Origin of the sequence: Enterococcus camelliae, from assembly GCF_042685105.1 — a bacterium.
Classification (GTDB): domain Bacteria; phylum Bacillota; class Bacilli; order Lactobacillales; family Enterococcaceae; genus Enterococcus_G; species Enterococcus_G camelliae.
The window spans coordinates 56,783-114,453 of the sequence record NZ_JBHUMO010000056.1 but is presented as its reverse complement, the minus strand read 5'-3'; the positions used below and the strand labels follow the sequence as shown (position 1 = coordinate 114,453).

Genomic DNA, 57,671 nt, shown 5'->3' with positions numbered 1-57,671 from the left:
GCTAGAAATTCCCATAATTCCACTACTGCTTCTGTTGGTTCAGTTTTACCCAAGTCATATGGACAAACATCAAAGCGAAGCATGTCTTCCATTGGTAAATAAATCCGTCCCATACGATAATCTTCACCAATATCATGTAAAATATTAGTGATTTGCATTGCTTCTCCTAATTTTTTAGCTGGTTCTTGGATTTTTTCAGGATACCGTGATAGCAATGGCAATAACATCAACCCCTTCCTGCAACGTAATAAGCATACTCTTTTAACTCATCTAATGTTTTGGATTGTCTGAATTCTAGATCTTTTGCTTGGCCTTCTAACATATCATAAAATGGTGCGATATCCATTGGGTAGTGTTGAAAAACCACCGCTAACGCTCTGAAAATCGGTTCGTTCGGAATATTTCCTTGCTCAAATGCAACTAATTTTTGATATAAGGCCTCTAGTTTTGCGCGATCTTTAGTTAAATCAACGATGTCATCTGCCTCTCTACAAAATGCATAGATCGCAAAAATACTTTGAGCTTGCTCTTTGGGTAATTTTGAAAAAGCAAAATAGAACGTTTTCGAATGATGCTTGATGATCTTCTCGCAAGCTAAAAAATCAGTTTGCTGAGAAGAAAATGTATATTGATTATTGATCATCTTTGACCAGCTCCTCTACTGCAAGTTTAGCACTTTGCATGATGATCGGCACTCCCGCTCCAGGATGGGTACTACTTCCACAAAAATAAAGATTTTCTGCATAATCAAATTTGTTGTGTGGACGATAGTAATTACTTTGTGACAAGATTGGCTTCAACCCAAATGTCGCACCATTATAGGCATTGAATTGTTGCTTGAATTTATCTGGTGTGTAATATTCTTCAAACACGATATGATCATTTAGATCTGTAAATTGCGTTTTCGTTTGGATCAACTCAACAATTTTATTGCGATACGTTTGAATCGCCTGATCTGACCAATCATTATATTTTGACACTTCTGGTACTGGGATCAAGACATATAGACCTTCCTTGCCTTCTGGTGCTAAATCTTTATCAAGTAAAGTTGGATGATACAAATAAAATGAAGGATCTTCTGGAAGTACACCGTCTTCAAACAAATCATTCACATTGCGTTCAAAATCTTCAGCAAAATAAATACTATGTAACGTCTCTCCTGGATAATGCTTATCTAAGCCAAGATACATCAAGAAGCAAGAACATGAATACTCCATTTTATCGATTTTTTTGTTAGTATATTTTCCGCGTTTCTTTTCGTCTGGGATCAAATGCTTCATTGCATATGGAAAATCAGCTCCACACACGACAGCATCGGCTGCAATCATCTCTTGGCCAATACGGATTCCTTTGGCAGACTTTTGTTCGATGACGATTTCATCGACTGGTGTGCCATAATGAGCTGTTCCACCTAATTCTTTGAACAATCGGTCTAATGATTTCGCTAAGGTATACATCCCACCTTTCATAAAATGGACCCCATAAAAGAGCTCGATCATCGGAATAATCGTATACAGTGATGGACCTTGATACGGTGAAACACCGATATACAATGTCTGAAAGGCAAGCGATTTAAGCAAGCGGTCATCTTTGACAAATTTAGAGATCGAAGAATAGGCATCACTAAACGTACGCAAACGAGCACCCGCCCACAACGATTTTGGATTATAAAAATCAAGCGGACCACGGAACGATTTCATGATAAAGTGTTCTTTTGCAATCAAGTATCGTTTGTAGATATCCGCTAAAAAGGCAAAATAGCCTTGCGCATCTTCTTCTGAGATATCTTCTAACGTTTTTGTCAACGTCGTAAGGTCACTTGAAAATAGCAATGAGTCATCGTTTGCAAAAAACAATTCTAGCATTGGATCGACTTTTTCCATTGGAATATAGTCATCAGGATCTTTCCCGCAGACTTCAAACACCTCACGATAAATTTCGGGCATCATCACGATCGTTGGCCCTACGTCAAAAAGAAAGCCATCTTTTTTCGATTTGATTCATTTTCCCACCAGGCTTGACGTCTTTTTCATATAAATGAACATCATAACCCAGATTTTGTAAACGAACAGCTGCACTTAATCCTGCTACGCCTGCTCCAACCACTATAATTTTTTCCATGTACTATTCACCTGACTTTTCTTTTTTTTCGGTTAACTCTCCATCTTTCATTATATAAACTTTATCACAATAGTCGACTAAACGGAGGTCATGCGTGACCATGATCGTCGCTTTTTGTTTTTCTTTCGTTTCTTTTGCTAAAATTTTGACCACTTCATAAGCTTTTTCCGTATCTAAACTTGCAGTGGGCTCATCAGCTAAAATAATCGTAGGATCATGATATAAAGCACGGATGATAGCGATTCGTTGACGTTCTCCTCCTGAAAGCTCTTCTGGATATTTTGAAACTAATTTTTCGACGCCTAGTTGAGTAAATAATTCTGTTCCAACTGACCGTGTTTTTTGTTTCGTGACTTTATCGACTAATTTCAATTGATCTTTGACGGTCAAAAACGGAACAAGATTTGATGCTTGTAAAATAAAGCCGATTTCTTTAAAACGTAAAGCCGCTCGTTGTTTTTCTTTTTTCTGACTAAATGGTTGGCCGTTGATCAAAACTTCACCTGAAGTTGGACTCTGTAAGCCTCCGATAATGGTTAAAAATGTACTTTTTCCAGATCCCGATGGTCCAATAATAGCTACAAATTCTCCTTTATCTACTGAAAAATTCGTTTCTTTTAACGCATGAATCGTCTCATCGCCATCCTGAAATTGCTTGGTCACGTGCTTCATTTCTATCGCGCTCATCTATTTTCCTCCTAACTAATGGCTTTTAATGGATCGATTTTGACAATAGTACGAACTGAGAAAAAGGCTCCAATGATTGCAACGACAACCATCATAATACTGACTGCGGCAAAAAATAACGCATTACTTTGAAACGGTACCGCTTCTGGCAATATAAGTCCTGAGCCGATCGTAGCAAGCAACCCGATCCCAACACCCACAACCGCTAAAAAAAACGTTTGGGCAATAACAGAGCGGGCAATGTAACTACTAGAGATTCCTTGGGCTTTCATCACACCAAAAATCGCCGTTTTTTGCATCGTTAAAACATAGATGAAGATCCCAATAACTACTGCAGCGATGACGACTAAAAAGCCGATCATAAAACCAAAAGTCAACACTTGGGCATTATATCCCGGAAGTTTATTGATAAATGTTGAAATCGTTAAACGTTGTAAACTACTTGGTACATCCGTTAGTTTCCCTTTTGTCACAATGGCATTTAATTTCATCGGTTGCATTTGCGCACGTTCACCGTATTTTAGTTTGTGGACCGTATCTAGCGTTGTGTACAGGATTGGTGCCACATTAAATTTTGCATTTTTTGTAAATCCTGTGATAGTTAATTCTTCTTCATTTGTTGCTAAGATGATCGTATCGCCGATTTTATACCCTGCATTGATTTTTAAACTTTCATCGGCAACGACCTCATTATCTTTTGTAAATAATTTTCCTTCTGTAACTTCTGGAGTAATAAACTGATCTGGATTGATTCCAAAGAAACTGACATTTTCTTTTTCTGATTTATCCCCTTCACGATAGACGATACCAGAAAGTTGTGACAATTCAGCCTTGTCTTTGACATCAACCTTATCAAAATCTTTAGGATCGATCATCGACATATTCAAATTATCATTGGCTTCACTGGATAATAAAATATTATCTGCTTGCCATTTATCGATTCCCATTCGATTTTCTTGGGCTAATCCGTAAGCTAATCCTGTCAAAAAAAAGACCAGATAGGCAATTAAAAACATCACACCAATGACTAATGTGTAACGTAATTTAGAATGTTTGATTTCATTTAATGCTAAAAACATCGATTTTCCCCCTTTTTGGTAGAAAAAAAAGGCTAAACTTATAGCCCTTTTTTCCCAATAATTGGAAAGAATTTTGCAGTATGTGCTGCATATTCTTTAAAGTCTTGACGATCATGGTATTTCTTTTCTAATAATGGAACTCCTGAAACAAATAATAACAACAATGTAATACAGATTGGACTTAAAATCAGCCATAATGTCGACCAACTTGTCAGCGCAACTAAAAATACACCCCACCAACAAACGGCTTCACCAAAGTAATTTGGATGACGTGTTACCGACCAAAAACCACTTGTTAGTAATTTGCCTTTATTCTGTGGATTTTTTTTGAACTGTTCTAATTGACGATCGCCGCCAACTTCAAAAATAAAGCCAATCAACCAAATCAAAACGCCAAGCCATTGCCACCACATCATGGATTCATTTGGGTTAGCAAATGTATACGTGATCGGTAGCGCAATAATAAATAATAATACGCCTTGCAAGACGAATACATTTAAGAACGCTTTGATATCGACATATTTTGTCCCCCAGCGTTTACGCATGTTCACATAGCGATAGTCTTCTGGCTTGTTCCAATTGCGACGAGCAAGATGGGTAAATAATCTTACACCCCATAATGTCACGAGTACTAAAATGGCTAATTGTTGTAATGTAATCAAATCTGTAGCAATCAAACCGACCCAAGCTACTACAACGAACCCCCCACCCCAAGCAATATCGACTAACGAATACTTGCGTTTACCTTTTGAAATAATAAACCAACAAATAAAATAGATGAGTAATGCAAATGCAACAATCCCATACATCATTTTTCTTCCTCCTTTAATACCCCGGCGATCGCTAAACTTGATTGTCCCGCACTGATCGCAATCGCTGCTGAGCTTTCTACGATCGCATCGACTGGTATCGCTCGTGCGTTTAAGCTCGTTTTCCAATCAAGTGCTGCTTGTTCATTAAACACATGTGTGACATAAACTGCTTCTAAACGCTGTTTGTTAGCAAATCTGCTGACCTTTTTTGTGATTTTTTTCAAACTTTGTTTTTGACTCAAAGAAGCGCCAATCAACTTGCCATCGCCTTCTTCATTTAGACTGACGATTGGATGAACAGAGGCTTTTTGAGCGATTTTTCCTAAGAATTGGGGAATTCTGCCAGATTGAATCATCGGATCTAAATCCGCTACTGCTACATATATAAAAATACGTTCACGCAAGGACTGCAATTCATTCACGACAGTTTCAAATGATTTATCTGCCTCAACTAACTCTACGGCTCGTTTGACAAGTAATCCTTGGGCAATCGAATTGAGCTTCGAATCGATTACTTGAATCCAGTTAGAAGAGAGCTGTTTTTCTTTTATGCGTTGGGTGACCAATTGATACGTTCCACTTAATTTAGCCGCTACACTGATAACCAACACATGATCATATTTCCCTTCTAAAAACGAAAGCAAGGCATCGACCGTTTTTATATTCGGTTGCGCAGTACTCATACTTTTAGCTATTTTTAGTCGTTGCTGTAAATAATCTGGTTCGATAGTCAATTTGTCTAAAAATGTTTCTTCATCTAGTAAAAGATTCATCGGTAACACATGTACTTGATGTTCCAAGCTGAAATCTTTTGGTAAGTCTGCGATCGAATCGGTTACAATCGCAATTTTTGCTTTTGCGTTTTGTCCAATTTGATATTGCAATTGCATATCGTCGACTTTTTGATACGTCACTTGACCATTAGATACTAAATAAGACATCAATCGTGCAGGTTCACTAGTGTGGATATGTATCTTTACTTGTGTTTGATCACCAATCAAAACCAAAGAATCACCATAGTGTGCCAGTTGTGCTTTAAATGTGTCAAATTCTATCGTCAACTGTTTGACTAAAAATTCTGAACAATAACGATATCTAGGTGCCTCGCTTAGAAAATGTTCTTCGATTGCTTCCTGTTGATCTACTTGCATCTTTTCATAGTGAGAGACATCCCCATTACAAAAATATTCGGTTAGACCGGCAATAAAATAATAAAATCCTTTTGCACCTGCATCGACTAATTTATTCTTTTTCAGTACAGCCATTTGGAACTGTGTCTGTTCCAACGCTGCTTTAGTCTGTCTTTTTGCAACCGTCAACGCCTCAATCAGGGTATTTCCGTGTTCGATCTGCTCAACGAGATGTTCTGACCACACATGCATAACTGATAAAATCGTACCTTCTTTTGGTTCCAAGACAGCTTGATATGCTTTTTTTGACGCTTCCTGTGCTGCATAAACAAGTGCTTTTTCTGCTACGAGTGCATCATCATAGCTAGTACTTAACCCATAAAAATATTGAGCAAAGATCATACCCGAATTTCCTCTAGCACCCATCATTGCCGCTTCTGATAATTGGTTCAATCCATCTTTGATGCTGTTTGTTTGTATGGAAACTTGGTCTAAGATCGTTTGCATCAAAGCAGCCAAGTTACTCCCAGTATCTCCATCAGCTACAGGAAATACGTTGATTCGATTCAATTCTTGTTTTTGATTGACAACTTCTTTAGCCCCATTCAAAAAACCTTCGAGTAACTTGGTTCCTTCTGATTCTTTCATTTCATTCACATTCCCTTAAAAAAATTCGCTTGGATCATATAAACAATTGCCGACGTCACAGCGGTTACACCAGTCCCCCAAGCAAGGTCGATAATCGTCATCTTCACTGGCCAATCTTTAAGCGTGGCTAAATTTGTCAAATCGTACGTTGCATAACAAATCAACCCAAATAATGCTCCCGCACCGATTGTATAAAGAATACTCTGTTTTTCGACTCCTGGTAATAATACGAAAAAGACAACACCTATCACATAAAGCACATAAAAAATCACTGCTGGAGCCAATTTTACTTCTCCCATTAGTTGTCCAATAAAATGTTGATACATTTTTTTCGATACCACCAACAACCAAAATAAGTCAAAAATCAAAAAGACAATCGCACTTGTTAAAAATAATTTGAAAAATTGTGACATGCCTTTCTCCCCCTTATCACTTGATAAGTAAAGTGTAGCATATCTCCATTTTCATGCCTAGATTGTTGCTCAAATTCAAGCGCTTTTTTCTACTAATTAACTAACACGTTACTTTTATGACAAAAAAAGAACATGCTCTACGCACGCTCTTCTACTGAACCAAATAATATAGCAAAGAAAAAACCTAACCCGATCGTCATGATAATATGTCCTAGGCCGGCAATACCTGAGATTGCTGCTGAACTTTCAATCCCCATCACGGTCATTGTTCCGTGGATCAACATAAGTAATAAGGTAATTCCCAAACCGATATTGTACGTGATATAAAATCGCTTGTACCATTTATGTGCTGTAATATGGAAATTTTTTTCTAATAATAACACAATCAAGAAGAAAAACATCCCCAAGACTAACGTATGTGTGTGTAGGGTACTTAGTTGTGTTTTCCCACTAAAATCAAACCATTTAGTCAATTCTCTATAATAAACCCCAAATAATAATCCAATGATCATATACGACATACTTACTCTGACTAGTTTTTTCATCATTTCCCCCTAAACTTCCTCGGCTTTTACATGATCTTTTTGTGTCAATACGCCATCTTTCATCACGTATACTTTATCACAAAAATCAACTAAACGAATATCATGTGTAACCATAATCGTTGCTTTATTTTTTTCTTTTGTTTCTTTTGCTAAAATTTTAACCACTTCATACGATTTCTCTGTATCTAAACTCGCAGTTGGTTCATCGGCTAAAATAATCGTTGGATCATTGTAAAGCGCTCGGATAATCGCGATTCGTTGACGCTCTCCTCCAGATAATTCTTCTGGATATTTATTTTTTAATTTTGCTACGCCTAATTGTTCGAATAACTGTTCAACATCGATTTTAGATTTTGCCCGTGTCACTTTATCCACAAGCTTCATTTGTTGTTTGACCGTCAAAAATGGAACGAGATTTGATGCTTGTAAGATAAAACCAATTTCATCAAATCGTAATTTAGCACGTTCCTTTTCTTTTTTATCACTAAATGGTTGTCCGTTGATCAATACTTCTCCTTCAGAAGGTGATTGCAAGCCTCCAGTGATCGTTAAAAAGGTACTTTTTCCCGAACCAGAAGGACCGATGATTGCAACAAACTCGCCTTTTTCAACCGAAAAATTAGTGGGTTTCAAGGCTTCGATCGTTTCGTCGCCGTCTTTAAAATATTTGGTTACATTTTTTAATTCAATAGCTTTCATCTAATCTCCTCCTTATCCAATGGCTTTCAACGGGTCGATTTTCACGATCGTGCGTACTGAGAACACGGCACCTAAGATCGCAATGACCACCATCAAGACACTAATACCTACAAAGAACATCGTATTCACTTGGAATGGTACGGCTTGAGGCAATAACAATGCAGAACCTAGTGTTGCAAGCAACCCGACAACGACTCCTACGACAGCTAAAAAGAACATTTGGGCAATTACGGAGCGTGCGATATAGGCACTTGAGATCCCTTGAGCTTTCATCACACCAAAGATATTGATTTTTTGCATCGTAAGTACATACACGAAAATCCCAATCACGACAGCAGCAATCACGACTAAAAAGCCAATCATAAAGCTAAATGTTAATACTTGTGCGTTGTATCCTGGCAGTTTATTAATAAATGTTGCGATCGTTAATTTTTCTAAACCTTTTGGTAGATCTTTGACAGTCCCTCTGGTCACAACTGCATTATATATTTGTTCGTTATTTTTAGTGGGTGCACCACCTAAATCGGTCGTTGTGGCATACGATACATAAAGAACAGGTGAGGCAGAGTAACTTGCTTTATCTGTAAATCCAACGATTTTTACTTTTTTCATCTGTCCCAGCTACACTGACTATATCCCCCAGTTTGATGTTATATTGTTTTTTCACACTTTCATCGGCCACTGTTTCATTCTTTTCGCTAAACATTTTCCCTTCAATAATATTTGGCGCAATAAACTGCTCTTTGTCGATTCCAAAAAACGTAACGTTTACCTTATCATCTTGATCATTACCTTTGACCAAAATACCTGGTTTTTGAACTAAGCCTGCTTTATCACTTGCTTTAATAGCATCGAATTCTTTTTGCGTAATCATCGACATATTTAAATTATCATTTGAAATACTTGTTAAAATAACATTATCGGCTTGCCATTTATCAATCGACATTTGAAATTCTTGCGCTAACCCATAAGATAGGCCTGTTAAAAAGAAGACCAAGTAAGCAATCAGAAACATCACACCGATCACTAAACTCTATCGTAGTTTTGAATGTCGAATTTCGTTTAAAGCTAAAAACATCATTTATCCCTCCAATTTTATCTTAAGCCTTTAATTAACCATTGTGTTCGAAAATCAAAATCAGCTACTAGTTCATCTTCAGTCCATTCATTGACGAGCGCTGAAGTGATGGAATCTGTCACCAGATCCATTAAAAAGAATAAAAACGCATGTGCTTCTTCTTTCGTCTCGATGTTAAATTGGTTTTGTTTTAATAAACGCATCCACTGACCGATGAATTGTTTACTCTCGTCGACTGTTGTGCGCTTATATAAAGTCGTCGTCTCTCCTTTAAGCAATAAGTGTAATCCTTTGAATTCTTGGCTCAAACGATCGAGCGTCAGACTTGTTATCAAATATTCTTTCAAACCAAAGAATATGTCTTCTGGTGTCGCCATGACTGCATCTAAAATATCATGATGGATCTGATTGGCAAATTTTTGGACAATATACCGATGAGCATCTTCTAGATTGACAAAGTATTTATAAAACGCTGCTCGTGAGATTCCAGTCGTTTCTACGACTTGCGCTACTTTGACTTGACTAATATGGAATTCATTGAACAAATCGATTAAGCTTCCTTCAATCAACATACGTTTTTCATCGGCTAAATTATAAAAAGTTTGTGTTGGCATTTTACTCGCTCCCTCAAAAGTGACATTTCGTCACTTCTTATTTATTATTCTAATCGAACTATTTTTTGAAGTCAAGAAGTGAACAAAAAGAAAAGACTTACAGTACTGTAAGTCCTTTCGCAATACTATTCTTGTGCTCTTTCTTTACTAAATTCATACTTTGCAAGTGCTCTTTTACGTTGTTCTTTATGGTCCACTATCGGCAACGGATACGTTTCACCTAACTGAATCCCATATTCTTTTTGTTGTGCTTCGGTCATTTTTTCAGGTTGATGGATAAATTTATTTGGTATTGCTTTTAACTCTGGTACAAACGTTCGAATAAAGTCTCCTTTTGGATCAAATTTTTCGGATTGCGTAGTCGGATTGAAAATTCGAAAATAAGGAACTGCATCGGTACCTGTCGAAGCCGCCCATTGCCAGCCGCCAATATTGCTTGCCGGATCATAGTCAACTAGCATCTGCTGAAAATACTTTTCACCCCAGCGCCAATCGATTAAAAGATCCTTAGTTAAAAAAGAAGCTGTGATCATCCGCAAACGATTGTGCATCCAGCCGGTTTCATTCAACTGACGCATCGCCGCATCCACGATTGGAAACCCCGTTTGACCAGCTTGCCATTTTTTAAAGTCAGCTCGTTTATTTTCCCATTCGACATATCGATAATTTTCTTGGATACTTTCTTCTTTTTGTTTTGGAAAAGCTACGTAGATCATGTGGTAAAAATCACGCCAGCACAATTCTTTTTCGAATGTCGTTTTACCGGTCGAATTCGGTGCCTTTTGAACTGCTTGCCAAACTGTACGAATCGAAATTTCACCGGTACGCAAGTGACGAGACAAGCGACTGGTTTGATCTGCTTCAGGAATATCGCGCTTTTGATCATATACTTTAAGATCTTCTTTGACAAATTTCTTCAGTCGTTCTATTGCATAGGCTTCACCTAAAGGCTGATCGTCAAGCACAGGTAATTGCTCACAAAACGTCTTGAATCGCGCTTCTTCTTTTTCAAAAATCAGCTGACTTTTTACTGTCGTTTTGCTTAAATTCACTTCGATTGGACTTTCCTTCACTTGCTCGATCCATTTTTTATAGTACGGTGTATAGACTTTGTAATAGTTACCATTTCGTGTAATTTCTCTTGCTCCATGCAGATACCCATCCATAAATTCGTGGACTTGGATCTTTTGTTCTTTAAAAAAAGTACGCATTTCTTGATCACGAGTAGCACCATATCCCGTTTCATCAGTATTAAAATAAATATCTGTAATTTCTGGCACAGCCTTCAATAGTTCTTTAAATGAATCTTTAGGATTTCCAAAATGAACATGCAAGTGGCGATGTTGATCGATTTGTTTTTTTAGATACGCTACACTTGAAAAAAAGGCCTGATGGTTAGGACTGCCTTCGATAAATTGTTCTGGATTTAATTGAAAAAATAAAATCAATTCCTCTGATTCCTCACAAGCTTTTGCTAGTGCTTTATTATCTGAAAGTCGTAAATCTTTACGAAACCACATTACTGAAGTCATCGTCATTTCCTCCCACTTGTTTTTATCTAGTATACGTGATGTGAACTACTAATTCACCTGAACAATTTGTTTTCACAACCAAAGATAATAATTTGTATTACCCTCAGGCTGTAAATGACTGGTTAAATTGGATTTACAAAAAATCGCCAATGGATTTACAAATTACCCCTCATGGATTTAGGCATACTCATTGTAGTTTGCTATTTGAAAGTGGTGCTTCTATCAAAGAAGTTCAAGAATGTTTAGGGCATAAAGATATAAAAACAACTATGAATATCTATGCTCACGTCACACCACAATCTATCAAAGAAACTGGGGATCGATTTGCTAAATTCATGGGAATGTAACTCAAACGTACCCAAAAGCGTATCCAAAATAATTTTTGACAAAACGAAAAAGCTCTAAGCGCTGATTTAACAACGTTTAGAGCTTTTATATAGAAACTAGCCCACGCTACCTTCCATTTCATAACTGATCAAACGATTCAGTTCAACTGCGTATTCCATTGGTAATTCTTTGGTAAATGGTTCAACGAATCCCATGACAATCATTTCAGTTGCTTCAGATTCACTGAGTCCACGGCTCATCAGGTAATACAATTGTTCTTCAGAGATTTTCGATACTTTTGCTTCGTGTTCAAGTGACACTTGGCTATTGTGAATTTCATTGAATGGGATGGTATCAGATTTGGATAATTCATCCATTATGATCGTATCACATTCAATATGGGACATTGAGCCTGCACTTTTCTTATTAAAGGCAACTTGTCCGCGGTAATTTACTTCGCCACCGTCTTTAGAAATTGATTTTGAGACGATAGAGCTGGAAGTATTGGGTGCATTATGAATCATTTTTGCACCAGTATCTTGAATTTGGTTGGCACCGGCAAAAGCAATTGAAAGCATTGTACCACGTGCACCTTCACCTTCTAGGTAGACACTTGGGTATTTCATGGTTGTTTTTGCACCTAAGTTTCCGTCAATCCATTCAACGGTTGCGCCTTGCTCTGCTCGGGCACGCTTGGTTACAAGGTTGTATACGTTATCTGACCAGTTTTGGATGGTGGTGTAACGGCAGTAAGCATCTTTTAAGGTGAAAATTTCAACAATGGCTGCATGTAGACTATTGCTTGAATAGGTTGGTGCTGTACATCCTTCGACGTAATGCACGCTAGCACCTTCATCAACAATGATTAGTGTCCGTTCAAATTGACCAGTGTTTTCCGCATTAATACGGAAATATGTTTGTAATGGGACATCTACCCGAACCCCTTTTGGTACATAAATGAAGGTTCCACCTGACCAGACAGCTGAGTTCAGTGCAGCCAATTTGTTGTCAGTTGGTGGGACTAATTTTGAGAAGTATTGCTTGAATAATTCTGGATACTCTTTTAAGGCCGAGTCTGTGTCCGTAAAGACAATTCCTAATTTCTCAAATTCTTCTTTCATGTTGTGGTAAACCACTTCGGATTCATATTGCGCAGAGGCGCCTGCTAAATACGCACGTTCTGCTTCTGGTATCCCGATTTTCTCAAAGGTATCCTTGATTTTTTCAGGAACATCATCCCAATCACGAGCAGGTTTATCACTTGGTTTTTGGTAATATTTAATTGCATCGAAATCAATGTCTGATAAATCTGGACCCCATTTTTGCATTGGCATTTTATTGAAAACGTCCAACGATTTTAAACGAAAATCGAGCATCCATTCTGGCTCACCCTTGACTTGCGAGATTTCGCGGACAATTTCCTCCGTCAACCCTTTACCAGTACTAAAAATAGGTTGTACGTCGTCGTGAAAACCATATTTGTATTCTTCTAATTCAGGTACTGCCATGTTTCTCACTCCTCTTCTATATTATGAATGTAGCCACTTTCACCAATTCCCGATTCTGGATTAGCGAGGGCTTTTCCTAATGCTTTCCAACCGAGTGTTGCACACTTGATTCGGGCGGGAAATTTCGCAACACCACTGAGCATCGCCGCATCGCCCAATGATTGCGTATGATCCGGATTTTCACCTTGGACCATTTGAGAAAACAGTTCAATCAATGCTTCTGCTTCGTCAGTCGTTTTACCGATAATGGCATCGGTCATCATCGACGCACTGGCAGTACTAATTGAACAACCACTTCCTGAAAAAGCAATCGCTTCAATGACGTGATCGACCACTTTCAATTCAAGATGGATGACATCCCCACAAGTGGGATTGTTCATCTCAATGTGTTGATTAGAATCTTTTAATGTCCCATGATGATGGGGATGACTTGAATGGTCTAAAATGACTTGGCGATACAAATTATCTAGTTTAGATAGTGCCATGTTGGAAAAACTCCTTTGTTGCCTTGATGGCTTCCACGAGCCGATCACAGTCGGCTTCAGTATTGTAAAAATAAAAACTTGCCCGTGCGGTTGCAGGAACCGTTAAGTAACTAAGTAATGGCTGTGCACAATGGTGACCTGCTCGAACCGCAATGCCCTCCATGTCTAAAGCAGTTGCGACGTCGTGCGGATGGATTCCTTCTAAATTAAACGCAATCACTCCTGTCCGTTGCAAGGGATCAGATGGTCCATAAATGGTCAAGCCTTCAATTGCTTGTAGTTTAGGTAGTACATATTGGACTAGTTGGGCTTCATAGTGATGAATGTGATTCATGCCTAATTCAGACAAGTAGTCAATCGCCGCGCCAAGACCGATTGCCCCAGCGATATTGGGCGTTCCTGCTTCGAATTTCCAAGGCAGTTCAGACCATGTGCTTTCTTGTAAATAGACAAAATCAATCATTTCGCCACCAAATTCAATGGGCTCCATTTGTTCTAATAAAGGTCGTTTGCCATATAATACTCCTATTCCGGTTGGTGCACACATTTTATGCCCACTAAAAGCATAAAAATCACAATCCAAATCCTGGACATCAATCGCCATATGCGGAGTTGCCTGCGCGCCATCGACAACCATGATGGCGCCATGTTGATGTGCCAAGGAAGCAAGTTCTTTAATCGGATTTAAAACTCCCAATACATTGGACGCGTGAGCAAGAGAGACAATCGCGGTTTTATCGGTTATCTGTCTACGCGCATCTTCCAGATCTAACGTTCCTTCAGCGGTTAAGGAGATATATTTCAACGTTGCTTTTTTTCGAATTGCTAATTGTTGCCAAGGAACAATGTTGGAATGGTGTTCCATATAGGAAATCACAATTTCATCGCCTTCCTTGACAAACGCATCCCCATAGCTTCGAGCCACCCAGTTTAAACTTGTGGTTGTCCCACGTGTGAACAAAACTTCGGCTGTTTTGTTGGCATGGATAAAGGCACGAACCTTTTCTCGTGCTGCTTCGTAAGTATGCGTTGCGCGTTCAGCCAAGGTATGCACGCCACGATGAACGTTAGCATTGTCTTTGTGATAGTAATCATTCAACGCATCTAAGACCGCTTGTGGTTTCTGAGTGGTAGCGGCATTATCTAAATACACTAACGGCTCATCATTCACTTGTTGATCCAATATGGGAAAATCTTTTCGAATGGTACGTGCATCAATCATTCTTACAGCTTCCCTTCAATTACTTCAATCAGTTCCTTTTGCACTTCTTTGACTGGAATGGCCGTTAATACCGATCCAAGGAACCCACGAATCACTAAACGTTCCGCTTCTTCCTTGTGTAATCCACGGCTAAGCAAATAATACATTTCTTCTGGATCCACTCGACCGACACTGGCAGCATGTCCGGCTGTGACTTCATTTTCATCAATTAGTAGAATTGGATTGGCATCGCCTCGAGCTTGGTCTGAAAGCATGAGAACGCGGCTTTCTTGTTGGGCATCTGCCCCCTTGGCTCCTTTAATGATATGTCCAATACCATTGAACGTAAGCGTTCCACGTTCACGAATCACCCCATGTTGCAAAATATGACCAATCGAATAAGGTGCTTTATTGGTGACACGTGTATCGATTGCTTGTGTTTGGCGACCGGCGCTAATGGCCACCGCCTTTAATTCTGCATGAGATCCTTCACCCACCAAATCAGAGTCAAAGTCGGCGATCACATTGCCATCATTGAGCACACCTAATGCCCAATCAACGGAGGCATCACGCATAATATACCCGCGACGGTTCATATACGTAGAAAGATGTTCCCCTAGCTGATCAATCGCTGAAAATTTCACTTTTGCACCATTTTTGGCAATCACCTCAACCACAATATTGGCTGATACCTTCTCAGATCCTTCACCAATGGTACGAAACCGTTCAAGGTAACTAAATTCACTATGTTCTTCAGCCACGATCAGCACGTGTTTAAAGAAATGTGCGTCTGATGCACTATTTTGATAGAATAATGCCTCAATAGGTTCTTCGATTACTACATTTTTGGGAACGTAAAGAAAAATGCCACTGTTCATAAAGGCCGCATGAGCAGCAGTCATTTTGTCTTCATTCACTGGTACAGCTTTGGTCATGTAGTAGGACTCAACTAATTCTGGATACTCGTTCATTGCTGAAAACAGGTCCGTTAAAATGACGCCTTGATCAATCAATTGTTGAGGAAGTTGTTCAAATAACGTCAAATCATCTTGTTGAACAATCGTGGGGTTGCTTTTCATTTTATCAAATGCCGGCACGCTTCCATCCACTACCACTTCGCCAGATAATCCGGCTTCGGTAATATGGAACAATGGCCAACGATCAAATCGGACGCGTTCGATACGAGGCAAAGGCAATGTATCCACTTCTGTAAGTGCTTGTTGCCGCAATGTTGCCATCCAAGAAGGCTCTTCTTTTGTAGCTGAAAAAACATTGACAGCGTCAAGATACTCAACTAACTCATTTTTCATCCGCTTGCCCCTCCTTCTATGCTTCTTCTTCTTTGTATTCGATACCTAATTCATGGCTGATGCCAGCATATCCTTCTGCTTCTAATCGTCGTGCTAAGTCGGCATCACCAGTTAGTACCACTCGACCATCCATCATGATATGGACAACATCTGGCGTGATATAGTTTAGTAGTCGTTGGTAGTGGGTAATAATTAATGCGCCAAAATTTTGACCGCGCATTTCATTCACCCCTTTGGACACTACTTTTAGGGCATCAATATCTAGTCCAGAGTCAATTTCATCCAAAATGGCAAATGTTGGTTCCAACATTAACAGTTGCAGGATTTCATTTCGTTTCTTTTCACCACCGGAAAAGCCTTCGTTCAAATAACGTTCCGCCATTTCTTCTGGCATATTCAATAATTCCATTTTTTCATCTAATTTTTTCAAGAAATCCATAACGGAAATTTTGTCTTCTTCTCCACGTTTGGCATTGATAGCCGCCCGCATAAATTCGGCATTGGTGATTCCTGGAATTTCACTAGGGTATTGCATAGCCAAGAATAAGCCTAACCGTGCACGCTCATCCACTTCTAACTCTAAAATATTTTGCCCATCCAATAAAATTTCACCTTGCGTCACTTCATAGTTTGGGTTTCCCATAATAGCCGCGGATAACGTCGATTTTCCTGTTCCATTTGGTCCCATGATGGCATGAATTTCACCTGTGTTTAAGGTCAGATTCACCCCTTTGAGGATTTCTTTTTCTTCGATTGAAACGTGTAAGTCTTTAATCTCTAACACTGACATGTTATTCCCTCCAATGGCTTTTCTATTCCCTATCATTTTAGACTAATTGATAATGAAGTTCAAATAACAGAATTGAAAAAAGCACTTTTTTCCCTATTTTCTGACAAAAAAAATCAAAGAAGTCCAAATTGGCTTCTTTGATAGATAAGAATGATTCTTATGAAAAGAATTGTTTGACTTTACGCCAGGTTAAAACGAACACATTGGCCTTATTGACCGATTCTTTAGTGACAATTGCTGCTTGTGGTTGTTCCTTCTGTTCCAAATATCCCAGTGAATCTTGCGTTAGACTAATCGTAGCTGTCCCTAGTTTTTTCCCCGTTTGTACTGGGGCGTTCACCTCGGTTCCATTGACAAAAGTTGGCTTAATGGTGAGATTTGCGGCATTCATTCCCTTTTGTAGCCATACAGTCACCGTTTTATCCAAACCAATTGTTGCTACTTGCTGTTTGCCTTCCTTTACCAACACCGTATGTTGCTTCGGAATAGCAAGTGTGGTCACATCTAGTGTCTGACGATGCCATTGTGCATATACCCACTCCATCAGCCGAGCCGTTTCGGTAAAACGTGTGGTCGTTTGTTCTGTTCCATTGTCCGCATTTAACACAATCGTGATCAACCGTGTATCCCCACGTTTCACTGTGCCAACAAAGCATGCACCCGCTAAATCCGTTGTGCCTGTCTTTAATCCGTCGACTCCTTCCGTCGCCACGGGCATGCCAGTAAGCATTTGATTAGTATTGGTTAAAAGCAAATTTTCACCTGTTGGTTCTGTGAAGATGGCTTGTGTTTGGTTCGTCATTTGAAGAATTTCTGGAAATTCTTGGATTAGGTGCCGTGCAACAATGGCAAGGTCTTTGGCTGATAATTGATTTTCCTCTTGTTCACCCGATCCAGGATAACGCCCCGCCCCTAAAAAGGCATTGTTCAAACCCGTACTATTCACAATCGTTCCATCGGTGATTCCCCAAGCTTGGAGCTGTTCCCTCATTTGATCAACAAAGGCCACCTCGCTGCCTGCCACTTTTTCAGCTAGGGCCACCACCGCCGCATTCGCTGATTCCAAAAAGCCTGCTTCAATCAACTGCTTCACCGAGTAATTCTGTCCTTCATAAAGCAGCACATTTGATAATTGCCAATCTTGACTTAATGCCGAGGTAGTCGCGGATATTGTCACTTGCTCATCCATGTTGAGTTTTCCAGTATGGAGTTGATGGTAAATGAGATACATGCTAAGCAGTTTCGTTGTTGAGGCAATGTAGTGTGGTGTTGTGGCATCTTGCTCATAGAAAATTTTGCCCGACTCACTATCGATTGCAATGGCAGCCTTCGCTTGAATCGCGAGGTTTGTTTCGATTGCTTCATCTGCATCTATGAGCGGTAAATGTAGGACAGCACAACCGATGAAACCAATGAACAGTCCCCCAACAAACCTTTTGATTCTCTTCCTCATGTTATAACTCCTAGTTATACTTTTTTGATAAATTGGTGATGACATTTCGAACATGTCACCTTGATTTTGCCACGACCTTTCGGAGCGCGGATGGATTGTTTACAATTTGGACAACGGAAGTAAACGAACTGTTTCCGTTGCTCATGTGCTTGTTTTTTTAATTGAAAAAACGTACGCAAGCCTTTGGTACGTGCCAGAAATTTTTTGTTTTCATTGCTGCGGATGTAAATGCGTTTGGAGAAAAAACGAAAGTACGTATAAATAAACAAAACATAGCCGACCCATTTTAAGGCACTTAACCATGAGAACGCACTTAAAAGAATGCAGACCACTGCAATTGAGAGTACCACCTTATTGAGTTCATCCATGCTTCCGTATCTACCGCGCATAAACACTTGAAATCGTTGCATCCATTTCATTGATTTTGCCTCTTTCTTTCATACTTTCTTTATTTTATCATGCTCGCGTGTTCGCCTCAATCGGATTCCAGCCAATTTACGCTTTTTCTTAATTCATCTTTTTCTCATGCATTTGGCTTGACTTTTCTTAAGAAAAAATTTAGATTTTAATTGTTATCTAAAAAAGAAAGAGGTTTCAGCATGAAAAAACGTTTATTTGTTTCATTTTCTGTACTGTTTTCATTATTTATTTTCGTCGGTTGTGGTTCTACAACAAAATCTTCTTCTACGACTTCATCGGATACAAATTGGGAAAAAATTAAAAAAAATAACACGCTAACGGTGGCCACCTCAGGCACCTTATTCCCTGCATCATACTATAATGACAACAATCAACTGGTTGGCTACGATATTGATGTGATAAAGGAAGTTGCCAAACGCTTAGATTTAAAAGTCAAAACGGTCGAGTATAATGTCGATGGTCAATTGGCTGCTGTGCAAAATGGCTCCGCTGATCTAATTGCCAATGATATGTCCATTAACAAAACACGTGCCAAAAAGTTCACGCTAAGTTCTCCAATCAAATGGTCTTTCGGCAGCATGATTGTCCGGAAAAGCGACGACTCAGGCATCCATTCATTTGCTGATTTAAAAGGCAAAAAAGCAGCCGGAGAAGCAACCACGAATTATATGAAAATTGCCGAATCGATGGGCGCTACCTTGGTGAGTTATGACAATGCCACCAATGACCAATATTTAACAGATGTGGCCAATGGACGGACCGATGTGATTTTAAATGATTATTATTTGCAAAAAATGGCGACAGCTGCGTTACCCGATGTCCCCGTTAAAATTTTACCAGATATGTATTTCAATCTTTCCTCTTCTGGTTTCCTAATGAAAAAAACAAGCACTACACTTGAAAAGAAACTCAATCAAGCGTTAGCTGACATGGAAAAAGATGGGACATTGAAAAAAATCTCCGAAACATATTATTATGCCGATGTTACCCAAAAACCAACTGAAAAAATTGAAAAAACATTTGATGTGGACAAACAATGACACCCACTCTTTATTTGCCGACCATTGATTTCCAGTTAATCTGGCAATCGTTACCCTATATATTGAGGGGGATTCCCTACACTTTGGGAATTGCTCTGATTAGTTTTGTCATTGGGAATATTATCGCCATCGCCTGTACACTCCTTTTGGAACGGGCAATCGCACCGATTCGTTGGTTCATTCGCTTTTATGTTTCTTTTTTACGAGGCATCCCAATGATTGTGCTCTTGTTTTTGTTTTATTTTGGCATGCCGGTCCAACTAACCGCCATCCAAGCAAGCTGTCTTAGCTTTTCGCTTTCATCGAGTGCATTTTTAACGGAAATCTACCGGGGCGCTTTGGCAGGAGTAGATGTTGGGCAACGCGATGCGGGATATGCCCTTGGGTTTTCCTATTATCAATTGATGCGCCAAGTGATTTTTCCACAGGCGTTTGTCACCGCAGTCCCAGCATTAGGAAATGTCGCGATGGATGTTCTTAAGGGAACCTCTTTGACCGCCATGATTTCGGTTCCAGATATTTTTCAACTTGCCAAGATTGTTGGCGGACGACAATTTGATTTTTTCAGCATGTATATTCTTGTCGGCATTCTTTATTGGTTGCTTTGCTTGCTCATTGGTGCCGGTCAAAAAAAGGCGGAAACCTTGTTGCTTCAACGCATGGGTATCGATTCTATGTGAATAGCACAAAAAAACGTGACGTTGACTGTCACGTTTTTTTGTTTGGCTTGATAGCTTTTATTATCGACTGCGTTCTGCTTTTGTCCTTCTTTATTCAATACTTGCCCCTAATGATTGTTCAAAATGACGCAGTGCCCACGCATGTCCATCTGGATCAAAACTAGCTACTGCATCTTTGACGATATGGAGCTTGTAACCTAAATTATAGGCATCCACTGCCGTATGCAAGACACAAATATCGGTACACACTCCCGTTAAATACAAATCAACAATGCCCCGCTCTCGCAAGCGAATGTCTAAATCCGTTCCGCTAAAAGCCGAATAATGACGTTTGTCTAGCCAATAGACTGTCGGCAAGGTGTGATGTTCTTCGTAGATTTTTTCAAGTTGACCGTATAATTGACGGCCACTTGTGCCTACTAAATTATGTGGGGGAAACAATTTGTTTTCTGGGTGATAGTGATCTGTGCTATCGTGGCAATCAATCGCAAAAACAACAAAGTCGCCATTTGCTAAAAATTCCTTTGTCGTCTCAACAAGTGCTTGTTCGATTCCTTGTCCTGCTTGGCCAGTCGTTAATTTTCCATCTGAAGCCACAAAATCATTTGTATAATCAATCGATAGCAATGCGCGCATCTTTTTCCTCCTTGGACATTTTTGATTTTAGTATAACATGACTTTCCCAAAAAAGAAGATGTGGGCCTATCACTAAGCTCGCATCTTCTTCACGTTGGTTTCGCTTATTTTTTTTCGTCTTTTTTCTCATCCGTAAGCATCGCCTTACGAGATAAGTTAACTCGACCTTGTTTATCAATTTCAGTGACTTTGACTAAGATTTCATCGCCAAGTTTCACCACATCTTCCACATTTGCCACGCGTTCGTTTGCTAACTGTGAAATATGAACCAAACCATCTTTGCCTTTAATCAAGTTGACAAACGCTCCAAATTTTTCAATACGGACAACTTTTCCTAAATACACTTCGCCCACTTTGACTTCTTTGGTCAAATCTTCGATAATCTTGATGGCTTTTTGAATCATCTCTGCATCGGCTGAAGCAATGGAGACTTTTCCATCTTGATCAATATCAATTTTCACGCCTGTTTCCTCAATGATACCATTGATTGTGTCGCCACCTTTTCCGATGACATCTTTGATTTTGGCTGGATCAATTTGAATCATCTCAATTTTCGGTGCGTATTGGCTTAACTCTGCACGTGGTTCTGCAATCGTTGCAGTCAGTTCTGCTAGAATTTCCATACGTGCTTTCTTCGCTTGTGCCAAAGCTTCGCGCAAAATTTGTTCGGTAATTCCTTGAATTTTGATATCCATTTGTAGAGCAGTAATACCGTCTTTGGTCCCTGCTACTTTAAAGTCCATATCCCCTAGATGATCTTCTAGCCCTTGAATATCAGTCAAGATCGTATAGTTCTCACCATCGGATACAAGCCCCATCGCAATCCCAGCCACTGGTGCTTTAATTGGAACACCTGCGTCCATCAAAGCTAATGTGCCTGCACAAATACTGGCTTGAGAAGAAGACCCATTAGATTCTAACACTTCTGCTACTAAACGAATCGTGTAAGGGAAATCTGTTTCATCTGGAATAATTTGGGCTAACGCACGTTCTCCTAATGCTCCATGCCCAATTTCACGGCGACCTGGTGAGCCCGCACGACCAGTTGAACCAACGGAAAATTGTGGGAAATTATAATGGTGGATAAAGCGTTTGGATTCTTCGACTCCCAACCCATCAATAATTTGGTGTTCCCCTAATGGTGCCAACGTACATGCTGACAACGCTTGGGTTTGTCCACGCGTAAACAAACCAGAACCATGCACTCTTGGTAACAAGCCAACCTCTGAGGACAATGGTCGAATTTCATCTAATTGACGACCGTCTGGGCGGATTTTGTCAATGGTAATCAATTCACGAACCACGTCTTTTTCTAAATCTTCGGCGATTTGTTTCACTTCTTTTGTCAATTTGCCGGCTTCTTCTTCTGGTAATGCAAGCGCCTTTTCTGCATAGTCTTCTTTGACAATTTCTTTGACTTTGGCAATTTCGTCTTCACGTGCCAATTTTTCTTCTGTCATAACAGCCATCTTCATTTTTGGATAATAGTCATCATAAATGGCTGTTTTTACTTGTTCATCGACTTGTAATAGTGTAATGGCCATTTTCGGTTTTCCAACCGCGCGAACGACTTCTTCTTGGAATGCAACCAATTCTTGGATCGCTGCATGACCAAAGAGTAATGCACCCAACATGTCAGCTTCAGAAGCTTCTTTGGCACCTGATTCAACCATGTTAATCGCTTGTGACGTACCTGCAACGGTTAATTGAATATCTGATAATCCATGTTGTTCAACACTTGGATTCAATACATATTCTCCATTAACGCGCCCCACTTCTACTCCCGCAATTGGGCCATCAAATGGAATATCTGAAATGGATAGTGCTAATGAGGAACCAAGCATCGCTGCCATAGCTGGAGAACAATCTTGCTCAACACTCATAACAATGTTTGTCACTTGTACTTCATTACGGAAACCATCAGCAAACATTGGTCGAATAGGACGGTCAATCAAACGGGCTGTTAATGTTGCATCTGTACTTGGACGGCCTTCACGTTTGATAAAGCCACCTGGGATTTTCCCAACTGCATACATTTTTTCTTCATAGTTAATGGTTAATGGGAAAAAGTCTGTATCTTTTGCTTCCTTCGATGCAACAGCTGCACTTAAGACGACGGTATCACCATAGCGAACCAAGACCGCGCCATTGGCTTGTTTGGCTAATTGCCCAATTTCTACTGATAAGGGACGACCTCCCCAAGTTGTACTAAATACTTGCTTTGTCATAAATTCTCCTTTTCTGCTGTGCGTCTCGACTGCTACTAAACAAATGAAAACACAAAAGAATCTTTTATTCTTTCATTTGGTTAGTAGTAAGCCTTGCCGACTATCACAGTCTTTGTTTAATTGATTCGACTTGTCTCACCCTGACAAGACCACCATAGCAAAAAAGTGAGATTCGCTTGAACCTCACTTTCCTCAATGGTTTGATTAACGACGTAAGCCTAAAGATTGAATCAAGTCACGGTAACGTGTTACATCAGTATTACGTAGGTAAGCCAATAAGTTACGACGGTGACCAACTTTTTTCATTAGTCCACGTTGTGAATGATGATCTTTTTTGTGTTCACGAATATGCGCGTTTAATGTATTGATTTCTTCTGTTAAAACAGCGATTTGGACTTCTGGAGAACCAGTATCCCCTTCGCGACGAGCATAAGCTTTGATGATTTCGTTTTTACGTTCTTTTGAAATTGCCATTTCCTTTTCACCTCTTCGAATTATTTCCCTGTGACTGAGTAATACGTTGGTGATTCGCAAAACCAAGTGACAGGCCTGTGTTTTTCACACATTCATACTTTACTTGATTCCCTAGAAAAAAGCAAGTTTCTCTGATTATTTTTTCTCAATCTCATCGATTGGTTTTTCATACAAACCTGAGACTTCTTTGTACCATTCAAAAATATTCGTAATAATGACTTTAGCAGCTGCATAAACAGGAATTCCTAGTATAACACCCACTAGTCCAAAAAGTTTTCCTGATGTAAGAAGCACAAACAAAATAGTAATGGGATGAATCGATAGCTGACTTCCTAATACCAGTGGGGAGACGAATCGCCCTTCCAAGGTCTGCTCGACTGCAAAAACAATGATGACCTTCAAGAGTAGAATTGGTCCACCAACAATTCCCAAGAAAATGGCTGGAATCATCGCTAAAAATGAACCCAAATAGGGAATAAGATTTAAGACGCCTGCGACAATTCCAAGTGTAATGGAATACTCTAAGCCAATCACTGAAAAACCAATCATAAACATTACCGCTACAGCAAAGGCAACAGTCAATTGTCCCCGAATGTAGGAAGAAACTTGCTGATTCATTTCTGTTAAGACCCGCAATGTAGGTTGGCGCATTTTTGTAGGCAAGAAATTGACTAGATAAGGTGCTAGCTTTTTGCCATCTTTTAATAAATAGAACAAAATAAACGGCATCGTAATCACTGCAACGAAAACAGTGGCAATCGCGCCAAAGAAGTTACCAATATTTTGAAATGTGGTTTTTGATACATTTTTAATGATATCGGTTAAAGAAGTCATCAATTTTTCGCTTGAAGACGCTAATTGTGCTTGAAACTGATGAAAGACCGGATCAGAGAACAAATCATTCATTACCTTCTCTGCAGCGGTCACATAGGACGGAAAATGATTGACAAAGCTAATGGTTTGATCACGAATTTCTGGAATAATTACGACGACTCCCCAAACAAGTAACCCAATAACTAATAAAAATAATCCGATAATACTATAAATGCGCTTAATTCCTTTCTTTTCTAGAAAGTCAACCGCTGGATTCATTAAATAATACAAAATCCCCGCCAAAACAACAGGCAGTCCGACAATAGACAAAAACTGCCAAACAGGCGTCAACAAGTAGGAAACCTTGGTAAATAAAAAGACAATCAATAATAATAGTAGAACAATCAATAAGCCTGTGACCACTTGATTATTTAAAAACCATTTCCAAAACCAAGAAGCAACGCGCTTCACTTGTGGTTGTTTTTTTTCTTCCAATGAAACCCCTCCAAACTTTCCATGTGTCTCTTATTTGAGTATACCATATCTCTTTTTCAGATTGTTTGTGGTTGGTTATATGATACAATAAAAGCAACTTAGCGATGTAGGAGGCGTTTCAATGCAAGAAACATTTTTATTAGGAACTTACACAAAAAAAAGTAGCAAAGGCATCTATACAGTGCAACTCGATACCGAAACCAGTACACTCTCAGAGGTACAAGTAATGATTGCTGAAAGTGGGCCAACTTATTTAGCCCAAAGCTTAAACGGCGTTGTTTACACCGTGTCCGCAAACAATGGCAATGGTGGTGTAGCAGCCTATTCGCCAGATGGGTCTCGTTTAAATATCGTCGCAGAAGAAGGGGCAGCTCCTTGTTACGTCGCTGTTGATGAAACACGTCAGCTTGTCTATGGTGCAAATTACCACAAGGGAGAAGTTACTGTTTATAAAATTGAACACGATGGCACCTTGACGCTCGCCGATCGTATTGTTCACGAAGAACCATTGGGACCACATGAAAATCAAAATCATGCCCACGTTCACTATGCCGACTTAACTCCTGATTATCGACTGGCCGTTTGCGATTTAGGAACAGACTCTGTTTATACTTATGACGTGAGTGAACAAGGTACCTTAACCCTCGTCGCTCGCTATCAAGCAGAACCAGGAACTGGTCCTCGCCATCTTGCTTTTCATCCGAATGGTCGCATTGCGTATCTTTTTGGAGAACTAGACAGTACCTTAACAACCCTAGCATATCATCAAGAAACGGGGACATTCACCAAACAACAAAAGATTTCAACTTTGCCCGCAGATTACCAAGCTTTTAATGGAGGAGCGGCTGTACGGGTTACAAAAGATGGACAATTTGTCTATGCTTCAAACCGTGGCCACAATTCATTAGCAGTTTATCAAATCCATGTGGACGGTCAATTATCCTTAGTTGAAATTGTTCCTTCCAACGGTGAAATTCCTCGCGACTTCAATTTCAATCAATCAGAAGATTTTTTACTTTGTGCTCACCAAGATTCAGATAATCTCGTTTTATTTTCACGTGATGCCAAAAGTGGAAAACTCACCGTTGTTCAAAATGATGTCGTTGCGCCAGAATGTGTCTGTGTTACTCAGAAAAAAGCCTAAGTGAAGAGAGGAAGTGTTCACCATGTTTAGCAAGACCCCAAAAGAGCTCATTTTAAAAGACTTTTCCAATATCTTAAATAAGTCCCATGCCGTTAGTGAATTAATTGCTAATCGGCGTTTTGATAGCGATCTAGCTATTTTGACAACTGCGGAAATCTATGCAATTGCGGAAAAATCCTACGTTCGTTGCGATACATTCCCTGAATTGCAAACCACCGAGGTTGAAGATTTCGTGAACGCTTTTGATCAATTTTACTTTGAATTGAAACAAATTTTGTTTCATGACCAAGATGACTTTCTTTCATTATCCAAACGAATGGCCGAAATGCAGACAGCTTTCGAAACGTTATCCACTTCTTTCAACATGATTTAGGAGGAATTGCTATGAATTCAGATGAAGTATTAGAAAGACTTAGAGAAGAATTATCTTTGCCATTTTTCAATGTCAAAGTGGAAAACAAAACCTATACAGAAGAAGAGTACCAAGCTTTCAAACACGACCTTTTACAATATTTTGAAGATTATGTTCAAAATGTTGAAAATTAGTTTATCAACGAAAAAAGCTACCCGCACAGGTAGCTTTTTTCATGACGAATTTTTCAGCACTACTCAATAAACAAGAAGAGAGGAGAGGAGATTGATTGAACAAACGAATTAAAAAGAAAAAGTTCAACCAAAAGCTAATTGGCAAAGCCAATCTCAAAACGACCATGTTGATTGCATTGCCTAGAAAAAAATCAAAAAAATAGACAAGAAAGAAGTGAGTGAACGGTTAGGCCATAAAAATATAACCATCACATTAGAAATTTACTCTCATGTCATGCCTGAAGAGAAAAAAAAACAGCTTCAAAGTTTGCCAATTTTGTTGGGTTTTAACCCAATGCACGGACAAATGCACAGACCTTTTTATTTTTGCTACTCTTTTTGGCCAACATCAATTATTTGATAAAGTGGCTAGAACCCCTTATGTATCAAGGCACAAAAAAAACCACTAGGTTGGTTAGGCCTAGCGGAAAAAGGAGTAGTAACTCTTGGTTAGGGAGTTACTGAAAAATAAAAAGGTTATTGTTGGTTATGTAATTATTTTACCGTAACTCTCGTATTCAATCTTGAAAATCTTCTAATAGTTAGATTAAATTTTTCTTGGTTTCTTCTGATTATTTTACCATTACTTGGGTCATCTTTTGGATTGCTGCGGCGATTGCATCAGTGGCTTGATCTTGTTTTTCTTCTGCTGCGTAAAATGCTGCTACATCGATACCATCCTCTAAACTAAGAATCATTTCTTCACAACCTGCCACATAACTTTTATAGGCGTGCTCAAATTTTTTATGGTTTCCTAAAATACGGGCTGGTGGCTGTAATTTACTGATTTGTTCTAACATTAGGCGATACTTATCTGTCCCCGTTTGAAACAATTCTACTATTTCCATGCGACGGGCATCATCAAACGAAGCAATCTCTTTTCGTTCAATTGCACCTTTCACCTCTTCAAAAGCATCGTTCAATTGGGTTCCGGTTTGTTCCGTATCGGTCACAATCGAATTAATCATCGATAAATAATAGCCTAAATCTGGTCGTTTCATCTCTGTTCTCCTCTTCCGTTTTTCTCTATTTTACCTTGTTTTCATCATTTCGCCAAGTTGACTCTCCCAAAGATAGCACTACTGGTTGAACTGAAAAATCGCGTTCCAACAAAAAAGTGATGGGAAGCAACGAACAAGTTGGCTTACCCATCACTAAAATGGCAATTCATTTTTACTCTTTGCCCATAGCCCTTTGAATGGCTTTGACAATTTCAACTACAGGAATAATCGCGAATGAAGATCCTAATACGATTCCCCATTGATACGTATCTAAATGAGTCACTCGGAAAATATCATTCAATCCTGGTACAACGATAATAATCATCATCATGACAAAGGATAAAAGAATCGCATAGTTGAATGCTTTATTTTTAAAGAAACCTACTTTAAACAAGGACTGGTGAACAGATTTCACATTGAACGCGTGGAACAATTGCATTAACCCTAAAGTAGCGAAAGCCATTGTTAATGCATCGCCATGTTGTAGGTCGTATAATTGTGCCGCCGACAAACCAATCATATTGTCCGCAGTGTGTGCTGGCCATTGGATGGCTGACCAGTAAACAAATAACACGGTTGCGGCCTCCAAAATCCCTTGATAAATAATACTACTCAATACCCCACCGGAAAAGAAGTTTGATTTTTTTCCACGAGGTTTGTGTGCCATTAGGTTCTTTTCAGCAGGTTCCATTCCTAATGCAATGGCTGGGAAGGTATCTGTTACAAGGTTAATCCACAATAAATGAATAGGCAGCAAGGTATCCCAAGCAAGAATCGTGGCAATAAAGAGTGTTAATACTTCCCCTAAGTTTGCGGCCATTAAATATTGAATGGCTTTTTGGATATTGGAGAATACCTTGCGTCCTTCTTCAACGGCCACGACGATTGTCGCAAAATTGTCATCAGCAAGGACCATATCTGAGGCACCTTTTGACACTTCAGTACCCGTAATTCCCATACCAACACCAATATCAGCTTGTTTCAATGCTGGTGCATCATTGACTCCATCACCGGTCATCGCTACGACTTTACCAGCATTTTGCCATGCTTTTACAATACGTACTTTGTGTTCAGGTGAAACACGCGCATAAACCGAATATTGCGTTACCTTATTGGCAAATTCTGCTTCTGATAGATTATTTAATTCCGCTCCAGTTAACACGGCATCATCATCACCAGGTTTAATGATTCCCAATCGTCCAGCAATGGCTTCCGCCGTATCACGATGGTCCCCAGTAATCATAATTGGACGAATACCCGCCTCTTTCGCCACACGAACTGCTTCCGCTGCTTCGGAACGTTCTGGGTCAATCATCCCAATTAAGCCCGTAAAGACCAATTGATTTTCAATGACTTCTGAGGTGCGTTCGTCTGGCAACGTTGGCATAATTTTGTAAGCAACACCTAGTACCCGTAGAGCTTGTTGTGCCATATTTTTATTATTTTCTAGAATGGCCGTTTTTTGTGTTTCATCAAGGGAAATTTCTTTTCCTCCTTGATATATTTTTGTCGATCGGTTAATTAGAACATCTGGGGCTCCTTTTACGGCCACCAAGAACGTGCCATCTGCCAATTGATGAATGGTACTCATCAATTTTCGATCAGAGTCAAATGGCAAATCTGCTACACGTGGTTCGGCTTTGCCTTCTTGGCGAACATCAAAGCCTTTATCTAAACCAAATTGAACCAATGCCGTTTCAGTAGGGTCCCCAATCAGATCGCCTTCTTTACTAAACTTCGTGTCATTGGCATAATTCATCAACTTAATGGCTAAATTATCTTTAGCAATTTCCTCATCGGCAGCAAACTGCGTACCATCAAAGTAGAGTTTTTCAACTGTCATTTGATTTAATGTCAATGTCCCTGTTTTATCAGAACAAATGATGTCGGTTGCGCCTAATGTTTCAACTGCTGGCAACTTTCGAATCATCGCATTGCGTTTGGCCATGACTTGTGTACCTAAGGCTAAAATAATGGTTACAATGGCTGGTAATCCTTCTGGAATAGCCGCAACAGCTAATGAGATAGAAGTTAATAACATATCTACCCATGATTGATTGTTAATCAAGGTACCGACAAAGAACATTACGACCGCAATAATAATGATTGCAATGGTCAAAAACTTTCCTAGTTGATTCAAGTTGCGCTTCAACGGTGTTTCCGTTTCATCGGCATTGGCTAGCATGCCGGCAATCTTGCCCACTTCAGTATTCATTCCGGTGTTAACAACGACCCCTTTTCCTCGGCCATAGGTTACATTGCTGTTGGAATAGGCCATGTTTACGCGGTCTCCAATGCCAATATCGGTTCCCTCTAAAACAGTTAAATCTTTTTCCACAGGAACGGATTCACCGGTCAATGCCGCCTCTTCAATTTTTAATGAACTAATTTCTAACAAACGCATATCAGCGGGCACAACATCGCCGGCTTCTAATAGCACAATATCCCCAGGAACCAACTCATGACTGCTAACACTTTTTGAGTGGCCTGAACGAAGAATATTCGCATTAGGGGTAGACATCTCGCGTAACGCTTCAATCGCTTGTTCCGCTTTAGACTCTTGCACAACTCCCATAATGGCATTAATAATGACAACTGCTAGAATAATCGCGGCATCGACTGCCTCATGAGAAACAACCGCGGAAATAATGGCAGCGACTAACAACACGATGATCATCAAGTCTTTAAACTGCTCTAAAAATTTTTGCAAGATGGTGGTCTTTTTCCCAGCTTCCAATTCATTTGGTCCATATTGTTCCAGACGAGCAGCTGCCTCTTGATCTGATAGGCCTTCCGCTTGAGAGTGCAACGCAGTAAGTGTCTCCTCTGCGCTTTTTGCGTAAAAAGGCTCAGTTTGTTGCTGTTTCTTTTCACTTAATTCTGACATGATTTTCCCCCTTAGTATCTTTTACACAAGTCGCTCAAAGTTAAAAAAAATAGACCTGTGTATGCGTGCAGTACAACATACATAAGTCTCACCAATTAAGGCAACACCAGAAATTTCTTTCTTGTTGGTGATGTTGCCACAGCATTTGCTGCCGATTACTCCCCTATGAACAAAACTATTACAAAGAAAAGTATACAAGAAAAACAATCAGAAAACAATTCCTTTCTATCAAATTTCAAGTAAAGAACACATTCTATCCACAATTCCTTGGATTCTAAAAAAGAACCAATCACGCATGCTCGGGTAAGAGGCATCTGGTGGCGTCATTGGTTCTTTTCTATTTGTCCATCTCAACAATCAAACGTGTGTCATACTAACTTAAGCAATGCTGGCTCCGTTTGGCATGCCTTTTGGTGCCTCAACAATTTGAAGATTGCCTTCCGCATCTTCTGCAGAAAGAATCATGCCTTGGCTGATTAAGCCACGCATTTTTCGCGGTTTTAAGTTTGCCACGATGACCACTTTTTTGCCGATGAGCTTACTTGGTGTCGGATAAAAGTCTGCAATGCCTGATAAAATTTGGCGATTACTTGAATCACCTGCATCCAATCGAAATTGTAGCAGTTTATCTGCTCCCTCCACTTTTTGACAATCCACCACTTCGGCTACTTTTAATTCAACTTTATCAAAATCATCGTATTTGATTTGTTTCTCTTTGGTTGAATGTAAAATTGTCTCTTCTGGTTGCCAATTCACCGTCTCAGTAACAGGCTGTGTTCCCTCTGACATCTTCGCTTGAATATAGGCGATTTCCTCTTCCATATCTAACCGTGGGAAAATGGGTGTGCCTTTTTCAATCACCTTGGTTTCTTCAGGAAATTCACCGAATCGTAAATCAGTTAAATTGGTCGAACGTTGTGTTAACCCTAACTGTTCAAAAATTTTGCTTGGTGTTTCTGTCATCACTGGTTGTAACAACAGTGCGGCTATCCGCAATGATTCCGCCAAATGAATCATAACGCTATCCAATTCCGCTTTTTTCGTTTCATCTTTAGCCAAGATCCAAGGTTGTGTTTCATCAATATATTTATTGGCCCGTGAAATCAATGTCCACACTTCGGATAGAGCTGTTGAAAATTCCATATTATCCATTGCTTCACGATAACGGCCAATTACGTTGGCAGCGGTTGTCGAGAGTTCACTATCAAACGGAGTCACTTTTGATTGATAGCTTGGTACAAACCCTCCACAATATTTATTAATCATCGCAATGGTTCGATTTAACAAATTACCTAAGTCATTGGCCAAATCATAATTCACTCTAGCAACAAAATCCTCTGGTGTGAAGACACCGTCACTTCCAAATGGTACAGCACGCAATAAATAGTAACGTAAGGCATCTAACCCGTAGCGTTCTACAAGCATTTCTGGATAAACGACATTGCCCTTTGATTTTGACATTTTGCCATCTTTCATTAATAGCCAGCCATGACCGAACACTTCTTTTGGTAACGGCAGCCCTAAAGCCATTAACATAATTGGCCAATAAATAGTATGGAAACGAACAATTTCTTTTCCAACCATCTGAACGTCAGCTGGCCAGTATTTTTTAAACAATTGATCGTCAGCTGATCCATAGCCCAATGCGGAAATATAGTTTGATAAGGCATCAATCCAAACATACACAATGTGTTTCGGATTGGCATCCACTTTAATCCCCCAGGAGAAAGTTGTCCGAGATACTGCTAAATCTTCCAAACCCGGCTTAATGAAATTGTTAATCATTTCATTTTTTCGTGATTCTGGCTGGATGAATTGAGGATGTTCTTCATAGTAAGCCAATAAACGATCAGCATATTTGCTCATACGGAAAAAGTAGGACTCTTCTTTCACCAATTCTACTTCATGTCCACTTGGTGCTTTCCCACCAATCACTTTCCCATCTTCGTCCTGATAGACTTCCGCCAATTGCGTTTCAGTAAAATATTCCTCATCAGAGATTGAATACCAGCCTTCATACTCACCAAGATAAATATCCCCTTGATCTAATAACTGTTGAAAAATCTTTTTCACCGCTACTTGATGGTACTCATCTGTTGTGCGAATAAATTTATCATAACTAATATCCAATGTTTTCCAAAGTTTTTGAACATCTGCGGCCATCTTATCCACATATTCTTTTGGTGCCACACCAAGTTCTTCTGCTTTTTTTTCAATTTTTTGTCCGTGTTCATCAACACCTGTTAAATAAAAAACGTCAAATCCCATCAACCGTTTGTAGCGTGCAACAGCATCACAAGCAATAGTTGTATAAGAATTGCCAATATGTAATTTTCCACTTGGATAATAAATTGGTGTTGTTATATAAAATGTTTCTTTCTCAGCCATGAGTGAGCTTCCTCCTCTATCATTTTCAAAATCATTCTCTGTAAGTATACCACAAGTGTCCCTATCGTTACTTACTTTCTCACCAAAAAGGCTTGGTGAAATTTTTCTGTCCGAAGATGAAGATATCCCAAAAACGAATGTGATCGTATTTGGTAAACATAATTGTACAGTTTACACGGTTTTCTTAGTTTTCTTAGTTTCCTATTCTTCTACCTTTTTTTCCGATACGCCACGATATTGCTTGAAAGATATCCGCTCCCAAGGATGAGACTATGAATGTGGATGGTTTTTTTCAGGAATCTATATTTTGGATAATGATTTCAATCCTTGTCTTGAGTTTAGACTATCATTTTTGAGATAGTTTCTGCTTCGATACACGTAAGATAGGCTCACTATCGAACGAGAAATAAGTAAATTCAAGTCTTTTATATTTGATTTGACTTTTTTTTGAATTATGCTAATATAAAAATAATTATTTTACCAGAAACATTGTTTACAATAATAGTTGGTTTCATCTCATTAGTTTTTAAAAAAATAATGAGTTACCTACTTTTGCTTTTTTAAACTTAAAAACGGAGAACGCTACTATGCATATTAAAGAACTAGATTTGACTGACCTCGATGCATTACAAAAAGTCAGTGTTGAAACTTTTTATGATACTTTTGCAGCTCAAAATACAAAACAAAATATGGAAGACTATTTAGAATCTAGTTACAAATTAGAAAAACTAACTGAAGAACTGGAAAATGAAAATTCTTTTTTTTATTTTGTACTCAATGATAATGATGAAATTATGGGCTATCTAAAGTTAAATGTGAATGATGTACAATCAGAAGATGGCTTTGAAAATGCTCTGGAAATTGAACGAATCTACATTTGTAAAGCATTTCAAAAACAAGGACTGGGTAAGATTCTATATGATATTGCAATAGCAAAAGCTACACAATTAGGAAAACAGCGTATTTGGTTAGGTGTTTGGGAATTTAATCAAAATGCTAAAGCCTTTTATCAGCATCTAGGTTTTAAATTTGTTGGTAGTCATACATTTAACATGGGTGATGATCCACAAACTGATTTAATAATGGTTAAAGATATTTAAACCTGTAACTATTTAAATTGAATAAAATACTATGTTCCACCGGGAACAATTTTAAAACAGTATCTCTACATCGTTAGGTCAATGAAGATGTGGGATAAACTGTTTTTTTAATTTTTTAAGGAGAATAAAAAATGACTTGGATTTATTTATTTCTAGCTGGAATTTTTGAAGTGGTTTGGTCTAGTACCATGAAACTTAGTAATGGATTTTCACATTTGGGGTGGACTATACTAACTTTTATTGGAATGGCTATTAGCTTTGCCTTACTTTCATTATCGCTTAAAAATTTGCCTCTTAGTCTTGCTTACCCAATTTGGACTGGCGTTGGAGCAGTCGGTTCAATCATTATTGGTGTCGTATTTTTTGGCGACAAACTAAACTTGCTTACTTGGTTTTTCATTATCTTACTCATTATTGGTATTATTGGTATTAAATTGACTAGTGGTCACTAGTCTGTACCCATTATTTCCAAATTGTTTGACCGCCTTTAATATCTCGAACTTACCATTCATCATGACCGCCTTTGTTTTTAACCCAACAACAATGGAATCTAGTTTTGTTTCAATAGCGTTGTTTTTGAATAAATCTTGGAAGAGAGAGTAATTGGGACTCTCTTTTTTGTTATTTATTAGTGTAAATAGATTGTAAGCAAGCACCTAATAGAATAGTAGCTGTACATCAAATAGCCAAACCTCTATACTAGAATTGAGAGTATTTTGTATTTTGTGGTTTGTTGCTATAATGGTTAGCAAAGTTGAACATCTCTGATACAAAGCATTCCTTACTAACCATTGTGTTAGATTGTGGACAGTTGGTACCAACTTATTTTAATAAAAACATACGAGGAGGATAGACCATGCAACGAAGACAAATCATTTATATTTGGACATTGATTGTATTGACTGCAATCCATCTCCTCTTTGCCAACGTTTATCAACGCATTTACGCCTATATGAATACCATCAATCAGTTAAATACTTTCTTGGTCTCATCGATTCTCATCCGAGGAACCCTGCTCATTATTATTGTACTAGCAGGCTTTACTTGTATTCGCTATTTTAAAAAATACCTTCCCATTTATTTGGGATTGTTTCTTATTAATTTTTTGCTTTTCTTTTTTCTTTAACAAAAGAAAGCGGCTCATCAAATTGAAAAGGTAGGGATCATTATGGCAACTTTTTCCAGTCGAGAGGATGAAAAGGACTACTACGAGCACCAAGCAAGTGAACAGGAATTTCTCGCTTGGTATCGCAAACAAGAAAAACCCAACTACGAAAAACCTTCGCTAACGGTCGATATGGTCTTGATGTGCTACAGCAAATCCGAAGATAAATTAAAAATTTTACTCATCAAACGCAAAGGTCACCCATTCAAAAATTCTTGGGCCCTTCCTGGTGGGTTCGTGCAACCCGATGAATCGACAGGTGAAAGCGTGATTCGTGAAACCGAAGAAGAAACTGGCGTCAAAATATCCAAACAAAATATTGAACAGCTCCACACCTTCAGCACCCCAAATCGTGATCCTCGTGGTTGGGTCGTAACAGTCAGTTACCTTGCTTTCATTGGAGAAGAACCGCTCTTAGCTGGTGATGATGCCGAAGATGTCCGTTGGTTCTCGCTGGAAAGAAAGGCCAATCAGATTCATTTAGAAAGTGAGCACACAGCCATTGTGCTCGACTTGGTGACTGGTCAATCGTTTGGAAAAGATCGATTAGCCTTTGACCACAGCGCGATTATTTTAAAAGCCTTTAATCGAATTGCCAATAAAATGGAGCACGAACCTCAAGTGTTGCAAGTCTTAGGGCAGTCATTTACAATCACGGAAGCCAGAAAGGTCTTTTCGAAATTTTTGGGCATTGACTACCGCTTAATTGATCATTCCAATTTTAAGAAGTCATTGTTGCACTTTTTCGATGAAATTGGCGAACGTCCGACCGGTATTGGTCGACCTTCAAAAGTTTACCGACTAAAACAAAATGTTTTTCATGAGGAATTATAGAAGATAAGCGAAGAGAGAGGACAGCTGTCCTCTCTCTTCTTTGGTTTTTCATAATTAGTGAGCATTTTTCCTAGAAACAAAAAGTTTCCTTTTTTCTATACCCTAGGCGATCCCTGGAGCCCCTTCCAGTTCTGATCGATTTTTTTACAAATCAAGTTGTTGTTTTCCTAATTCCTCAATGATTCGACTAGAACGAATGCTGTCATCCGGACTCTCAACCGCGAGATACTCTTTGCCATACCATTGCGTTTTATACGTCAATTTTTGAGTAAAACTATACCAATCCGTTGAAGTAAATGGATTGTCTTCTTCACTATCGGTTATCCGTGGTTGTTTTTCAACAAATATATAGTCAAACTCTTTGACTAAGAGAAACGTCAACTGATCAATAAAATCATTTTTTTTACAGGCTTTTTCCTGAATTAACTTTTGCACTCGTTGCTTTTGCTTTTGATAATTCTTGGCATCTCTTAATCTTACTTTATGTTTTTTAGCGATTTTGGCTCGCAGTTGCAATTTCTTTTGGGCTTTTTCCAGTTTGTCTCCTAGCAATTGTTCTTCAATATTTGGTAAATTATCGAAAGATTGCGATAATTGAATCAATCGTTGCGGACAATAAGAAATGCCGATTACTTTCTTTGTTTTTGGCAAGAATGAAACCTCTTCTAAACACAACAATGAAACATAAAATTCTTCATTATTTTTTGCCGAAATCGTAGCGGAACGAATCATCCCTTTTATCTCTCGGTGTTGGTGAACTTGGACGAGACTTTTCAATTTTGGCAGTTTCAATTTCCCATCGATAAAATAAATGGTATGTTTTTGATTATTCGTTGTGTAAGATTGCCAACTATTTTTCTTGCTTTTTAGTTTTGGGTAGCCTGCTCTTCCTTGAAAAAAATTCGCGTAGGCTCTCTCCAAATTACGTTGTGCATTGGCCAAAGCCAGACTATCCGTTTTTTTCAAAAAGGGATAGTCTTTTTTTAATGCAGCGGGGGTTAATTTCATGCTTTCTTCTGAGTTTGCTGTTCCTTTTCTTGCCATCAACAATTGATTGTACGTAAATCTTACGCAGCCAAAGGTTTGCTTAAAAAATGTCAATTGTTCTTCGTCCGGGTAAATCCGAAAACGATAACCTTTTAACACTTTCATGAATCAACCCCCTTACCCTATTACTTAAACTTCCTTCTTTTTTCGTAATTTTTCTTGATACATTGGCACTTCTTCTTCTGTCGCATAAATAAAATGACCTGGTGCAATTTCTTGCATTTTTCTTGCGGTATTCGCTTGTGGAACTTCGACATATTTAATCCGTTTTCTTGTTCGTTCACTTTCAGGATCGGGCAAAGGAATCGCAGACAACAAACTTTCGGTATACGGATGCACACCATAATGGTAAATTTCATCGCTTGTCCCTACTTCAAGTAATTTTCCCAGATGCATTACCCCAATTCGATCGCTGATGTGTTTTACCATCGACAAATCATGTGCAATGAAAAAATAGGTTAAATTATGTTTTTCTTGTAGATCTTGCAATAAATTCACAACCTGTGCTTGAATGGATACGTCCAAAGCGGAAATCGGTTCATCACAAATGATGAATTTGGGATCCACTGCCAAAGCTCGAGCAATCCCAATCCGTTGCCGTTGTCCACCTGAAAATTCATGCGGATAACGTGTCCCATGTGATGGATTTAAGCCAACTGTTTTCAGTAGCTCATCGACCCGTGCATTTCGCTCCTTCTCGTTTTTGGCCAAATGATTAATGTCAATTCCTTCTGCGATGATATCACGCACTTTCATTCGTGGATTAAGCGATGCATACGGATCCTGGAAAATCATTTGAACCTCCCGACGGAAATCCTTCAATTCTTGTTTACTTTTCAATTTCATCACATCTTGACCATCGAAGGTAATCGTGCCATCAGTTGGTGTATTCAGTCGGATGATAGAACGACCAGTCGTCGATTTGCCACTTCCGGATTCCCCTACTAAACCAAATGTTTCGCCTTCAAAAATGTGAAAGGTCATATCATCAACAGCTTTAACTTCATCTTTACGACCCACATTAAAATATTGTTTTAAATTCTTTACATCTAATAGGACTTTACTCACTTATCTTTCCCTCCTTACTCTCCAAAAGCATTCTCTTGAAATTTTTTCCAGCGAATTTGGATTTCTTCTGGTGGTGTCACTTTTGGCGCTTGAGGTGCTAATAACCAAGTTGCTGCCTTATGGGTAGGTGAAACATCAAAAAATGGTGGTTCTTGTTCAGCATCAATTTTCATTGCGTATTCATTCCGTGGATAAAACGCATCCCCAGTTGGTGGCTTTAATAAATCAGGAGGGGAACCTGGTATCGCATATAACCGTTTTCCTGTGCTTTCCAACGTAGGCATTGAACCAAGCAACCCCCAAGTATACGGATGTTGTGGATTATAGAAAATTTCTCTAGCCGTTCCAATCTCAATAATTTTCCCACCATACATCACTGCAACACGATCGGCGACATTGGCAACAACTCCTAAATCATGGGTAATGAAAATGATGGATGAATTCATTTTTTGTTGAATATCTTTCAGTAATTCGATAATTTGGGCTTGGATGGTCACATCTAAGGCCGTCGTAGGTTCGTCAGCAATGAGCACTTGTGGGTAACAAATCAACGCAATCGCAATCACAATCCGTTGTCGTTGTCCACCAGAAAATTGGTGCGGATAATTTTTTAGCCGCTTTTCGGCGTTAGGAATGCCAACCAAATTTAACAATTCTAATGCTTGCTTTAGTGCTTCTTTTTTGGAAATTTTGGTATGCTTGATCAAAGATTCTGCTACCTGTCTGCCAATTGGCATCGTTGGATCCAGTGAAGTCATTGGATCTTGGAAAATCATCGCAATATCTTTTCCTCGAATTTTTTGTAATTCCTTTTCACTTTTCTTTACGATATCCGAACCGTTAAATAAAATCTCCCCATTCTCAACATTGGCATTGCTAGCTAGCAACCCCATAATGCTTCGTGTGGTTACTGATTTCCCACTTCCCGATTCACCAACAATGGCTAACGTTTCGCCTTGATACAAATCAAAGCTGACATTTCGAATGGCTTGAACTTTTCCGGCAAATGTATCGAAAGAAATCTCTAAATTTTTCACTTCAATTATCTTATTCATTCAATCACTCTTTCATCTTCGGATCAAACGCATCACGTAGCCCATCAGCTAGTAAGTTAAAGCCAATCATAATGACCGAGAGCGTTATTGCTGGGACCCATAATTGGTAGGGCAAAAATAGAAAGGTCTTGTAACCATCACTTAACAATGTACCCAAGGAAGCAACCGGTGGACGAAGCCCTAAACCAATGAAACTCAAGAAAGCTTCAAAGAAAATCGCCGACGGAATACTAAACATCATTTGGATAATAATGACACTCGAAATATTCGGTAAGATATGCTTAAATGCTATTTTCGAACGTGTTTCCCCTAGTGTCGTCGCAGCCAATACAAACTCTTGGTCTTTGAGCTTCATCGTCTGCGCCCTGACAATCCGAGCCATTGGTATCCAGTTCGTAATTGCCATAGCTGCAACAATTGATGGAATACCTGGTTCAAAAACAACCAACATTAAAATCATCACAACTAGATTAGGAATACCAGAAATCACTTCTAAAAACCGTTGCATGATATTGTCCACACGCCCACCTAGTAAGCCAGAAATCAAGCCATAAGTCACTCCGAAAACAATGTCGAGCAACGCGGCGATAAAGGCAATTAATAATGATACTCGTGTCCCCATAAATAAGCGACTTAATAAATCACGGCCCAGACTATCCGTTCCAAGATAAAAATAGGTGCCAGCAGGGACATTGGCTTGCGCATATTTGTCAACCACTTTCCCTCCCACTTCGGCATGTCCATTCAGGCCAGTAATATTGATACCTGGAATTTTGGGTGGCAGATTGGTATATTTCACATTTTGTGTTGTAGGATTATGTGGAGACACAAAAATGGTAATTAACGAGATTGCAATAATGATTGCCAACAAGACAATTGAAAAAACGGCTGCTTTGTTTTTCTTTAGACGACGCCAAGAATCTTGCATAAACGTTAAGGAAGGCATAGCAATTTCTTCACGCTTTTCAACCGTACTCTTTTCTAAAGGTTCAAACGATGTTAACGGAATCGCCGCTAGTTCTTTTTCATTTATTTGTGCTGAATTAGCCATTAGCTACGACTCCCTTCTGATACACGAATTCTTGGATCAACAATTCCATATAAAATGTCGACAATTAGAATAACCACAACCAACATTGCTGAATAAAGCATCGTCACAGCCATAATCGTTGGGTAATCATTTGTCATGATTGATTTGACAAATTGCTCTCCGATACCCGGAATAGCAAAAATATTTTCAACAACCAGCGAACCAGTCATCAGTCCAACTGCTAATGGTCCTAACAGTGTTAATAATGGAATCAAACTGTTACGTAAGCCATGATGAAAAACAATTCCCCAACGGCTTAAGCCTTTTGCACGTGCCAGTTCCACATAATCACTATGCAACACTTCCACCATTTCCGTCCGAATAAACCGAGCAGAATCTGCTAATGGGGACATTGCCAAGGCAATCGTTGGTAAGATTGTATAAGCAAAGGTTTCCCATTTTGCAATTGGTAAAATGTGCAATTTCATGGCAAACACATATTGTAATAAGACAGCAAACACAAAGTTTGGAATGGAGCGTCCAAGAATCGCCACTAAGGTTGCCGTTGTATCGATCCAAGTATTTTGTTTCATCGCTGAAATAGCTCCTAGAATAATGCCTCCTAGTGTCCCAACAATGATTGCTTGAATCCCTAATTGTAAGGATGGTCCAATACGAGCACTCAGCAGATTGGCTACTGGTTGGTTTTTAAATTGGAAGGAAATCCCCAAATCAAAGTGCAATAAATTATTCAAATATAGACCATATTGCACAATCATTGGCTTATCCAAGCCCATTTGTTTATTTAACAGGGCAATTTGTTGTGCACTCAATTTTTCTGCATTCGTATAGGGTGTACCAGGTAGCAATTTCATTAAGAAAAAGGTAATCGTCGCAATAATCCACAACGTAACCACCATAAAAAAAATTCTTTTTAAGATATATTTAACAAAACTATTCACTTATTTTCCTCCTAAGTGTTTTGACTTATAAACAATAATTTTGTAAAGTTATTTTATTATTTATGTATTAGTTTAGAAAGGAGTTTGGTATGCACCTTCGTAAAAGTACCCTCATCATCAGTATTGCGGGGTTGATTATTAGCTTGTTATGGCCAATGATCTTCTCAGATTTTGCTTGGTCCCGTGTGTCTGACCTATTATTTTCCTTCACTCTATTCTTTTTAATCATTGGAAGCTTTTTATGGGTTTGCGCCTCTGGATCACTTGACTTCTTTCAATATTCATGGAAAAAAGCTTTTAGGAAAACAAAAGAAGACTATCTCACGCTTTCAGAAATCGGTCGAACAAGTTATCGCTTTTGGTTGGAACCTGCCTTGATACTATTCCTTTTGAGTTTGGTATTTTTAGGCTTGGCTTTTCTGTAATCAACAGCAACAGCAACTGCAACGTCGCTTAATGGTCAAGCTTTTGGCATGACCACTAAGCACGTTCGCAGTTTTTTATTGCATGTTATTCTTTAATATAAGCCCATTTGTAATCGTATTGAGCTCCTGCACTGTGTACAACAACATCTTTTACTTTGGTTGCTCGTAAATGTGCTTCAGCTTTTTGGAAGACCGGCGTTACACCTTGATCCGCCATAATTATTTTTTCTGCATCAAGTAAGTCGGCCCAACGTTTTTCAGGATTTGCTACATTGGTTGTTCCTGCCGCTTTATTTACCTTATCATATTCGGCATTGCTCCATTGTCCGCGGTTGTAAGAATTGCCAGTGACAAAGAGATCTGTAAAGCTACTTGCATCAGCATAGTCAGCTCCCCAACCACCCATGACAACTTCAAAATCACCTGATGTTGAACGATCTAGACGAACTGAAAATGGTACAGGCGTCACGGTTACCTTAGTCCCCTCTAAGTTTTCTTGAATGGCATTTTGAATGTACTCAACTACTTTTTTCGTTGAATCATCATCTGAAGCGATGATATCAAACGTCAATGAGCTGATGCCTAGTTCACTTTTAGCCTCTGCCCAAAGTTTTTTCGCCTTGTCAGCATCATAACTTACCTGTTTTCCAGATGCTTTGGTAAATTCAGTACCATCAGGTCCAAATGTCAAGTTCTTTGGAATCAAACCTGTTGAAGCAATTGAACCATCACCTAAGACATTTTTCACTAACACATTACGGTCAATGGAATAGGAAATGGCTTGACGTAATTTGGTATTTCTAAATGGAGAATCTGCTTTTCGTTGGTTGTATTCTAAATAAGAAGTACGACCATCTTCTTGTGAGACAAAAGCCTTATCATTAGCCATTTGTTGTGCTAGTTCACCTGAAAGAATCACATCATCCGCTTGACCATCTTTGAAAAGATTGAGAGAAGTTGAGGATTCTTTTACAACACTGACATTGATTGTTTCCAGTTTTACATTCTTTTTATCCCAATATTCTTTGTTTTTCTTGTAACTCCATTCAGTATCCGTACCTGGGCCATCAAATCCTTCAAGTGTAAATGGCCCATTGTAGATAGCATTCGCACTTGTCTTGGCATAATTATCGCCCTCTTTTTCCACTTCTTTTTGATTTTGTGGGAAAAATGAAGGGAAAGCCAATAGGTATTGGAAATACGGTGTTGGTTTTGTTAGTTTAATTTCTAACTCATAATCACCTTTTTCTTTGATTCCCAATTGATCAACTGTTTTTTCTCCGTTAGTGATTTCTGTTGCATTTTCAACAGATTCATATAAATAAGCATATTCTGAAGCTGTTTTTGGATTGACTGTACGTTGCCAACCATAAACATAATCTGCCGCCGTTACAGGGTCGCCATTTGACCATTTGGCATCTTCTCGTAATTTTAGTGTGTAGGTTAGTCCATCATCACTAACAGTGGCCAATTCTGCAGCACCAGCTGCCTGTGGTTTATTTTCACTGTCTAAACGATATAATCCTTCATACACATTATTTAATGCCGTAAAACTAATCGTATCTGTCGCCACTGATAAATCTGCTGTTGGCATTTCTTGTTGAACAACAACATTAAATTCTTGTTTTGTGGTTGAACTTGAAGTTCCACTTTCTTTGGTAGATCCTCCAGTTGTACAACCCGCTAAAACAATTCCACATAAAGCTAACCAACCAATAATCTGTTTCTTTTTCATCGTGTTCCCCCTTATTTTTGGCATAGTATCCTAATTAAACTCAATCTCATTCAGTAACCAACTGAATGAGATTGGTATCAAACTACCTTAATTATTTAGCGATGTACGTCCATTTATAGTCGTATTGTGCCCCCGCACCATGGGCAACCACGCCCTTCGCTTTCGTATTACGTAAGTGTGCTTCGGCTTTTTGATACAATGGAACAACGCCGTGTGTATCCATTAAAACTTTTTCAGCTTTAACCAAATCATCCCAGCGTTTTTCTGGATCACTAACATCGGTTGTACTAGCTGCTTTGATTGTTGCATCATACTCTGAATTGCTCCATTGCCCACGGTTATAAGAATTGCCTGTCACAAATAAATCTAAGAAACTACTTGCATCAGCATAGTCAGCTCCCCAGCCACCCATGACAACATCGAAATCACCGGCATTTGAACGGTCCAAACGAACAGAGAATGGTACTGGACTTAGCGTAACAGTCACACCTTCCAAAGATTCTTGAATGGCACTTTGAAGATATTCGGTAATTTTTTTAGATGAATCGGTATCAGAAGATAAAATATCAAACTTCAAAGAAGTAATACCCAATTCTTTTTTCGCTTTTTCCCAATATTCTTTCGCTTCCTTCTTGCTGTAAGAAAGTTCAGTCCCAGCCGATTTTGTAAAATCTTCTTTGTTTTTAGGACTAAATGTCATCCCAGATGGTACTAAACCAGTAGAAGCAATTGAACCATCACCTAAAATAGAATTTACCAACGAGTCACGATCAATAGCGTAAGAAATTGCTTTTCTTAAGTTTTCATTTTTAAATGGTGAGTCTGCCTTCCGTTGATTCATTTCTAGATAGGTCGTAGAAGCTTCTGGTTGAGAGACAAATGATTTGTCATTGGCCATTTGTTGTGCCAATTCACCAGAAAGGATGACATCATCCGCTTCTCCATCTTGGAATAAGTTCAAAGAAGTTGATGATTCTTTCACAACACTCACTTCGACTTTAGCTAATTTCACATTTTCTTTGTCCCAATATTGATCATTTTTCGTGTAACTCCACTCAGTATCAGTACCAGGTCCATCAAAGTCTGTTAAGGTAAATGGTCCATTGTAAACTGCTGTAGCACTAGATTGAGCATATTTTGAACCATTCTCTTCAACGACTTTTTGATTTTGTGGGAAAAATGAAGGGAATGCTAATAAATAGTCAAAGTACGGTGTAGCTTTGGATAAAGTAATTTCTAATTCATGATCATTAACGGCCTTAATTCCTAATTGATCGACCGCTGTCTTACCAGCTGTGATATCATCCGCATTTTTGACTGGTGAAAAAAGATAGGCATATTCTGATGCTGTTTTCGGATTAACGGTTCGTTGCCATCCGTAAACATAATCTGCGGCCGTTACGGGGTCCCCATTTGACCATTTGGCATCTTTACGTAATTTAATTGTATAGGTTAGACCATCATCACTCACTTTGGCTTTCTCAGAAGCGCCCGCAGGTTCTGGACTGTTGTCTTTATTTAAGCGATAAATTCCTTCGTACACATTATTTAATGCACTGAAACTAATCGTATCGGTTGCCAATGATAGATCAGCACTTGGCATTTCTTGTTGCACAACGACTTTAAAGGTCTGATCTTTTGCTTCTCCTCCTGAACTATTGGATGTCGCTGTCGATGAGGAAGATCCACCTGTAGTAGAACAACCTGCTAGTGCAAGTCCAAAAATCGTAACCAAGCTATAGGCCCATCTCTTTTTCATGCATAAACTCTCCTTTATCTTTTTTTTTCAGAAAATGAGTATTGTCTGAATTAAATTAAATTTTAATTAGTAATTATTAAAAAAGCAAGCAGTATTTTATAAAAATTTCATTTTTTCTTCATAATTGTAAAAAATGTGTAAAATTTGTGTCCTTATTTTTTATTCATCGTTTTTTTAGGCCAAAAACATTTTATTCTTTATTTTGTAAACAACTACACAAACGAATTTCTTCATCTACGGCTTCTAAATTTTTATAAACAGCACTTGCTTCCCTCCATTTTTCCAAAAAAAAAGAACAGTCTTCTGACTGCTCTAAAAATTAGTTTGTTGTGCTCTGTTTCATTTGTTTGCTACGCAATTGTCCACAAGCAGCGTCAATATCTGTTCCATACTCTTTACGTATCACACAATTGACCCCATTTTTCTTCAAAACATCGTAAAATTTCATCACATCATTTCGTGAACTACGCGCATATTGGTCATGTTCACTGACTGGGTTATAAGGAATCAGATTTACATAAGTTAATTTCTTCTTGTCCTTTAATAAATCAGCCAACTGTTGCGCATGCTCCACGCGATCATTGACATGACTCAACATAATGTATTCAAAGGTAATACGACGATTGGTTTTTTCTAAATAATAATCGACTGCATCCATTAGTTTTTCAATTGGAAATGTCCGATTGATGCGCATGATTGAGGTGCGGACATCATTGTTCGGGGCATGCAATGAAATGGCTAAATTAACTTGGAGGCCATTGTCTGCGAACTCCTTAATTTTTGGTACTAAACCGCTTGTCGAAACGGTGATATGTCTGGCACCAATGGCAAGTCCTTTGGCATCATTGACTACATGCAAGAAATTCATAACATTGTTGTAATTGTCAAATGGCTCCCCAATCCCCATAACGACAATGTGCGACACTCGATTACCTTGACCTTTTTCATCAAGGTAATGTTGAACCAACATTATTTGCGCCACAATTTCACCAGCAGTCAAATCGCGTTGTTTCTTTAAAATACCACTGGCACAAAATGTACACCCGATATTACAGCCAACCTGAGTCGTCACACACACGGACACCCCGTATTCTTGGGGCATCATCACGGTTTCAATCATATGCTTATCGGGCAATTGAAATAAGTACTTTACCGTGCCATCCTGGGCTTCTTGCACAATCACTTGGTTTAAAGGATTGATAACAAATGCATCCGTTAATTTTGCAATGACCGTTTTTGATAAATTCGTCATCTCAGCAAAAGACTGAACTCTTTTTTGATAGAGCCATTCCCAAACTTGGGTAGCACGGAATTTTTTTTCGCCTTGCTCTAAAAACCATTCCGTTAATTCATTCATTGTTAAACCATATATAGAACACTTCACTTGTTTTCCTCTTTTCATTTTCATCGTTGACTACTATACGTGAAAATATTTTTAAGTGCAAGTTCTACATGGCAATTTTTTATTTTTGGGCCATGCCAATACTGGTTGCAATTGATTGAAAGTACAAACGGCTAGCAACAAAATAATACAACGTATACACACAAACAAACAGAATCAGTACCTGAATAGCTGCCCCTTGCATGGATAAAGAAAAAATGTGATACATGGCAATCAACGCAACAACACTGTGAGCGAGTGCAACAAGCAATGGAATAAAAAATAGGATACCGACTTGACGGTAAATCATTTTCTTTAACTCTTTGCGAGATAATCCCAAACGAAAAATCATACGGTATTTTTGAGTATCATTTGCCAAGTCGCTATACAGTCGAAAGTACAGAAAACTTCCAGCCGATACAAGAAACACCAAGCTAATAAAAATGCCAATGAACAGCATTGGTGCATAGCCTTTAAGCGTTGTATCTTTGGTGTAGGCGACAGAAGTAATCATTGGGTTATCTGCTAATGTTTCGCCAGCTTTGATTTTTTGTTTTTCTGAAGCATGTCTAGTTACCCAAACAGTGTTATTGGTTGCTGTACCTTTTAAAGGAATTGCATCCGGTACGACAAATGTTCCTTGATAAACAGGCAGGATTCCCGTTGACTGTTCTGCCGTTATCGCTAGTTTTTGGTGACCAATTGTCACTTGTTTGACCGATGTGATCTGATGATTTGTACCGGTCTCTTGTAACTGAATCGCTGTGTTCTCTTTGGGCGAAAGCGATTTTTCACCAAATAATTGAGCAATTTTATTGTATTCGGACGCATGAATCGTGGTTTGCTTTTCATCTGTATAATAGGTATAGTCGCTCTTTTCCGCAGCTATATGTAAGTTCGTCAATGTTTTTTCTACTTGCTCAACAGAGTTTTGTTCAGATGGTGCTGAAAAATCATAAGGCATATAATTCAAAACGCCTAAAAAAATAGCTTGGACTCCATACAACGTCCCTACTGCTACGAAAGCCACCGTTGAAACAATTGTAATCAAAAAAAAAGGAACGTGCATTGTCTTTCATTCGAAAAGCTAAATCCGAAAAAACAACCAAATTGTGTTTCCTCCAGAAAAAATTTAACCGTTTTTTCATTCCTTCAATCATTTGAACGCTAAGCTGTGAAAAAAAGAGAAGGGTTCCAATGACCACCATAATGAGCACCGGAATAAAGACCATAACAACAGTTGCTCCCTGTGACACTAACGCAATCGTGTAACCACCTGCGAGCAATATAAATGCAAACATGCTTTTTACTTTTGAAAAAACGAGTTTTCCTTTGCCACGTTCATCGGCTTTTAACAATTGCTGAATTGTTTGTTTCGGTAATTGAAATTGCGAAATGCCGGAACTTAAAAGAAATAAAAGACTAAACGATACAACTGTTAATAGGATGGCTTTACTTGGAAAATACGCAACAAAATTTAAGCCAATGAGTTGCTTAGCTACTAATAAAATAAGTTGTGAAAATCCCAATCCAAACAAGCTACCGAAAAGAATTGACCAAAAGCCTATGACCAATGTTTCTAGACTAATCATTCGCCGGAGCTGTTTCATACTCATTCCTTGAATCAATAATAGGCCAAATTCTTTTTTACGTGATTGCAAAAAAATACTCAATGAATAAACTACAAAGAAAAAAGAAAAACCGAAAATCAGAATAGCTGATCCCAACATCCCAACTTTTAAATTTCCGCTTACTCCTGATTGAAGAATTGGATGAAAAGCCATCGTACTGAACGTAAAAAAAACCATGACAGAAATCAAAGTACTTAAAAAATAGGCCAAGTATAATGACTTATTGCGCATCGTATTACGATAAACAAATTGTTTAAAATTCATCATTTATGCCCTCCAAATGAGCGAGCTGTTGCATGATTTCTTGATAAAATACTTCTTGTGTCGAAGCTTGATGAATATCACTGATCAATTTGCCATCTTTAATAAATAGGATTCGCCGACAATAGCTAGCTGACAAAGGATCATGAGTAACCATTAACAATGTCGCTTGTTCTTCTTCATTCAGTTGCTTAAATAGACGCATCACATCCTTAGATGCCTTCGTATCAAGATTTCCTGTTGGCTCATCCGCTAATACCAATTGAGGATGATGGATCATCGCTCGTGCTACTGCCACCCGTTGCGCTTGCCCACCAGAGATTTCAGAGATTCGCTTATGCAAAAGTTGCTCAATTCCTAGTTTCGGTGCAATTTCAGCAACCTTACGTTTCATTACGCGGACGGATTCACCTGATAAAGTTAGTGGTAAGACGATATTTTCTTCAACGGTTAACGTGGGTAATAAATTGAAAGATTGAAAAACAAACCCCAACTTTTCTCTTCTAAATACTGCAATTTGCTCTGAATTTAATTGATGGGGATTCTCTTCATTTAACGTAACGGTCCCACTTGTAGGTGTATCAATCGTAGCTAAAATATTTAACAATGTTGACTTCCCACTTCCAGAAGGACCCATGATCGCTACAAATTCGCCTTCCTCAATCATAAAATTGATATCTTTTAGTGCTTCATACTGAATTGTTTCCCCATAAATCTTGCTGATATTCTTTACAGTTAACATATTAACCATCCCTTCTCCATTCTCTCACACATCCACTATATAAAAAAAGTGGCTTACATCCCATTGAAAGAGGTGTAAGCCAACGAACAAATTTGTCATTCTTTTATATACGAAATCACAGTGCTCCCTATCCCTATTCTTCGACATCCGGGTGAGAATAGCGATCAGCAAGCTCTTCTTCTGGGAGTATTTCATCTAACGATTCCAAGTAAACTTTTCGCGGTTTGCTGCCTTCTGATGGACCAATAATCCCATTGGCTTCCAATTCATCGACTAGGCGAGCCGCTCGATTGTAGCCAATACGGAACCTTCTTTGAAGCAACGAGACACTGGCTGTCTGCATCTCCACCACCAGTTCTTTTGCCTGTTCATAGAGTTCATCTTGCGATTCTTCCGCCTGATTGGTTGCCGTTTCTTCATCGGAGATCATCATTTTCTCTTCATAGTTTGCACCTTGTTGATCTGTCACAAACTTGACGATTGCTTCAACGTCATGGTCGGAAATGAACGCTCCTTGAACACGAATGGGTTTGTTCTCTCCCATTGGTAAGAAAAGCATATCCCCACGACCTAGTAATTTTTCTGCACCATTCGAATCGATAATTGTACGCGAATCGGTACCACTTGATACAGCAAATGCCATTCTTGATGGAACGTTGGCTTTGATAATACCTGTGATGACATCGACACTTGGTCGTTGGGTGGCTAAAATCATATGGATTCCAGCTGCCCGTGCCATTTGGGCCAAGCGAATAATCGCATCTTCCACTTCATTACTGGCAACCATCATCAGATCGGCTAACTCATCAACAATCACGACAATAAATGGCAAAATGGGGTGCTTTTCACCCGTTTGGTGATTGCGCTCTTCAATCATTTCGTTGTAGCCCGTAATATTTCGGACACCCGTGGCCGCAAATTTTTCATATCGCTCTTCCATTTCCTTCACAACTTTTTGCAGAGCTTGGGCCGCTTTGCGCGGATTGGTAACAACAGGCGTTAATAAATGAGGAATCCCATTGTAAACATTTAATTCAACCATTTTCGGGTCAACCATCATCAATTTTACCTGATGTGGTTTGGCTTGCATCAAAATACTCGTAATCATGCCATTGATAGCAACGGATTTACCACTACCGGTAGAGCCAGCAACCAACAAATGAGGCATCTTGCTTAAATCGGCTGTTTGCACTTTTCCGGAGATGTCTCGACCCAATGGTACTTCCAATAGATGATCTGGGTGAGGTGGTTGTGCCTCAACAACTTCCCGAAAGGAAACGGTGCTAATTGCATCGTTCGGAACTTCAATCCCAATTAATGATTTGCCAGGAATAGGAGCTTCCATTCGCACATCTTTTGCGGCCAATGCTAATGCAATATCATCTGTTAAACCGACAATTTTGCTCACTTTCACCCCAATTGCGGGTTGAATTTCAAATTTGGTAACCGATGGACCTAAACTAGCTTTTACCACTTTGGCATCTACGCCAAAACTTTCAAACGTCTTCTCAAGCACCGCAATATTTTTTTCGATTTTTTTGTACTCACCACTTTGATCGGTTGGTTTTCCTGGATTCAATAACGTAACTGGTGGTAACTCATAATCTTCATCCTCAACATCTTGCGGGATGTCAAATTCCAATACTTGCCCATCCTCCTCTTCCTCTTCAACTGGTTTTGCTAAATTGGTTGCTTGAGGCTTACGCATTTCTGGGACATCCATTTGTGCCTGAGATTCTTGAAAATGATTAATAGGAACAAAGCTTAACTGTTCTGATGTGCTTTGATTCATTTCTTTGGTGGTCTCTGCTAATTTTTCTCCCGGTGTTTTCGGTCTGACATTATTTGTTTGTTGCGCTTTTTCTTGATCCATTTCTGCCAAAATTGCCGCTTTTTTCATGGCTTGATTTTCTTCTTTTTGGCGTTGCTTCGCTTGCCGTTTTTCCTCACGAAGTTTTCTTTTCCCAGCATTGGCTTCATAACGCCGTTGGAGACTTTCCTTTACTTGCGTCAATCGTTCCATTCGATCTTGCAGATTGTATGGGCTAACGACTAATCCTCCACCAATCATCAGCAAGATACTAATAAAATAACTTCCAGCTTGAGCTAGTAGGAAATAAGTTGCTGCATAAAGAACTGCTCCTCCCATGCCGCCGCCTACATTTTGAGAAACCTTACTCGCCTTTAAGTCAGCAAGTAAGCTACTCCACGTAGTAGCGATGATATTGGGATTACCAGATTGAAGGCGACCAAAAAGATGGGCGTGAAGAAATAGTAGTAGACCCAAGTAGATCAGTAGTCCGCCATAAAATAAATGGTTTGGTCGCCATTTTGCTGCTTGATTTTTTACCATTAGCCAGATTCCTAAGACGATCATACACACACATAAAAAGAGATACGTGTTCCCTCCAATTATGCGAAAAAGATTCGCTACCAACGTTCCTAAAAAACCTAATTTAAGGATGCCAAAGAAACCAAACAAGCTAAAAAATGCACCGATTCCAATCCAGATCATTTTTTCTTCTTGTTGTTTTTGTTTTTTTGTTTTCCGTTTTTTTGTTGAGCGTTTGTTCGTTGCCATTCTTTTTCCCCTCATTTCATTCTTTCCTATTATACATAAAAAAAGGGTGGAACAAAAGTTCGGACGATAACAAGAAGTTTTTATCCAGGATTGAAAAATGAATTTAAGAGGTCTAGAATACATTTAACGAGAAAGATTGCCTATCAACGACCATCTTTCATCAAAGGAGTGTATGTTATGACAAGAAAAATTGGGATTATTGGCATGGGGAATGTTGGAGCTGCAGCCGCTCACTACATCGTTGCCGCAGGTTTAACAGATGATTTAGTCTTAATCGATTCGAATGAAAAAAAAGTCGCTGCTGATGCCTTGGATTTCCAAGATGCTATGGCCAACCTACCCGTTCACACGAACATCGTTTTTAACGATTATCAAGCCCTAGCCGATGCAGACGTAATTATTTCCGCTTTAGGGAACATTCAATTGCAGGACAATCCAAATAACGATCGCTTTGCTGAATTACCTTTTACCAGCGTCGAAGCCACCAAGGTCGCACAGAAACTAAAAGAAATTGGTTTTAATGGCGTAATGGTTGTCATTTCAAATCCTGTCGATGTCATTACATCCATTTACCAATCAATCACAGGATTGCCAAAAGAACGCGTCATCGGTACCGGAACATTACTGGACTCGGCACGCATGAAGCGAGCGGTAGGAAGACAATTACAACTTGATCCTCGTTCGGTACAAGGATACAATCTGGGCGAACATGGAAACTCACAATTCACTGCCTGGTCGACCGTTCGCGTATTAGGTACCTCTTTAACGACATATTTGGAAGAAAATCAAGTGTCATTAGATTTAGAAGCTCTTGATCACGAAGCAAAAGTTGGTGGACATACGGTGTTCGCTGGCAAAAAATATACCAATTATGGTGTTGCTACCGCTGCCGTTTCTTTGGCCATTGCCATTTTGAGTGATGCGCATACTGAACTACCCGTGTCCAATTATCGTGAAGAATACCAAACGTATCTCTCTTATCCTGCCGTCGTTGGTCGGAAAGGCATTCTCCAACAAGTGCAATTAGACCTAACCGAAGAAGAGCTAGCTAAATTGCAAATATCCGCAGATTACATTAAACAAAAATACCAAGAAGTACTCGAAACTCGTTCGTAAAATAAAAAACGCTCAGCGATTTTGTCGACTGCTGTCATGGTCAGCAACGAATCGTTGAGCGTTTTTCAGATGGTTCTGTTCTTTTTCTTTTCACCAGTTGTTACATTCTATTTTGAAGCAGCTTCATCACCAAACCATTTTTTTGCGATTTCATCATATTTGCCATTCTCTTTTAATGTTTTGAATCCTTCATTAATTTTTTTGGCTAATTTGGTGTCCCCTTTGCGCACACCGACAGCAAAGTCTTCTTGCGCATATGGTGTTGCAATCAAATCATAGTCTGCCAATTTGCCCGCTTGTTTTAAATAATACCCAGCATAAACATTGTCTACCAAGAGTCCATCAATCCGGCCATGTTCCAAATCGATAAAAGCCTCATTGAAGCTTGCATACAAGGTTGCATCTTGATCTTTGACACGATTTTTTAATACTTCGGCTTGTTTTGTGAACACACTATATCCTGAAGACCCTTCTTGTGCGCCCAAAACTTTCCCTTTCATCTCTTCAACATTTGTAATGCCACTGGATTTTTTGGTTACCAAAATTTGCGTATTTTTCATATACGTATCTGAAAAGGTAACCTTTTTCTTTCTTTCATCATTCACAGTATATCCATTCCAAATCATGTCAATGGTCCCATTTGCTAGCTCAGTTTCTTTCATTGACCAGTCGATTGATTGAAATTTCACTTTCGTATCCGTTAATGCGAACACTGCTTTGGCTAAATCTACGTCAAATCCCACAATTTTTCCACTATCATCTTTAAACCCCATTGGGACAAATGTATCATCTAATCCAACAACAACTGTCTTTTTATCTGCTGCACTTTCTGTTGATTTTTCCGACTTTCCACAAGCAGCGAGACCAATCACACTTGCCACTATCATCACCAAACTTACCCATTTTTTCATCCGTATTTCCTCCTTTATTTTGGTTCTACTTTCAATAAATGATCTGCAATCGTTTCAGCAAAGGTTAAATCATGGGTAACCACAATCTGTGTGACACCTTGTGCTTTCAGATTCAAGATCAACTGTTCCACTTGTTGCCGTAGAGCTGGGTCCAAGGCACTCGTTGGCTCATCATATGCCAATACTTTGGGAGCCATTGCCATCGCTCTTGCAATCGCCAACCGCTGTTTTTGTCCACCCGAAAGCTGATAAGGATATTGATTCAATAAACTATCAATGCCCAGTTGAGTAGCCAATGTTTTCGCTTTTTCGTTGGCAACTGCCCCCGTCTCTTTCAGAACCATTTTCGGTGCTAAAGTAATATTTTCTAAAACACTAAGATGTGGGAACAACTGAAAATCTTGAAATACGACGCCAACTACCTGATCTTGGTCTTTCGTATTGGTTGGATCGAAAACCTTACCATCAAGTAAAAAGGTACCACTATCGACCGTTTCAAGACCGGCAAGCGTTCGTAACAAGGTGGTTTTCCCGCCACCAGAAGGACCCACAATTGCTAGAATGGTGCCATCGGGAATAGTCAAATCTAAGTCACAAATCACTTGTTTCTCACCAAATGACTTGTTGATTTTTTTTAATTCTAACATGCCTGCTTCCTCCTACCGATAATAATCCAATCGATTTTCCAATTTTCGTAATACCACCGTGCAAATCCCCGTCATGACAAGGTAAACAATTGCCACACCTAATAATGGTACCAGGGTGGTGTCTCGTTCCATAGCGATCTTCCCTAAACGCATCACGTCGGACAAACCCAAAATGTAAATCAAAGAAGTATCTTTTACCAAGTTGATCACTTCATTTCCAACAGAAGGTAACGTAATTTTGGTCACCTGGGGAATAATGATTTTGCGAATGGTTTGGATGGGGCTTAATCGTAAAACACGTGCCGCTTCGTATTGCCCTTGCGGAATCGATTGGATGCCTCCACGGAAAATCTCTGCGAAGTACGCCGCATAGTTTAACACAAATGCAAATAGTGCCGCATCAAAACGTTCAAAGACAATATTAATCAATGGCAATCCGTAGAACACAAAAATTAATTGCAACAACAAGGGGGTACCACGCATTAACCAAATATACACTTGCATGACCCATTTCAATGGTGCAAATTTACTTGATAAGAAAAACGCAAAAACAATTCCTAATGGTACGGATCCTATAATTGTTAATAAAAATAATTTCAAGGTAATGCCAATGCCACTTGCTAGTTGCGGAAACAAAGATAAAAAATAAGCCATCGTTCTCTCTCCTCCAAAAAATTTTTGTCTCATCTTCCTAATGATACCGCATTTACTCCGTTTTCAATGCATGTCCGATAAGACGTACCCTCCTCTATTTAAAGGCTGATTGTTTAACAAAATAAAAAAACTCTGGCCATAAGCCAGAGGACGTGTCTACGTGGTGCCACCTCAATTCATCTCTTTCTTGCGAAAAAAACCTCTTGAGCCACCTAAACAAATCTCATCGATAGAAAGAAAAAAGCCCTTAGTCAAGCGACTAAAGGACGTATTTACGTGGTTCCACCTTTTTTTGCTTTTGTCTTACAACAAAAACCTTAATGAGTCAATTTCGTTTAAATGACTACAGCTATAACGGGCCTCCCGAATTTTCCTACTACTTTCAGAAAATCAACTCCAAGATGTGCTTCAACTTGCCCCGCTATCTCTTCTCACCGGCCAGAGACTCTCTCAAACAGCGACAAATTTACTGGTTCTTGTCATAGTCTTTCGTTTGTTGACCTTACTTTACCTGTTATAAATGAAAATGTCAATCCTTTTTCTTATCATATTCTCATTTTATCGATACTCATTTTTTCTTGCGTAACGGATGATTTTCATTACAATGAAAGTAGATAGAGGAGGTATTGGAATGGAATTCAATGAACTTGTTTCGATTTATCCCCAAGCAGAATTGCATACATTGCCATCTGGTGAGCAAACCATTTTTTCTTTTCCTTCAAAGAAAGGCTACATTTGGATTGCAAAAGAACAGTTGTCCCCCACTGAAATGCGGTTGTTGCAACATCTCTCGGAAGAAGAAACCAGTTTTACCAAAGATCACGCACATCCTTGGTATCGGTATTTGCTCATGCAAGAAACAATTGAGGTTCCGACAGGGAATTATCGCATCATTCAAGTGGCTTGGAATCAGACGCACTCATTGGATCAATCTTCTTGGTTAAAAGAAATTCGCTTGTTACTACCGCAATTGGTAGATGCTTTTTTCGTGACAAATCAATATGCTATCCTAGTAGAAAAGCAAGATGACTACTCTTTTTCAACCAATGAATTAGCTGGTCTCTTTTTAGCATTAGATGGTGATTTTGATAGCTACAGTCGAATTTTTGTTGGCTATTTTCACCCAGCGACCTTATCGTTTCATAAATTATTTACAGAGGAAGAGTCCCTCTTTTCTTTTTTTGTCGGAAGTCGCAGACAAGAGAGTGCTTGTGATTTGGCCTTGTTACTGATTAGCTACTGTACTCAGCGGACGTTAGCTTCGAGCTATTTGCTTCAATCTTTAGCCACACATTGGTTTGCCGCTACAGATTTGCCAGAGATATTGACAACTCTGTGGAAAAATCAAGGCAACATTAGTTCAACCGCCAAAGAGTTATTCATGCACCGCAATACATTGCAATACAAACTTGATAAATTTCAACAAGCAAGCTTATTAAATTTAAAAGAAACAAATCAATTGTTTCTTTGCCAATTGCTTATTGAAAATTTTGTCGTTTAGTCACTTTTATGACAGGTTGCACAAGCAATCTGTTTTTTTTTGTGCACGTTTCCATTGTCTCGATAAATCGTTTTCATTATAGTAGAGCTATAAGATGAGTTCAAAGAAAGAAGGAATTTCAATGGTAGAAATGGCATTAAAACATGTCTATAAAAAATATGACAATTCAGATAGTTATTCCGTAACAGATTTTAACTTAGATATCGCAGATCGTGAATTTATTGTCTTCGTAGGCCCTTCTGGATGCGGAAAATCAACAACGCTTCGCATGATTGCCGGATTGGAAGACATTACTGAAGGCGAACTATTCATTGGCGACAAAGTCATGAATGATGTCGCACCAAAAGATCGTGACATCGCAATGGTTTTCCAAAACTACGCCTTGTACCCACATATGTCTGTTTATGACAATATGGCTTTTGGGTTAAAATTACGGAAATACGACAAAGCGGATATTAAGAAACGTGTCGAAAATGCTGCTGAAATTTTAGGTTTAACTGAATACCTTGATCGTAAACCAGCTGCCTTATCAGGTGGTCAACGTCAACGTGTTGCCTTAGGTCGAGCAATCGTTCGTGATGCGAAAGTCTTTTTAATGGATGAACCATTATCAAACTTAGATGCAAAACTACGTGTAGCTATGCGTGCAGAAATTGCTAAGTTGCACCGTCGTCTATCAACAACGACCATTTACGTTACTCATGACCAAACAGAAGCGATGACCATGGCGGATCGAATTGTTATCATGAAGGATGGTATCATCCAACAAATCGGATCACCTAAAGAAGTTTACAATACACCGAACAATGTTTTTGTTGCTGGCTTTATTGGCTCACCTGCCAT

The 57,671-nt window shown here is 39.0% G+C and carries 53 protein-coding genes, 3 pseudogenes and 1 other annotated feature (2 of these 57 running past the window's edge); of the genes and pseudogenes, 14 read left to right on the top strand and 42 right to left on the bottom strand.

What is annotated here, in order from left to right:
* The 13 genes and pseudogenes from ACFSR0_RS09555 to ACFSR0_RS09495 form a co-directional block, all read right to left on the bottom strand.
* Window positions 1–227, bottom strand: partial view of a phytoene/squalene synthase family protein gene (locus ACFSR0_RS09555; RefSeq protein WP_379982232.1) — the beginning only. Its footprint begins 241 nt before the window's first position; only the first 227 of its 468 coding nucleotides appear in the window; the start codon lies at window positions 225–227; its stop codon lies beyond the left edge, outside the window.
* Entirely contained in the window at window positions 227–643 is a 417-nt protein-coding gene (locus ACFSR0_RS09550; protein WP_379982230.1) for a squalene/phytoene synthase family protein, read from the bottom strand. The genes ACFSR0_RS09555 and ACFSR0_RS09550 overlap by 1 nt, the downstream gene beginning before the upstream one ends.
* Window positions 633–2,121, bottom strand: a pseudogene (locus tag ACFSR0_RS09545) (phytoene desaturase family protein). Before ACFSR0_RS09545 ends, ACFSR0_RS09550 begins: the two are co-directional and overlap by 11 nt.
* 3 nt (window positions 2,122–2,124) lie before the next feature.
* Complete coding sequence (locus ACFSR0_RS09540) at window positions 2,125–2,808, bottom strand: ABC transporter ATP-binding protein (RefSeq protein ID WP_379982228.1); 684 nt, start codon at window positions 2,806–2,808, stop codon at window positions 2,125–2,127.
* Between the two features lie 11 nt (window positions 2,809–2,819).
* Window positions 2,820–3,887: an ABC transporter permease gene (locus ACFSR0_RS09535; protein WP_137619598.1), complete on the bottom strand. Its 1,068-nt coding sequence runs from the start codon at window positions 3,885–3,887 to the stop codon at window positions 2,820–2,822.
* Between the two features lie 38 nt (window positions 3,888–3,925).
* Window positions 3,926–4,699 (bottom strand): DUF1295 domain-containing protein, encoded by a 774-nt coding sequence (locus ACFSR0_RS09530; protein WP_379982225.1) that lies wholly within the window; start codon window positions 4,697–4,699, stop codon window positions 3,926–3,928.
* Complete coding sequence (locus ACFSR0_RS09525) at window positions 4,696–6,477, bottom strand: DAK2 domain-containing protein (RefSeq protein WP_379982223.1); 1,782 nt, start codon at window positions 6,475–6,477, stop codon at window positions 4,696–4,698. The genes ACFSR0_RS09530 and ACFSR0_RS09525 overlap by 4 nt, the downstream gene beginning before the upstream one ends.
* A gap of 5 nt (window positions 6,478–6,482) precedes the next feature.
* Window positions 6,483–6,890, bottom strand: a complete 408-nt coding sequence (locus tag ACFSR0_RS09520; RefSeq protein ID WP_137614767.1) for a DUF2177 family protein — start codon at window positions 6,888–6,890, stop codon at window positions 6,483–6,485.
* A 137-nt stretch (window positions 6,891–7,027) separates the two neighbouring features.
* On the bottom strand, window positions 7,028–7,435 hold the full coding sequence (locus tag ACFSR0_RS09515; protein ID WP_379982221.1) for a DUF2871 domain-containing protein: 408 nt from the start codon (window positions 7,433–7,435) through the stop codon (window positions 7,028–7,030).
* 9 nt (window positions 7,436–7,444) lie between these two features.
* Window positions 7,445–8,134, bottom strand: coding sequence for an ABC transporter ATP-binding protein (locus tag ACFSR0_RS09510; RefSeq protein ID WP_137614765.1), 690 nt, complete (start codon window positions 8,132–8,134; stop codon window positions 7,445–7,447).
* 12 nt (window positions 8,135–8,146) lie between these two features.
* A pseudogene (locus tag ACFSR0_RS09505) lies at window positions 8,147–9,161 on the bottom strand (ABC transporter permease).
* A gap of 68 nt (window positions 9,162–9,229) precedes the next feature.
* Window positions 9,230–9,826 (bottom strand): TetR/AcrR family transcriptional regulator, encoded by a 597-nt coding sequence (locus ACFSR0_RS09500; protein ID WP_379982219.1) that lies wholly within the window; start codon window positions 9,824–9,826, stop codon window positions 9,230–9,232.
* Between the two features lie 125 nt (window positions 9,827–9,951).
* Window positions 9,952–11,358: a cryptochrome/photolyase family protein gene (locus ACFSR0_RS09495; protein WP_379982217.1), complete on the bottom strand. Its 1,407-nt coding sequence runs from the start codon at window positions 11,356–11,358 to the stop codon at window positions 9,952–9,954.
* A gap of 47 nt (window positions 11,359–11,405) precedes the next feature.
* On the opposite strand from ACFSR0_RS09495, the pseudogene ACFSR0_RS09490 reads away from it, so the two are divergent.
* Window positions 11,406–11,705: pseudogene (locus tag ACFSR0_RS09490) on the top strand (tyrosine-type recombinase/integrase); the annotation flags it as partial.
* 96 nt (window positions 11,706–11,801) lie between these two features.
* Here ACFSR0_RS09490 and sufB read toward each other — a convergent pair.
* The 7 genes from sufB to ACFSR0_RS09455 all read right to left on the bottom strand — a co-directional run bounded on the left by sufB (window position 11,802) and on the right by ACFSR0_RS09455 (window position 18,851).
* The gene (sufB, locus tag ACFSR0_RS09485) at window positions 11,802–13,193 is read right to left on the bottom strand and encodes a Fe-S cluster assembly protein SufB (protein WP_379982215.1); all 1,392 of its coding nucleotides are present in this window, start codon (window positions 13,191–13,193) and stop codon (window positions 11,802–11,804) included.
* 5 nt (window positions 13,194–13,198) lie between these two features.
* Window positions 13,199–13,678, bottom strand: a complete 480-nt coding sequence (sufU, locus tag ACFSR0_RS09480; protein ID WP_379982213.1) for a Fe-S cluster assembly sulfur transfer protein SufU — start codon at window positions 13,676–13,678, stop codon at window positions 13,199–13,201.
* Window positions 13,665–14,900 carry a cysteine desulfurase gene (locus tag ACFSR0_RS09475; protein WP_379982211.1) on the bottom strand — a complete coding sequence of 412 codons (1,236 nt, stop codon included), beginning with the start codon at window positions 14,898–14,900 and terminating at the stop codon, window positions 13,665–13,667. The genes sufU and ACFSR0_RS09475 overlap by 14 nt, the downstream gene beginning before the upstream one ends.
* A 2-nt stretch (window positions 14,901–14,902) precedes the next feature.
* Window positions 14,903–16,189: a Fe-S cluster assembly protein SufD gene (sufD, locus tag ACFSR0_RS09470; RefSeq protein WP_379982209.1), complete on the bottom strand. Its 1,287-nt coding sequence runs from the start codon at window positions 16,187–16,189 to the stop codon at window positions 14,903–14,905.
* A 16-nt stretch (window positions 16,190–16,205) separates the two neighbouring features.
* Complete coding sequence (sufC, locus tag ACFSR0_RS09465; protein WP_379982207.1) at window positions 16,206–16,979, bottom strand: Fe-S cluster assembly ATPase SufC; 774 nt, start codon at window positions 16,977–16,979, stop codon at window positions 16,206–16,208.
* 157 nt (window positions 16,980–17,136) lie between these two features.
* Entirely contained in the window at window positions 17,137–18,432 is a 1,296-nt protein-coding gene (locus ACFSR0_RS09460; protein WP_379982205.1) for a serine hydrolase, read from the bottom strand.
* Window positions 18,433–18,446: 14 nt separating this feature from the next.
* Window positions 18,447–18,851 carry a hypothetical protein gene (locus tag ACFSR0_RS09455; RefSeq protein ID WP_379982203.1) on the bottom strand — a complete coding sequence of 135 codons (405 nt, stop codon included), beginning with the start codon at window positions 18,849–18,851 and terminating at the stop codon, window positions 18,447–18,449.
* A gap of 180 nt (window positions 18,852–19,031) precedes the next feature.
* Here ACFSR0_RS09455 and ACFSR0_RS09450 point away from each other — a divergent pair, with 180 nt between their 5' ends.
* Window positions 19,032–19,892 carry a transporter substrate-binding domain-containing protein gene (locus tag ACFSR0_RS09450; RefSeq protein WP_379982201.1) on the top strand — a complete coding sequence of 287 codons (861 nt, stop codon included), beginning with the start codon at window positions 19,032–19,034 and terminating at the stop codon, window positions 19,890–19,892.
* Window positions 19,889–20,572, top strand: a complete 684-nt coding sequence (locus tag ACFSR0_RS09445) for an amino acid ABC transporter permease (RefSeq protein WP_379982199.1) — start codon at window positions 19,889–19,891, stop codon at window positions 20,570–20,572. The genes ACFSR0_RS09450 and ACFSR0_RS09445 overlap by 4 nt, the downstream gene beginning before the upstream one ends.
* A 90-nt stretch (window positions 20,573–20,662) precedes the next feature.
* Here the strand turns inward: ACFSR0_RS09445 and ACFSR0_RS09440 are convergent, their stop codons facing one another.
* From ACFSR0_RS09440 to ACFSR0_RS09425, 4 genes are all read right to left on the bottom strand, one after another.
* Complete coding sequence (locus tag ACFSR0_RS09440) at window positions 20,663–21,208, bottom strand: cysteine hydrolase family protein (protein ID WP_379982197.1); 546 nt, start codon at window positions 21,206–21,208, stop codon at window positions 20,663–20,665.
* A 104-nt stretch (window positions 21,209–21,312) separates the two neighbouring features.
* Window positions 21,313–23,436 carry a polyribonucleotide nucleotidyltransferase gene (gene pnp / locus ACFSR0_RS09435; RefSeq protein WP_379982195.1) on the bottom strand — a complete coding sequence of 708 codons (2,124 nt, stop codon included), beginning with the start codon at window positions 23,434–23,436 and terminating at the stop codon, window positions 21,313–21,315.
* Window positions 23,437–23,640: 204 nt separating this feature from the next.
* A complete protein-coding gene (rpsO, locus tag ACFSR0_RS09430) occupies window positions 23,641–23,910 on the bottom strand; it encodes a 30S ribosomal protein S15 (RefSeq protein ID WP_379982193.1) in 270 nt (89 codons plus the stop codon).
* A gap of 135 nt (window positions 23,911–24,045) precedes the next feature.
* Window positions 24,046–25,218, bottom strand: a complete 1,173-nt coding sequence (locus ACFSR0_RS09425) for an AI-2E family transporter (RefSeq protein ID WP_379982191.1) — start codon at window positions 25,216–25,218, stop codon at window positions 24,046–24,048.
* Between the two features lie 121 nt (window positions 25,219–25,339).
* Here ACFSR0_RS09425 and ACFSR0_RS09420 point away from each other — a divergent pair, with 121 nt between their 5' ends.
* The 3 genes from ACFSR0_RS09420 to ACFSR0_RS09410 are packed head-to-tail and all read left to right on the top strand — an operon-like array spanning window position 25,340 to window position 26,908.
* Entirely contained in the window at window positions 25,340–26,362 is a 1,023-nt protein-coding gene (locus ACFSR0_RS09420) for a lactonase family protein (protein WP_379982189.1), read from the top strand.
* Window positions 26,363–26,384: 22 nt separating this feature from the next.
* Window positions 26,385–26,735, top strand: a complete 351-nt coding sequence (locus ACFSR0_RS09415; protein WP_379982187.1) for a hypothetical protein — start codon at window positions 26,385–26,387, stop codon at window positions 26,733–26,735.
* Between the two features lie 11 nt (window positions 26,736–26,746).
* On the top strand, window positions 26,747–26,908 hold the full coding sequence (locus tag ACFSR0_RS09410; RefSeq protein WP_379982185.1) for a hypothetical protein: 162 nt from the start codon (window positions 26,747–26,749) through the stop codon (window positions 26,906–26,908).
* 611 nt (window positions 26,909–27,519) lie between these two features.
* Here the strand turns inward: ACFSR0_RS09410 and ACFSR0_RS09405 are convergent.
* The 3 genes from ACFSR0_RS09405 to metG all read right to left on the bottom strand — a co-directional run bounded on the left by ACFSR0_RS09405 (window position 27,520) and on the right by metG (window position 33,223).
* Entirely contained in the window at window positions 27,520–27,948 is a 429-nt protein-coding gene (locus tag ACFSR0_RS09405; protein ID WP_379982183.1) for a hypothetical protein, read from the bottom strand.
* Window positions 27,949–28,120: 172 nt separating this feature from the next.
* Window positions 28,121–30,835, bottom strand: a complete 2,715-nt coding sequence (locus ACFSR0_RS09400; RefSeq protein WP_379982181.1) for a cation-translocating P-type ATPase — start codon at window positions 30,833–30,835, stop codon at window positions 28,121–28,123.
* A gap of 378 nt (window positions 30,836–31,213) precedes the next feature.
* The gene (metG, locus tag ACFSR0_RS09395) at window positions 31,214–33,223 is read right to left on the bottom strand and encodes a methionine--tRNA ligase (protein ID WP_379982179.1); all 2,010 of its coding nucleotides are present in this window, start codon (window positions 33,221–33,223) and stop codon (window positions 31,214–31,216) included.
* A 587-nt stretch (window positions 33,224–33,810) separates the two neighbouring features.
* Between metG and ACFSR0_RS09390 the strand changes: the two genes are divergently transcribed.
* The 4 genes from ACFSR0_RS09390 to ACFSR0_RS09375 all read left to right on the top strand — a co-directional run bounded on the left by ACFSR0_RS09390 (window position 33,811) and on the right by ACFSR0_RS09375 (window position 36,322).
* Entirely contained in the window at window positions 33,811–34,323 is a 513-nt protein-coding gene (locus tag ACFSR0_RS09390; RefSeq protein WP_379982177.1) for a GNAT family N-acetyltransferase, read from the top strand.
* Window positions 34,324–34,454: 131 nt separating this feature from the next.
* On the top strand, window positions 34,455–34,775 hold the full coding sequence (locus ACFSR0_RS09385) for a DMT family transporter (protein ID WP_379982175.1): 321 nt from the start codon (window positions 34,455–34,457) through the stop codon (window positions 34,773–34,775).
* 404 nt (window positions 34,776–35,179) lie between these two features.
* Window positions 35,180–35,449, top strand: a complete 270-nt coding sequence (locus tag ACFSR0_RS09380; RefSeq protein WP_379982173.1) for a hypothetical protein — start codon at window positions 35,180–35,182, stop codon at window positions 35,447–35,449.
* Between the two features lie 42 nt (window positions 35,450–35,491).
* The gene (locus tag ACFSR0_RS09375; protein ID WP_379982171.1) at window positions 35,492–36,322 is read left to right on the top strand and encodes an NUDIX domain-containing protein; all 831 of its coding nucleotides are present in this window, start codon (window positions 35,492–35,494) and stop codon (window positions 36,320–36,322) included.
* Between the two features lie 144 nt (window positions 36,323–36,466).
* Here the strand turns inward: ACFSR0_RS09375 and ACFSR0_RS09370 are convergent, their stop codons facing one another.
* From ACFSR0_RS09370 to opp3b, 5 genes are read right to left on the bottom strand one after another with little or no spacing between them, the layout of a single operon-like run.
* On the bottom strand, window positions 36,467–37,474 hold the full coding sequence (locus ACFSR0_RS09370) for an RNA-guided endonuclease TnpB family protein (RefSeq protein ID WP_379982169.1): 1,008 nt from the start codon (window positions 37,472–37,474) through the stop codon (window positions 36,467–36,469).
* A 24-nt stretch (window positions 37,475–37,498) separates the two neighbouring features.
* On the bottom strand, window positions 37,499–38,437 hold the full coding sequence (locus ACFSR0_RS09365) for an ABC transporter ATP-binding protein (RefSeq protein WP_379982167.1): 939 nt from the start codon (window positions 38,435–38,437) through the stop codon (window positions 37,499–37,501).
* A gap of 14 nt (window positions 38,438–38,451) precedes the next feature.
* Window positions 38,452–39,492, bottom strand: a complete 1,041-nt coding sequence (locus ACFSR0_RS09360; protein ID WP_379982165.1) for an ABC transporter ATP-binding protein — start codon at window positions 39,490–39,492, stop codon at window positions 38,452–38,454.
* Between the two features lie 4 nt (window positions 39,493–39,496).
* Window positions 39,497–40,543: an oligopeptide ABC transporter permease gene (gene opp3C / locus ACFSR0_RS09355; RefSeq protein WP_379982163.1), complete on the bottom strand. Its 1,047-nt coding sequence runs from the start codon at window positions 40,541–40,543 to the stop codon at window positions 39,497–39,499.
* Window positions 40,543–41,484, bottom strand: coding sequence for an oligopeptide ABC transporter permease (opp3b, locus tag ACFSR0_RS09350; RefSeq protein WP_379982161.1), 942 nt, complete (start codon window positions 41,482–41,484; stop codon window positions 40,543–40,545). Before opp3b ends, opp3C begins: the two co-directional genes overlap by 1 nt.
* A gap of 89 nt (window positions 41,485–41,573) precedes the next feature.
* On the opposite strand from opp3b, the gene ACFSR0_RS09345 reads away from it, so the two are divergent.
* The gene (locus ACFSR0_RS09345; RefSeq protein ID WP_379982159.1) at window positions 41,574–41,909 is read left to right on the top strand and encodes a DUF3899 domain-containing protein; all 336 of its coding nucleotides are present in this window, start codon (window positions 41,574–41,576) and stop codon (window positions 41,907–41,909) included.
* A gap of 85 nt (window positions 41,910–41,994) precedes the next feature.
* Here ACFSR0_RS09345 and ACFSR0_RS09340 read toward each other — a convergent pair whose 3' ends face one another.
* From ACFSR0_RS09340 to ACFSR0_RS09310, 7 genes are all read right to left on the bottom strand, one after another.
* Window positions 41,995–43,644, bottom strand: a complete 1,650-nt coding sequence (locus ACFSR0_RS09340; protein ID WP_379982157.1) for a peptide ABC transporter substrate-binding protein — start codon at window positions 43,642–43,644, stop codon at window positions 41,995–41,997.
* 91 nt (window positions 43,645–43,735) lie between these two features.
* Entirely contained in the window at window positions 43,736–45,403 is a 1,668-nt protein-coding gene (locus ACFSR0_RS09335; protein WP_379982155.1) for a peptide ABC transporter substrate-binding protein, read from the bottom strand.
* A 319-nt stretch (window positions 45,404–45,722) separates the two neighbouring features.
* Entirely contained in the window at window positions 45,723–46,805 is a 1,083-nt protein-coding gene (gene rlmN / locus ACFSR0_RS09330; protein WP_379982285.1) for a 23S rRNA (adenine(2503)-C(2))-methyltransferase RlmN, read from the bottom strand.
* Window positions 46,806–46,866: 61 nt separating this feature from the next.
* The gene (locus tag ACFSR0_RS09325) at window positions 46,867–47,814 is read right to left on the bottom strand and encodes an ABC transporter permease (protein WP_379982153.1); all 948 of its coding nucleotides are present in this window, start codon (window positions 47,812–47,814) and stop codon (window positions 46,867–46,869) included.
* Window positions 47,738–48,679, bottom strand: coding sequence for an FtsX-like permease family protein (locus ACFSR0_RS09320; protein ID WP_379982151.1), 942 nt, complete (start codon window positions 48,677–48,679; stop codon window positions 47,738–47,740). The genes ACFSR0_RS09325 and ACFSR0_RS09320 overlap by 77 nt, the downstream gene beginning before the upstream one ends.
* Window positions 48,669–49,418, bottom strand: a complete 750-nt coding sequence (locus tag ACFSR0_RS09315; protein WP_379982149.1) for an ABC transporter ATP-binding protein — start codon at window positions 49,416–49,418, stop codon at window positions 48,669–48,671. The genes ACFSR0_RS09320 and ACFSR0_RS09315 overlap by 11 nt, the downstream gene beginning before the upstream one ends.
* A 133-nt stretch (window positions 49,419–49,551) precedes the next feature.
* Complete coding sequence (locus tag ACFSR0_RS09310; protein ID WP_379982147.1) at window positions 49,552–51,999, bottom strand: DNA translocase FtsK; 2,448 nt, start codon at window positions 51,997–51,999, stop codon at window positions 49,552–49,554.
* Between the two features lie 177 nt (window positions 52,000–52,176).
* Between ACFSR0_RS09310 and ACFSR0_RS09305 the strand changes: the two genes are divergently transcribed.
* Window positions 52,177–53,115: an L-lactate dehydrogenase gene (locus ACFSR0_RS09305; protein WP_379982145.1), complete on the top strand. Its 939-nt coding sequence runs from the start codon at window positions 52,177–52,179 to the stop codon at window positions 53,113–53,115.
* A 107-nt stretch (window positions 53,116–53,222) separates the two neighbouring features.
* Here the strand turns inward: ACFSR0_RS09305 and ACFSR0_RS09300 are convergent, their stop codons facing one another.
* The 3 genes from ACFSR0_RS09300 to ACFSR0_RS09290 are packed head-to-tail and all read right to left on the bottom strand — an operon-like array spanning window position 53,223 to window position 55,327.
* Complete coding sequence (locus ACFSR0_RS09300; protein ID WP_379982143.1) at window positions 53,223–54,026, bottom strand: amino acid ABC transporter substrate-binding protein; 804 nt, start codon at window positions 54,024–54,026, stop codon at window positions 53,223–53,225.
* 14 nt (window positions 54,027–54,040) lie between these two features.
* Window positions 54,041–54,673, bottom strand: a complete 633-nt coding sequence (locus ACFSR0_RS09295; protein ID WP_379982141.1) for an amino acid ABC transporter ATP-binding protein — start codon at window positions 54,671–54,673, stop codon at window positions 54,041–54,043.
* 12 nt (window positions 54,674–54,685) lie between these two features.
* A complete protein-coding gene (locus ACFSR0_RS09290; protein WP_379982139.1) occupies window positions 54,686–55,327 on the bottom strand; it encodes an amino acid ABC transporter permease in 642 nt (213 codons plus the stop codon).
* A 259-nt stretch (window positions 55,328–55,586) separates the two neighbouring features.
* Window positions 55,587–55,819, bottom strand: a binding site (T-box leader).
* 139 nt (window positions 55,820–55,958) lie between these two features.
* Between ACFSR0_RS09290 and ACFSR0_RS09285 the strand changes: the two genes are divergently transcribed.
* Together ACFSR0_RS09285 and ACFSR0_RS09280 are read left to right on the top strand one after the other, a co-directional pair.
* Window positions 55,959–56,828 (top strand): helix-turn-helix domain-containing protein, encoded by an 870-nt coding sequence (locus ACFSR0_RS09285; RefSeq protein WP_379982137.1) that lies wholly within the window; start codon window positions 55,959–55,961, stop codon window positions 56,826–56,828.
* Between the two features lie 121 nt (window positions 56,829–56,949).
* Window positions 56,950–57,671, top strand: the 5' portion of a protein-coding gene (locus ACFSR0_RS09280; RefSeq protein WP_379982135.1) for an ABC transporter ATP-binding protein. 388 nt of this gene lie beyond the right edge of the window; the window shows 722 of its 1,110 coding nt (coding positions 1–722); it begins with the start codon at window positions 56,950–56,952; the stop codon falls past the right edge of the window.

Bases quoted from the DNA above. Each gene is read 5' to 3' on its own strand.
- rlmN (WP_379982285.1), bottom strand. From the start codon at position 46,805: ATGAAAAGAGGAAAACAAGTGAAGTGTTCTATATATGGTTTAACAATG.
- opp3C (WP_379982163.1), bottom strand. From the start codon at position 40,543: ATGGCTAATTCAGCACAAATAAATGAAAAAGAACTAGCGGCGATTCCG.
- ACFSR0_RS09310 (WP_379982147.1), bottom strand. From the start codon at position 51,999: ATGGCAACGAACAAACGCTCAACAAAAAAACGGAAAACAAAAAAACAA.
- ACFSR0_RS09300 (WP_379982143.1), bottom strand. From the start codon at position 54,026: ATGAAAAAATGGGTAAGTTTGGTGATGATAGTGGCAAGTGTGATTGGT.
- ACFSR0_RS09345 (WP_379982159.1), top strand. From the start codon at position 41,574: ATGCACCTTCGTAAAAGTACCCTCATCATCAGTATTGCGGGGTTGATT.
- ACFSR0_RS09515 (WP_379982221.1), bottom strand. From the start codon at position 7,435: ATGAAAAAACTAGTCAGAGTAAGTATGTCGTATATGATCATTGGATTA.
- ACFSR0_RS09535 (WP_137619598.1), bottom strand. From the start codon at position 3,887: ATGTTTTTAGCATTAAATGAAATCAAACATTCTAAATTACGTTACACA.
- ACFSR0_RS09520 (WP_137614767.1), bottom strand. From the start codon at position 6,890: ATGTCACAATTTTTCAAATTATTTTTAACAAGTGCGATTGTCTTTTTG.
- ACFSR0_RS09320 (WP_379982151.1), bottom strand. From the start codon at position 48,679: ATGAATTTTAAACAATTTGTTTATCGTAATACGATGCGCAATAAGTCA.
- sufC (WP_379982207.1), bottom strand. From the start codon at position 16,979: ATGTCAGTGTTAGAGATTAAAGACTTACACGTTTCAATCGAAGAAAAA.
- ACFSR0_RS09375 (WP_379982171.1), top strand. From the start codon at position 35,492: ATGGCAACTTTTTCCAGTCGAGAGGATGAAAAGGACTACTACGAGCAC.
- ACFSR0_RS09455 (WP_379982203.1), bottom strand. From the start codon at position 18,851: ATGAAATGGATGCAACGATTTCAAGTGTTTATGCGCGGTAGATACGGA.
- ACFSR0_RS09340 (WP_379982157.1), bottom strand. From the start codon at position 43,644: ATGAAAAAGAAACAGATTATTGGTTGGTTAGCTTTATGTGGAATTGTT.
- ACFSR0_RS09510 (WP_137614765.1), bottom strand. From the start codon at position 8,134: ATGAAAGCTATTGAATTAAAAAATGTAACCAAATATTTTAAAGACGGC.
- ACFSR0_RS09405 (WP_379982183.1), bottom strand. From the start codon at position 27,948: ATGAAACGACCAGATTTAGGCTATTATTTATCGATGATTAATTCGATT.
- ACFSR0_RS09500 (WP_379982219.1), bottom strand. From the start codon at position 9,826: ATGCCAACACAAACTTTTTATAATTTAGCCGATGAAAAACGTATGTTG.
- ACFSR0_RS09285 (WP_379982137.1), top strand. From the start codon at position 55,959: ATGGAATTCAATGAACTTGTTTCGATTTATCCCCAAGCAGAATTGCAT.
- rpsO (WP_379982193.1), bottom strand. From the start codon at position 23,910: ATGGCAATTTCAAAAGAACGTAAAAACGAAATCATCAAAGCTTATGCT.
- pnp (WP_379982195.1), bottom strand. From the start codon at position 23,436: ATGACAAAGCAAGTATTTAGTACAACTTGGGGAGGTCGTCCCTTATCA.
- ACFSR0_RS09460 (WP_379982205.1), bottom strand. From the start codon at position 18,432: ATGAGGAAGAGAATCAAAAGGTTTGTTGGGGGACTGTTCATTGGTTTC.
- ACFSR0_RS09495 (WP_379982217.1), bottom strand. From the start codon at position 11,358: ATGACTTCAGTAATGTGGTTTCGTAAAGATTTACGACTTTCAGATAAT.
- ACFSR0_RS09415 (WP_379982187.1), top strand. From the start codon at position 26,385: ATGTTTAGCAAGACCCCAAAAGAGCTCATTTTAAAAGACTTTTCCAAT.
- ACFSR0_RS09410 (WP_379982185.1), top strand. From the start codon at position 26,747: ATGAATTCAGATGAAGTATTAGAAAGACTTAGAGAAGAATTATCTTTG.
- ACFSR0_RS09305 (WP_379982145.1), top strand. From the start codon at position 52,177: ATGACAAGAAAAATTGGGATTATTGGCATGGGGAATGTTGGAGCTGCA.
- ACFSR0_RS09370 (WP_379982169.1), bottom strand. From the start codon at position 37,474: ATGAAAGTGTTAAAAGGTTATCGTTTTCGGATTTACCCGGACGAAGAA.
- ACFSR0_RS09525 (WP_379982223.1), bottom strand. From the start codon at position 6,477: ATGAAAGAATCAGAAGGAACCAAGTTACTCGAAGGTTTTTTGAATGGG.
- ACFSR0_RS09440 (WP_379982197.1), bottom strand. From the start codon at position 21,208: ATGCGCGCATTGCTATCGATTGATTATACAAATGATTTTGTGGCTTCA.
- ACFSR0_RS09540 (WP_379982228.1), bottom strand. From the start codon at position 2,808: ATGAGCGCGATAGAAATGAAGCACGTGACCAAGCAATTTCAGGATGGC.
- ACFSR0_RS09380 (WP_379982173.1), top strand. From the start codon at position 35,180: ATGCAACGAAGACAAATCATTTATATTTGGACATTGATTGTATTGACT.
- ACFSR0_RS09400 (WP_379982181.1), bottom strand. From the start codon at position 30,835: ATGTCAGAATTAAGTGAAAAGAAACAGCAACAAACTGAGCCTTTTTAC.
- ACFSR0_RS09475 (WP_379982211.1), bottom strand. From the start codon at position 14,900: ATGATTGATGCACGTACCATTCGAAAAGATTTTCCCATATTGGATCAA.
- ACFSR0_RS09390 (WP_379982177.1), top strand. From the start codon at position 33,811: ATGCATATTAAAGAACTAGATTTGACTGACCTCGATGCATTACAAAAA.
- ACFSR0_RS09445 (WP_379982199.1), top strand. From the start codon at position 19,889: ATGACACCCACTCTTTATTTGCCGACCATTGATTTCCAGTTAATCTGG.
- ACFSR0_RS09315 (WP_379982149.1), bottom strand. From the start codon at position 49,418: ATGTTAACTGTAAAGAATATCAGCAAGATTTATGGGGAAACAATTCAG.
- sufU (WP_379982213.1), bottom strand. From the start codon at position 13,678: ATGGCACTATCTAAACTAGATAATTTGTATCGCCAAGTCATTTTAGAC.
- ACFSR0_RS09295 (WP_379982141.1), bottom strand. From the start codon at position 54,673: ATGTTAGAATTAAAAAAAATCAACAAGTCATTTGGTGAGAAACAAGTG.
- ACFSR0_RS09335 (WP_379982155.1), bottom strand. From the start codon at position 45,403: ATGAAAAAGAGATGGGCCTATAGCTTGGTTACGATTTTTGGACTTGCA.
- ACFSR0_RS09530 (WP_379982225.1), bottom strand. From the start codon at position 4,699: ATGATGTATGGGATTGTTGCATTTGCATTACTCATCTATTTTATTTGT.
- sufD (WP_379982209.1), bottom strand. From the start codon at position 16,189: ATGAAAAATGAGTTAGTTGAGTATCTTGACGCTGTCAATGTTTTTTCA.
- ACFSR0_RS09360 (WP_379982165.1), bottom strand. From the start codon at position 39,492: ATGAATAAGATAATTGAAGTGAAAAATTTAGAGATTTCTTTCGATACA.
- ACFSR0_RS09450 (WP_379982201.1), top strand. From the start codon at position 19,032: ATGAAAAAACGTTTATTTGTTTCATTTTCTGTACTGTTTTCATTATTT.
- metG (WP_379982179.1), bottom strand. From the start codon at position 33,223: ATGGCTGAGAAAGAAACATTTTATATAACAACACCAATTTATTATCCA.
- sufB (WP_379982215.1), bottom strand. From the start codon at position 13,193: ATGGCAGTACCTGAATTAGAAGAATACAAATATGGTTTTCACGACGAC.
- ACFSR0_RS09550 (WP_379982230.1), bottom strand. From the start codon at position 643: ATGATCAATAATCAATATACATTTTCTTCTCAGCAAACTGATTTTTTA.
- ACFSR0_RS09385 (WP_379982175.1), top strand. From the start codon at position 34,455: ATGACTTGGATTTATTTATTTCTAGCTGGAATTTTTGAAGTGGTTTGG.
- ACFSR0_RS09420 (WP_379982189.1), top strand. From the start codon at position 25,340: ATGCAAGAAACATTTTTATTAGGAACTTACACAAAAAAAAGTAGCAAA.
- ACFSR0_RS09290 (WP_379982139.1), bottom strand. From the start codon at position 55,327: ATGGCTTATTTTTTATCTTTGTTTCCGCAACTAGCAAGTGGCATTGGC.